A 56,754-nucleotide genomic window follows, 5' to 3' on the forward strand; every position below is an offset into this window, starting at 1 on the left:
TCGGCCGCGTGCCCGTGGACGCCATGCAGGACATCCGAACCAAAGCGGCCTTCGAACCTGAACGCATTCTCGAAATCGAGGCGGAAGTGCGTCACGACGTGATTGCCTTCCTCACCAACGTGAATGAGCACGTTGGTGATGCCGGTCGGTTCATCCATGTGGGCATGACCAGCAGCGACGTGCTCGACACCGGGATCGCCCTGCAGCTCAAGGCGTCGGTGGCCCTGCTGCGCAAGGAACTGACTGCCCTGGATGGGGCCATCGCCAAGCTGGCGGCGGAGCACAAGGCCACCGTGATGATCGGTCGCTCCCATGCCATCCACGGTGAACCGATCACGTTCGGCTTCAAACTAGCCGGCTGGCTGGCGGAAACCCGCCGCAACGCCGAACGACTCGAGCGCCTTGAACAGGATGTGGCTGTGGGCCAGATCAGTGGCGCCATGGGGACCTACGCCAACACGGATCCCGAGGTGGAACGGCTCACCTGCGAACGACTGGGCCTCACCCCCGACACCGCCAGCACCCAGGTGATCTCCCGTGATCGCCACGCCGATTACGTGCAAACGCTGGCCCTGGTGGGGGCTTCCCTGGATCGCTTTGCCACCGAAATCCGCAACCTGCAGCGCACCGACGTGCTCGAGGTGGAGGAAAGCTTTGCCAAAGGACAGAAGGGCAGCTCAGCGATGCCCCACAAGCGCAACCCCATCCGCAGTGAACGGATCAGCGGCCTGGCCAGGGTGCTGCGCGGGTATGTGGTGGCAGCCCTAGAAAACGTGGCTCTCTGGCACGAGCGCGACATCAGCCACAGCTCCACGGAGCGCATGATGCTTCCCGACTGCTCGGTGACCCTCCACTTCATGCTGCGGGAAATGACTGCGGTGGTCGCAGGCCTCGGGGTCTATCCCGACAACATGCGCCGCAACATGAACGTGTACGGCGGGGTGGTGTTCAGCCAGCGGGTCCTGCTTGGGCTGGTGGATGCCGGCATGAGCCGGGAGGACGCCTACCGCGTGGTGCAGCGCAACGCCCACACTGCGTGGAACACCGATGGTGGTGATTTCCGCGCCAATCTGGCCGCTGACCCGGATGTGACCAGCAAGCTCAACGCCGAGCAACTGGCGGAGTGCTTCAGCACAGACCTGCACCAGGCCAATCTTGGTGTGATCTGGGATCGTCTTGGTCTCTGAGCTGGTTTCTGACTTGCTGCCAGCGGCCCTGTTCTGGACGCCCTATGCCGACTGGATTTACACGATCGTCAGCACCACAGGGCTGCTGGTGATCGTGTGGCTGGTGCTGAGACCCCGGGCAGAGGACTGAACCCTGGCTGGCAGGATGAATCCTTGAGCACAGGCAGCGCAGCGGAGCCCAACAACGATGGTGGCAGCGACCCGGGTTGAAACCGACAGCATGGGCCCTGTCGAGGTGCCTGCTGAGGCTCTTTGGGGGGCCCAAACCCAGCGTTCGCTGCATAATTTCGCCATTGCTGCGGATCGCATGCCGGCGGAGCTCATCCACGCCCTGGCTCGGATCAAGCAAGCAGCCGCGATCACCAATGCACGACTTGGCGTATTAGATGCAGAACGCCGCGATTACATCGTTGCTGCAGCAACCGCTGTGGCGGAAGGCCTGCACGACGGGCAGTTCCCGCTGCGGGTCTGGCAGACCGGCAGCGGGACGCAAACCAACATGAACCTCAATGAGGTGATCAGCAATCTGGCCGCGCAGGCAGCCGGCGAGCCCCTGGGAAGCCACAAACCGGTGCACCCCAACGACCACGTCAACCGCTCCCAGTCGACCAACGACGCCTTCCCCGCAGCGATTCATGTGGCAGCGGCGCAAGGCATCAGCCACCGTCTGCTGCCGGAACTGCAACGGCTGAAAAACGCCTTCGGGGCCAAAGCGGATGCCTGGACTGACATCGTCAAGATCGGGCGCACCCACCTGCAGGACGCCGTGCCGCTGACCCTTGGCCAGGAAGCGTCGGCCTGGCGCGATCAGATCGGTACCGCAGCACAACGGATCGACGCCAGCCTGGCGGAGGTGCTGCCACTACCGCTGGGGGGCACGGCTGTCGGCACCGGCCTGAATGCTCCTGATGGATTTGCCCGACTAGCAGCGGAAGAACTCACCCGGCTCACGGGCCTGCCCTTCAGCTCAGCACCCAACAAATTTGCGGTGATGGCTGGCCATGACGGGCTCGTCAATGCCATGGGTCAGCTGCGCCTGCTGGCGGTCAGCCTGCTGAAGATCGCCAACGACATCCGTCTGCTGGCCTGCGGTCCGCGCGCTGGCCTGGCGGAACTGCATCTGCCGGCCAATGAACCGGGCAGCTCAATCATGCCGGGGAAGGTGAATCCCACCCAGTGCGAGGCGATGGCGATGGTCTGCACCCAGGTGATCGGCCTCGATGCAGCGGTGGCGATGGCCGGCAGCGGCGGCCATCTGCAGATGAACGTCTACAAACCGTTGATCGGCTTCAACCTGCTAGAGACGATCACCCTTCTCACCGATGCCTGTCGATGCTTCCGCGTGGCGATGGTGGAGGGCATGGAGCCCAATCGCAGCCGCATTGAGCACGACGTTGAACAATCGCTGATGTTGGTGACTCCCCTCGCTCCAGTGATCGGCTACGACAAAGCCAGCGCGATCGCCAAACACGCCCACGAACAAGGCTCAAGCCTCAAAGAAGCAGCCTTGGAACTGGGCTATGTGAGTGCTGAAGAGTTTGACCAGGTTGTTGACCCTGCAGCGATGGCTGTGGCTCAGGATTGAGGCCCAGTTGAGTGGGGCAACGGCGACTCAAGCAGCCCGCTCAGTCGCCGGATTGAGCCCCGCCGCTTCCGCAGCCGCGGCCTTGAGCAGATCGTCGGCTTCCGCCACCGGGAAGCGATTGATCGCCCGCAACGCTTGACGCGCATGGCTACGCAGCTGTTCGCTGATGGCTTCGCAATAGGGAACCTGCGCCAGCAGATCCACGGTGCGGCGCATGATCCGCACCACATCGCCTTCATCCAGGGAGGTGTTGGCAATCAAGTCATTCCAAGCGCAACCGTTGGCCCAGGCTTCCACCAGACCCATCAATTCCGGCTCCCACCAGGCGGGCACCACCACGTTGCAGCGCTCCTGAGCCCTGAGCAGTTCACGGCGGATCCCCATCAGATCGTGCAAGGCCTCCTCGGCGCGCGGCGGTGGCGGAAAACCACTCCAGAGATCTGGGCGGTTGACCTCCGTGCTGATGGCCTCAAACACCGCTGCCAGCTCCGCCGGCGGCAGGTCATCGAGATGGCCACTCATCAATGCCAGACCAAGCCAGAGCTCGTTATCCCCACGCAGAGCTGCCACCGTGCGACCGATCTCAGTGGGCTGCAACTCATCGAGGCAGCCGAAGTGCTGAAGAATCTCGATCAGCGCCAGGAATATCTCCCAATGGCGATTGGCGCGGTGATGGAGCAGCTGCTGGCGCTCGCTGATTTCAATCTCCAGTTCCTCCATCCGCCGGCGATGCTTCTTGAGCTGGCGGCGATCACCCCAGCGATGGGCCGGATGGGTCTCGAGGTCGTCTTCCAACTCCTTCACCAACCGAGCCTGGGAGAGCACTTCACCGGCCAGGTCGTATTGCGGAGTGGTCATGTCGTGGCGCTGGGCCATATGGGCGACCGCCAAGGCCAGACCACCACTCTGTTGATCGCCATGGCGCAGCTCACCAGCCCGATGCAAATCCGGAGTGGTGACACCATCCACCTGCAGACAGCTGAGCTCGGCATGCAGGCTGACCACCGCCTGACAGGGCACCAGTAGCCAAACGTTCTCCTGGGTGAGGCAGAGCAGTAACGGAAACTGTCCTGGGCCATCGAGCTTGTCGACAATCACCGCCGGGGTCACACCACCACGCAACTGCGGGGCCTTGAGGCTGACGAGGGTGCCCACGCTGGCGAACTGCAGGGCCAGCGTGAGTTCGTTGGCCAATGTTTCCTCGGCCTGCTGTTGAAGGATGCGCAGCAACCGGCGTTCCTCCCGCAGCCGCCCGCGACGTTTTTCGTAGTCCTCGAAGTCTTCCCAGGGCACGTCACCAGAGGTGCCTTGAAGCTGGCCCAGCTGCAGACGCAGCTGGGTAAGGATTTCCTCCTCCTCAACCAGGTCGAGACTGGCCAGATAACGGCCAAAACTGCGCTCCACCAATTCCCTGGCCTTGGCGAGGTCGTGGCGAGCCAACAGATTGAGCACCATCCCGTAGCTGGGGGTGAACTGACTCACCAAGGGATCCGCGGGGCTCGTGGCCAGCTGACCGGCCTCACGCACCCCCTCAAAACGGCTCTGAACCGTGACCACATAGCCCTTGGAATCAAGACCTCGGCGGCCAGCACGACCGGCCATCTGCAGAAACTCACTGGCCATCAAAGGCCGATGCCCCCGTTCGGTGCGCTTGGAGAGCGACGCAATCACAGTGCTGCGGGCCGGCATGTTGATGCCTGCGGCCAGGGTCTCGGTGGCAAACACCACCTTCACCAACCCTTGCTGGAACAGCTCTTCGATGAGTTCCTTCCATGCCGGCAGGACGCCGGCGTGGTGGGCAGCGATACCCCGCAACAGGGCATCGGCATGCAACCCATCACGAACCGCCTCTGGATTGGCGGCGGTGTAGGCCTTCAGCCGAGCTGCAATCCGAGCCTGCTCTTCCGCGGTCACCAGGCACTGCACTCCCAGATCACGCACCGCCTTGTCGCAGCCGCGGCGGCTGAAAATGAAATAGATCGCGGGGAGCATCGCGCGCTCCGCCATCTGGGCCACCACAAAGCTGATCGGCGGTGCCTCCGGCTGGGGCGGCTTGGGCGAACGCCCCTTGCGTTTGTGACCTTTGGGAGCCCGCCACACCTTGCAGTTGGGATGCAGACCAGTACCTGCCTCATTCAGCAAGGGATGCAGCCCCTTGGCACTGCAGAAGCTGAACTGCAGGGGCACTGGCCGAAAATCACTGAGCACCAGCCGGGTGGGCCCATGCACCCGCTCAATCCAATCCGTGAGCTGACCGGCGTTGGCCACCGTGGCCGACAGCGCCACCAACTGCACTGAAGGAGGGCAGTGAATGATTGATTCCTCCCAGACGGTGCCGCGCTGGGAGTCATTCATGTAGTGGCACTCATCGAGCACCACCGCCTCCACATCCGCCAGTGGATCGTTGCCCTCCTCTGCCTCGGCGTAGAGCATGTTGCGGAAGATCTCGGTGGTCATCACAACCACCCGGGCTTCGCGATTCACGCTCAGGTCGCCGGTCATCAAGCCGACATTCTCCGCACCAAACTGCTCACGGAAATCCCGGAGCTTCTGGTTCGACAACGCCTTCAGCGGTGTTGTGTAGAAGACCTTCTGACCATGGGCAATGGCCCGGTGGATGGCGTATTCGCCCACCAGGGTTTTGCCCGATCCTGTCGGCGCGCTAACAACAACCGAATGCCCCTGGTTGAGGGCATCAATCGCCTCCAACTGAAAGTCATCCAGAGGAAAAGGAAACAGCTGATTGAGGTCGATCACCCCATCGGCTTGCTGTTCCGTGGAGGGTGAATCGCGATCAGCCATGGCCAGGATCCTAAGGAGGACTAGCGCAACGTCTGTACTGCGTGCACCAAAGTGATGGGATGGCCAGCCTTCCGCCTGCCCGCCGTCGCCGCTTGCGCACCTGGGCCCCGACCCCGCACAGCACCAACGACGAAGGACGTCTACGCGCTGTCAGCAGCGACGGCAATGATCCTGGGCTGCGCGACCTGGCCAGCAACGACTACCTCAATCTGGCGCGCCATCCCGCACTCCTGGAGGCTGCCGGGGCGGCCATGCACGAGCAGGGAGTGGGATCCGGTGGTTCTCGCCTTGTGAGCGGAAGTCGTCCCGTGCACCAGCAATTAGAGGCCGACCTCAGCACTTGGCTGGGATGGCAGCGGGTGTTGCTCTTCCCTAGCGGGTTTCAGGCCAATCTCGCGGCGGTGTCCGCCCTCGCCGATCGCCACACCACGGTGCTGGCCGACCGCTTGATCCACCACTCCCTGCTGGTGGGGGTGCAAGCCAGCGGTGCGCGCCTCAAGCGCTTCGCCCATAACGATCTCAACCATCTGGAGCGGCATTTGCAGCAGGTGCGGACGAACCGCCCCAACCAACCGCTCCTGGTGCTGAGCGAAAGCCTGTTCAGCATGGAAGGCACCAGCCCCGACCTCGCCGGTCTGTCTGCCCTCTGCAGCCGCTTCCACGCCCAGCTGCTGATTGATGAAGCCCACGCCCTCGGGGTGCTCGGCCCTGGCGGACGAGGCCTAACGGCAGCGCTCGCACAGCCCGAGGCCAACGCCGGCGCCGGGGTAACGATGGTGAGTGGCACCTTTGGCAAAGCCTTCGGCAGTGGTGGAGCCTTCCTAGCCTGCGACGAAGCACTGGGCGAGAGGCTGCTGCAAACCAGCGGCGCGTTCCGCTACACCACCGCCCTGGCCCCACCCCTCGCCGCTGCAGCCTTGGCAGCCTTGGCACTGATCAGGAGCCAGCCGCACTGGGGGCAAGAGCTGGTCGCCAAGGCCGAGCACTGGCGGGATGCTATTGCCGCGGCCGGTTGGCCCCGGCCCGGAGGGAAAGGGCCGATTCTTCCCCTTCTGGTGGGAGACGACCAGGCAGCGCTGGATCTGCAACAACAGCTGGAGGCAGACGGTGTGCTGAGCATTGCCATTCGCCCACCCACCGTGCCGGAGGGCTCAGCCCGCTTGCGCCTAGTGCTGCACCGACAGCAGAGCGATGACACATTGGCGCTACTGCTGCGCCGCCTGAAGGCAACACGACACCCTTGATCCAGCACCCATGAAGCAGGTGATCGCGATGCATGGTTGGAGCGGCGACAGCCGCTCCTGGGGGCCCTGGGGACGCCACTTCCAAAACCATGGTTGGATCTGGCAAAGCGGTGAACGGGGCTATGGATCACTGGAGCCACGCCAACTGCACTGGCAGAAGGACCCCGACCCTGCAGCACGTCGACGTCGCGTCGTGATCGCCCACTCCTTAGGGGCCCATCTGCTCGCATCGCCCCTGCTTGCCGAGGCCACCGACGTGGTGCTGCTGGCGAGCTTCAGTCGTTTTGTGCCTCAGGGCAGGGCCGGACGAGCGCTGCAAACCGGCCTCCAAGGCATGGAACGCTGCATCGGAACCTCCAGGGAAAGCGCCATGTTGCAGACCTTTCTCGAACGAGCTGCAGCGCCCACACCCAACAGCGCTCTGCCATCAAGCCCCGTCAACGAAGGCCTGAGCGAGACAGGCCGCCAACGCCTGCAGAACGACCTCCAGCTGCTGATGGCCACCACCGCCCTTCCCGACGGTTTTCCTGCGCGGGCCCGGGTGCTGGTGGTGAACGCGGAGGCTGACGCCATCGTGGTGGCGGAAGCACGCCAGCAGCTCCAGCGTGACCTGGACACCCACCTCGAGGTCCCCGCAGACCTCTGGGTGCTGAGCGGCTGCGGCCATGCCCTCTTGGCACCAGACCTGCTGATGCGGGTGCGCCACTGGCTGGATGGCGAGGATGCTTCTACCCAATCACTCAGCCAATGACCTCCGCCCCCCCTGGCGCGGCCCCACTGCAGCTGGTGGTCTGCGGCACCGACACCGATGTGGGCAAGACCGTCGTCAGCGCGCTGCTGGTGCAGGGCCTGCAGGCCAAGTACTGGAAACCAGTGCAAAGTGGACTGGAGCAAGGAGGCGATCGACAGTGGCTGACCCAATTGCTCCAACTTCCCAAACAACGCTGGATTCCTGAGGCCTATGCGTTTCAGGCACCGGTCTCACCCCACTGGGCTGCCGAGCAGGAAAACTGCTGCATCGACCCAGACCAGTTGAGCCTGCCCTCAACGACAGAGCCGTTGGTGGTTGAAACAGCTGGCGGCGTGATGGTGCCCCTGAGCCGCAACTGGCTACAGATCGAGCAGCTGGAACGCTGGCAGCTGCCGATCGTGCTGGTTGGCCGAAGCGGCCTTGGCACGCTCAATCACACCCTGTTGAGCCTCGAAGCCCTACACCGCCGCGGCCTGACCGTGCTGGGACTCGTCCTCAACGGACCCGCCCATGCCGACAACCCCCGCACCCTCGAACAACTGGGGGGTGTTCCCGTGCTGGCGCAACTACCTCCGCTGAATCCCCTCACCGCCGAAAGCCTTGATCAACAGTGGCGGCAGCAGCAACTCGGCCCTAAGTTCGAAGCACTGCATTCCAGCCGGTCCACCTGCCCATGAGCCGCCGTCAGACCTGGGCCACCCTCGCCGTCGTCCTTCTTTGTGGTGGCATCTTGGTGCTGTTCACCGACGTGGAAGTGAACCTGGTGCGCTGGTTCAACTGTGGTCCCCTGTCCACCAGCGGCGAACAACGCAGCGACGTGTGCCGCTGATCTCAACCAAGAGGACGGGAGCGCAGCGGACACAATCCCGTCGAAAGAGATACCTGACGGGCCGCCATGGTCAGAGGCCATCCCTGACGAAGCTGATCGTGAATCAGCTCGATCTGGGTGGGTGACCAACCCCGGGCTTCCAGCCGGATGCGAATCGCCGACCAGCCGCCTTCGGCGAACATCTCCATCCCGTGGGTCAGCGCCGTACCAGCGGCAAGAGAGTGATACGGGCTGCGCTGCGCGGGCGAGCAAAAACGGTTCGACCGTCGGGTCTCTGGATGTGCTCTGGCCACCGGATCCACCGCAACGACATTGTCATGATGGCAACGCTTCAAGGCCCCGCCCGCATCGCCGCTTCGATATCCAGACGAGACAGGCCGTAGGGGAAGCTGCGCTGAGAGGTCGCTCCATCCTGGAGCCAGATCACCTGAAGGTCCTCCTGATCCAGTCGGATCTGGGCTGACCAGAGCGGTTGTGACCACTGCCAGAGGCAGGCATCCTGGTCACTGCGCACGGCGCCGAGATCGGCCAGCCAGGTCTCAAGGGCCCGCAACGAATGCTGGTTCAGGGGCGTCTGGGCGGGCGGCAGGGGGCTCATCGCTGCGGGCGCGGTTCAGAGGCTGAGGAGAAGTCTGCTCCGCCACCATCCAACTGGGCTGCACCTGAAGTTCCAAGCCCCGGGCCCAGGCACCACCGAGCCCCAGCAGGAGACAAAACGCCAGGGCCAGCACCAAGAGCACCAAAGCCCACCACTCGCCGCCGGATAAGGGGCGACGTTCACCCACGTGCCCCCAGCCATCGGAATGACGCTGAGCAACCGGCGAAGGGGTTGGGACAGGTGAAACCTGATCCGCTGCAGCCAACCCTGCGTCATAGGCAGCCCTCTGGCGTGGATCCTGCAGCAGGTCATACGCCTCACGCAGCTTCTGGAACTGCCGAGCCGCCTCGGCTGCAGGCAATGCAGTGGTGTCGGGATGAAGGGCTTTGCTGCGACGACGAAAGGCTTGACGCAGCGTCAACGCATCGGCCTCTGGGGCCACACCAAGACGTTCGTAGTGGCTCTGTGCGCTGCTCAAACGTCGAAGGGCCAGGCCCGCTTGGATCCGGTGGGCGAGGCGTCATCCTAGGAAGAACTGAGCTGCCGGCTGCCATGCCGACCCCGCCCACCTACAGCGTTCCAGGTCCGGCCCTCTGGGAGGCCCTGGGCTGGACGCCGTCTGCGGAGCAGCGACATCAGTTCGAAGCACTGCAGCAGGAACTGCTGCGCTGGAACGCACGCGTCAATCTCACCCGACTGCTGGAACGGGAGGACTTCTGGATCGCACAGATCCTCGACAGCCTCTGGCCCCTGCAGGACGAATTGCGAACCCCGAACGCACCGCGACGATGCATTGATGTGGGCACCGGTGGCGGTTTCCCGGGTCTGGCCGTCGCCATCGCCTTGCCGGGAGCCCAGCTCACGCTGGTCGATTCAGTCGGGCGCAAAACCGCAGCCGTGCTGGCGATGGCCGAGGCCATCGGCCTCAAGGAACGGGTCCGCATCCGCACCGAACGGGTGGAACTCACCGGCCGTGACCGCGGCTGTCGGGGCCAGTTCGATCTCGCCATGGCACGGGCTGTTGCCGCCGCTCCCGTGGTGGCCGAATACCTGGTCCCCCTGCTGCAACCCCAGGGTGAGGCGCTTCTGTATCGGGGCCGCTGGGATCAAACCGACCAACGCGAGCTCGAGCAGGCCTTGCTGGCACTCAAAGCCAGAATTCGATTCCAGGAAGGACGCGAACTCCCCGCCGGAAAAGGGATGCGCCATCAGTTCCGGTTGCAGCCCACAGCTCCCTGCCCCAAGGCCTACCCACGGGCCATTGGCCTGCCGGCGAAACTGCCACTGGGTTCAACACCTAGTTAGACCGTTTGTGATCGTTGATCAGGTGCTCGACAGCCGTTTCTGCGTCGCGCCTCCCACCCGCTTGCGCAAGCCCCGCAAAAGCTCAGGGATCTGATCACTCCAAGGACTCTCGCCCAGCACGGTCTGCAGATTCGCCTCGCTGACCGCATGGTCGAGGGCATCGGCATTCGCACCCGGGAACCAATGGGACCCCTGACCCAGCAACCCATAACGGGCACGGGCATATCCCTCTAAGCCCCAGGCCTCCACCAGACCATGCAGCCACAGCAGCACCGGTAAATTGATCTGCCCGGGTGTTTGATCCCAGTCGGGAAGCCCCTGACGCCAGGTGTCACACCAGGCCTCCCCCAGAGACGAACGCGCCGCAGCCTCCAGCCGCGCTGCAATCGGTGCAATCAGCTCCTGTGCATGCTCCAGATGGGTGAGCGCATCCAGATGAAGGTCAAGATCGCCCGGACGGGCGGCACCAACGCTGATGGTGTGGACGCGGGGATCACTGAGACAGAACAGATCGTTGAAGACGATCGGATGCAGGGGCTTGCACAGCTCGGACAATCGAGCCGAAGGCGTGTGCAGGTGCCCGCCTTTATCAGTGGGACTAATGATGAACACGCCCATGTCGTGACGGGTTGCCGCCGTCAGAGCAGGGTCGTTGTCTTGACGGATGAAGTACCAATGCAGGTTGACGAAATCGAAGGCATCGGTGGCAATCGCCGCAAGGATGAGCTCCGTGGGGCCATGGGTGGAAAAGCCGACATGGCCGATACGGCCCTGCTGCTGCCAGCGACGCACCACATCCAGACACCCGCCTGCCCGCACCGTCCAGTCAAGATGTTCAGGCAGGTTGATGCCATGAATCGCCAGCAGATCGAGCCTTAATCCGCCGAGGCGTTCCACGCTGAGCTCCAGTTCCTGCTCAAAGAGCGCGGGATCGTCCTTGGGCGGCACCTTGGTTTGCAAAATCCTTTGCGGATCAGGCACATCAGGCAAAGCCCAACCGATCTGACGCTCGGAACTGCCGTAGTGGCGAGCTGTTTCCAGATGATGGAAACCGCAGGACACAGCCCGCTTCAAGGTTTCAGCAACTGTCTGCTGAGAACTGGTGGTGATGTCTGCAGCGGGAAGATCGGTCCAGCTCTGCTGAAAACGCATGCCGCCCAGCGACAGCACCGGCATGGACAGCTCGGTGCGCCCGAAGCGACGGGTCGGCAAGGCCGAAGGCATGGATAAAGACGACATCACGGTCGACTTCGCGGGAGCTGACGGCGGGGACGCGCTGGTGAAGGGAGGCCCAATGGCAACAGCTCCATGCCTTCCAGGCGCACCCTCAAGCCCTCGAGCTCTTCGAAATCGACCCAGTGGATGCAGTCCACGGGACAGGTATCAATGGCCTCCTGAATGCAGGCACTGCTATCTCCGTCTTGGCGGAGTGCGCGCGATCGGCCCAGTGTGGGCTCGATCGCGAAAGTGTTGCAGGCCACGTGGGCGCAATAGCGGCATCCAATACAGACCGCTTCATCGACCCAAACAGCTTTTTCGCGCAACTCACCACCAAGCACAGGCTCATGGCCTGTGCGCTGGTCAGCCGCCTCAGGTGATGCCTGGTACGCCGCCGAAGGATCGAATGAGAGCGACACGCTACGAACGCTCGTTGATCAGGCGTCCCAGCGGGTCACGACCAGCTCAATCGAACCGTCTTGACAGTTGCGCTGCTCAGCGACTTCAAACCCTTCCTGAGCACTGGCCGCGAGAACGGTGTTGAAGGCATAGCGCTGCGTGAGCTTGGAGAGAAAGCGCTCAATCGGCACCTGCTGCTTCCAGAGGTCCAGATCGGTCACCAGCTCGTAAGCACCAGATTCGGCATTCCAGCGGAATCCGAGATCACCACCCTGGTCCATGGTCACAGCCAACTCGGCTTCAACCGTCTGACCGCGATAACCCCGCACCTGACGCGCGCCCTCCTCAGGGGAGTAACCCAGATCACGCAGAGCAGCAACCAAAGGCTCCCGTTGGCGCAACTCGGTTTTGACAGTGCTGAAGTGGGACATCAGTGTTGTTCAACGGACAAGGGCTGGGACTGTTCAGTCCGCGTGCTGTAGGCCTCAGATGTGGCCTCTCTCCGTTCGACGGAACCCAGAGTGGTCTCCAGTCGTTCAGTGAGACCCAGACACGCATCTCCTTCAATGCCTTCGACCCGTTCCTCGACGCGGCCGTCAGGAAGGATCCGGAAGCGGAGTGTGCGTTGGGGCATGCACCTCAACCAGGAATGGAGAAATGCTAAGCAACCCAGGGCGTCAGTGACGGCCAGCTGTTACAGCACACCAACAGAAGAGGGGCCGGAGCGAAGGGCAGAGATCAGCCCAGCAATCCCTCATCCACAAGGGTCTGAACCCGCTCGAGCAATTCAGGGTTCTCAAGCTGCTCAAGAGCGGTGCGCGCCTCGTCCCGCACTGAAGGCTCCTGATCGTGCACCAGCGCATTGACAAAGGCTTCCACCACCTCATCACGACGAGGATCCACCAATTGGTCGATCAGCCGACCCAGAGACCAAATGCAGTTGCTGCGCACCACCGGTTCGCTGTCGATCGCGAGACTCGTGAGGAGCTGACCAGCCGCCAGATCAGCTTTGGCGGGCGACGTGACACCCGCTTCAGCCAGAGACACAGAAGCCCAAAGCCGAACAGCAGCGATATCGGCCTGCAGAGCCCGCACCAGCGGGGTCAAGACAGGTCCGTCAGCGTGATTCCCCAAGCTCCAGGCCACTGCCTTGCGCACATAGCCATTGGCATCGAGTTGAAGCAATTTGAGCAGTGGCTCAACAGCAGCGGGCGATGGATTCCGACCCAGTGCATAAACAGCACTCATCCGAACGATCGGACAGGTCTCCTGGAGCAAGGGCAGCAACAGCGGAACTGCACGCGGGTCACGATGCTCACAAAAAACCCTCAAACCCTGAAGCCTGTGCTCAGGCCCACTCTTCAACCATTCGAGACCGGCATCACAATCCCGTGCTGCCTGGAGCGTCTCATCAGCGTTTTCATCGCATGAGATCTCGTCGAGCGGGTCAACAAGTTGTTCTGCCTCCAGCTCTTTTTCAAGCACATCAGGATCGATGGCCAAGTTGGCCAACTCCTGGTCGCTTAGCTGGTTCTCGTGATCGCTCATGGTGCTGATCGTAGAGGGAGTGGCATCAACGGGATCAGCCGACGGGAGCAGGAGCCAACATGTCGCCCGGAAGCCAGATCCGGGCACTGACCGCCACCAGCGCCAGGGCAAACAACAGCACGATCAGTGCCGGCAGAAGGGTGGAACGGAAGAACTGCACGTCAACAATGCTTTGGCAACCATTGTGAAGCCTGCTGCTCCGGCCAGTCTGCTCAGTTGGATCCAAAACGAAGGCCATAGGAGCGCAGCAGGGGTAACCCGCAGAGCACCGCCACCACCAGACCAAGCCAACCGATCCGCGATTGATGCAGAAGGAAGGCACCCGATCCCAGCAGACCCCCGAACAGCACCGCACTGCTGAGCAGAAAGCGACGGATCAATTCACTGAGTGGATCCACCATCTCAACCCCGAAGCGCTCACGCCAACGACGCCAACCAGGGCCTGGCGGCTGCACCTGACGCACAAACGTCTCCATCACCGCTTCCGATTCCGGCGGCGTGATCAGCATGACCACAATCCAAACCACGGCCGTGATGCCCGTGGTGACCATCAAACGCATGCCGTAGTCAGGAATCACCAACAACGGCACCACGGAGGTACAAAGGCCAACCACAAAACCACAGACCATGGCCGTCAGTTCGGCGGCTGCATTGATGCGCCACCAGAACCAACGCAACACGAGCACCACCCCGGGACCCGTACCAATGGCAATCACCAGACGGAACACCGTGCCGATGCTGTCACTGATCAATGCCGTGATCACCCCCAATACCAGCAGGAGAACACTGGTGAGCTGACCGACCAGCAGCAGCTCGGTCTGGCTGGCCTTGGGTCGCAGAAAACGCTGATACAAGTCATGGGTGAGGTAACTGGCTCCCCAGTTCACTGCCGTACTCACAGTGCTCATGAAGGCCGCCACCAGCGACACCACCACCAGGCCCAGCACCACCGGCGGCAGATAGTTCACGGCCAGGGTGGGATAACTGAGTTCCCAATCACCCTGGGCCGGTAGCAACACCAAAGCCGCAAGAGCCACCAAGACCCACAGCCAGCTGCGCAAGAGGTAGTTGACACCCAAAAACACCCAGCCAGCCAGCTGAGCTTGCCGCTCATCCCGCGTGGCCAGCATGCGCTGAATGAACTCACCACCCCCGTCGCTGCGGCGAAAGCTCCACCACTGCACGCTGAGGTAAGCCAGGAATGTGGCAGCACTGATCCCAGCTCCGCCGATCCACTCGAAACCACTGTCATTCCAGTGCCAAGGCACCAGAGCCAAGAGCTCCGGCCGGCCCAGATCCTCAAGCTGATTGAGCATGGCGTTCATGCCACCGGCGGCATGAACGGCAGCCCAGGCCACTGCAATTGCCCCCAGCAGCGCCAGTACCAACTGCACAAAATCGGTGACCACAACCGCCCAGAGGCCACCCGCCACGGTGTAGATCAACACGAGCAAAGCCACCACTGCCAACAGAGCCACCGTGTCGGGCAAGCCAGCCAACGAGGCCATGGGCTGATTCGACACGATGCCCAGGGCTTCCACCACCTTGCGCATGGCCAGAAAGGCATAACCAATGCCAATGCAGTTCACCGGCAGGGCCAGCAAAAAGGCCTTGATCCCCCGCAGCCAGGCCGCCGGTGCACCGCCGTAGCGCAGTTCCGTGAAGGCCGCGTCGGTCATCACGCCACTGCGACGCCAGAGGGGTGCAAACACCACCGCCATCGCCACGTGGGCAAGGCCAAAACTCCACCATTCCCAGTTACCGGCAAGACCGCGGGTCCCCACCAGCCCGGCCACGTACAACGGCGTATCGATCGAGAAGGTGGTGGCCGCCATCGAGGCACCGGCCAGCCATCCGCTGAGGCTGCGCCCGGCGACGAAGTAATCGTCTTCGCTGCGGTTCCGACGTGCCAACCACAACCCCAACACCAGCGTGCCGGCCATGTAGAGCACAAGAATCAGCCAATCAACGCCGGTCATGGCCCATCGCAGATGGGCGCAGTCTCCCTTAGTTCAACCGTTATGGCTTGTTTTGTCGCCTCAATTGACCGCAGGCGGCGTTCTGGTCGAGGCCGCGACTGGCACGCAGGCTGACCGCGACGCCACGCCGTTCCAGAACCCGACGGAAACCAGCAATGCGCTCCGCGGATGGGCGCTGGAATTCCTCTTCTTCAATCGGGTTGTAGGCAATCAAATTCACATGACTCTGGAAGCCGCCAACCCGATCGGCCAGCTCTTCGGCATGGGCGGGATGGTCATTGAGTCCACCCAGAAGGATGTATTCGAAACTGACCCGCCGCCCCGTGATGGCGAGATAGTGGCGGCAGTCGTCGAGCAATGCCTCGAAGGGATAGGCATGCGCTGTGGGGATCAGTTCTTCGCGCAGCTGCTGATTGGGGGCATGCAGGCTGACCGCCAGGGTGAACTGGGCACGACCCAGGCGTTCCATCGCCAGTTCGGCCAGTTTGGGCAGGGTGCGCGGGACACCAACGGTGCTGACTGTGATCCGGCGCTGACCAATGCCGAGATCATCGTTGAAGCAGCGAATCGCCTCGAGCACAGCATCAATGTTGAGCAGCGGCTCACCCATGCCCATGAACACCACGTGGGACGGACGGCGATCCATCACTTCACGAATGCTGAGCACCTGGTCAACGATTTCGTGCGTCGCCAGCGAGCGCTGAAGCCCCCCTTTCCCGGTCGCGCAGAAGCGGCAGGCCATCGGGCAACCCACCTGGCTTGAAACACAGACCGTCAGGCGCTGATCCGTTGGGATGCCAACGGTTTCGATGGTCTCGGCATCCTCGGTGCCGAGCAACAGCTTGGTGGTGGCATCACTGGCGACCGACCGCAATTGCTCTTGCAGCCGTCCAACCACAACGCCCTGCTCTTGCAGGGCCGCGCGCCAAACCTTCGGCAACACGGTGATGCCATTGAGATCCCGAGCACCCTTGGCGTACAACCAGTCGTGGAGCTGACGCCCACGAAAGGATGACTGGCCCTGGGCAACGGCCCATTGCTCGAGATCGGCGGCGCTGCGCCCGAGCAGAGCAATGCTCACCAGGAGATCACACCGTGGCCAAGTTTGAACTCGAGCACCAACAGGGCAATGAACCCGAGCATGGCGACACGACCGTTCAGGCGCTCGGTGTGGGTGTGGAACCCATACCGAGGGAGCTTGCGCTTGGGAATCAAGGTGGGCTCAAGCATGGGCGGGACCCGGTAAACAACACAGTCTGGAGTGGCCGAAGCCACTCCCTTGAATCGTGAGCCGAGGCTCACTCATCGCTTAGCAGGCCTTCTTCCTGCAGCCCTTCCACAGCCTCGGCATCCAGCACCTGCTCTTCCTTCAACTCGTTGTCGGCGTCAGGGCGAGTAAAGGCAGCAAAGGTGCTCTTGTCTTCGATGCCATGACGGGAGCGGGTGGCTTCCAGATCGGCATCACTGGGATCATCGAGCACCGCGGCAGCCTGGGTGGCCTCAGCGGCCGGCATGTCAACGGTGTAGTCGGGGCGGAGGTTCTGCATCCGGCGATAACCGGCGGGATCCTCCGAAAGGATGTCGGGATGGGGACCCGCCTCAGCCCGCAGTTCCTCTTCGAAACCACTGAAACCGGTACCGGCAGGGATCAGGCGACCGATGATCACGTTCTCCTTGAGCCCGCGCAGCCAGTCGCTCTTGCCCTCGATGGCAGCTTCGGTGAGCACGCGGGTGGTCTCCTGGAAGGAGGCAGCAGAGATGAAGCTGTCGGTGTTGAGGGACGCCTTGGTGATACCCAGCAGCACCGGAGTGAACTCAGCGGGAGCTCCACCGGTGATCGACATCGCCTGGTTGGTGTCTTCCACCTGACGCAGCTCGATCAACTCTCCAGGCAGCAGGGTGGTGTCACCGGCGTCTTCGACCCGCACCTTGCTGGTCATCTGTCGCACGATCACCTCGATGTGCTTGTCGTCGATCGACACGCCCTGAGACTTGTAGACGTTCTGCACCTCATTCACCAAGCGGTGCTGCAGGTTGGCGATCGCCTCCTGGGCCGCATCCATCAGAGGCTTGCGGGAGCGGAGGTCTTCGAAGAAGCACTCGAGCAGCTCGTGGGGATTAATCGGACCATCAGTCAGCAGCTCACCGGCCCGGACTTGCTGACCATCGCTGACCATCACGTTCCGCCCCAGAAGAATCGGGTATTCACCGATGGCATCGTCGGCCTCAATCACAGTGACGACGGTGTTTTCGTCGTCCTCACCCTGCTTGATCTCAACAGTGCCGGGCTTTTTGCAAAGAATCGCAGATTCCCGGGGGCGACGGGCTTCCAGCAGTTCCTCAATACGGGGCAGACCCTGAACGATGTCACCGGTTTTCTGGCGTTCGAACACCAGCAACGCCAAGCCGTCACCGCGCTGAACGAGATCACCGTCACGCACGTGCAGAAGCGACTCGGGGGAGATCATGTAGGGACGACCAAGACGCATGGTGACTGAATTGCTGTCGACCTTTTCGATCTCACCGCAACAGCCGGCGGGCTGACCAGCACACAGCTCGTCACCATCAACAACCCGTTGACCAACGGTCACGCTGGGCGTGCCACTGGTGGAAATCGTGGTGGTGTCTTCGTCACGCTCCACGATCAGACGGCGCACGGGTTCGTCGTCGAGCTCCTCAGGCATCTGAGCGACGCCTTCCTGCTTGCAGAGAATCTGAGTGGTCGCCACCACATCGGCAGCCTTGATCGACTGACCGTCTTCCACCTGGAGTTCGGTGTGGGTGGAACCATGGCTGGAATCAGACATGGTGTCGCGACGCACCAGGATGCTCTCAAGAATCACCAGCTGCAGGCGCTCGATGGTCTTGGCGCGCTTGTCGGGGACGCGTTCCACATCCACCGTCATTTGAGGGGTGGTGTCGAAAGTCTCAAGGCTGAGCTGAGTCTTGAGCAGCTCGACACCTTCAACCGACTTCACCAGCTCGTTGTCTTTGAACGCCAGACGCTGGGTGGCCTTCAGACCCAGGTGGGGACCATTGGGCTGTTTGACATGGCCGAGTTCAGGAAGCTGGGCTTCGTTGGGGATGGTGTACTCCTCAACGGGACGCAGCAGAAGACCTTTGCCTTCAGGGGTTTCCACGGTCTGAACGAAGACCATGGCATCGCTCTTGATGCCTTTGGCAATCGCCTCACCAGGATTGACCATGACGCCGTCGCCTTCGAAGCGCTCGAGAGCTTTCTTCTCCGTGCAGAGATGGAAGCTGCCACTGCGCACGATGATCTCGCGCAGGATGTCGTTCTTCTGGGTGACGGTGACGATGCCGGCGGTCTGACTGAAGATGTCCTTGACGACCTCAGTGCCGGCTTCGATCCACTGGCCGTCCTCGATCATCAACAGGGAGATGTCCTTGTTGATCTCGTGGGTTTCCTGGGGGATCCAAAGCATGGTTCCGCCCTTGTTGACCTCGTAGCCGTTCTTGGCGGAACGGGCCTTCTTGATCGCCAGGCCGGTGGCAAAACGCACCAGACCACCGGTCTGGGTACGGAAGCGATCATCCGCCAGCTCAGCCACCACTTCACCAGAGCCGATCTTGCTGCCGGGGATGGTGTTGAGGCGGTAACGCGTGCCGTCCTTGGCCTCAAGGTTCCAGATTTCACCTGCGTGGGTGGACTCACCGAGCAATTTGAAATCCTTGAGGGTCATCGCCGTGGTGACGATCTGAACCTCGCGCGAATCGCCGAGTGAATCGCGCAGACGGACATCGCCGCCATACTCACTCGACTGGCTGGCTTCAGCCAGCACCTGACCCTCAGACACCGAGGCGCCCGGCTTCACCACAGGCTTAGCGTTGGGGGGCAGGTTGTAGACATCACCGGCCAGCACCCACATCCGACCCAGACGGGAGGCCTTGCGGGTGATATTGCCCTGACGGTCGGTGACCTCTCGGGGCTGGATGACCTGCTCATAGCGCACCTGACCGGCCAGATCGCAGATCACATCTTTAGTGGCCTTCTCAACGCTCTTCTTGACAGCGCCGGCGGAGATCTGGGCAACGGTCACGTCTGCGTCGATCTGCTGACCGTTGTCGACAAACAACAGAGATCCGTTGGTGATCTCGATCTTTTGAGCCTTGCCCTTTCCAGATGGCTTGATGGTGAGGGTGAAATCAACCTCAGCCTGCTCAGCGTTCACACCGTGGGGGGTGCGGTAGGGGCGCACGCGGGCTTTTGAACCGAACTCAACGGTGCCTTCAACCTTGGAGCGCACCACACCAGTTTCGGCTGTGGACACACCGCCGGTGTGGAAGGTCCGCATGGTGAGCTGCGTTCCAGGCTCACCGATCGACTGGGCCGCAATGATGCCGACGGCTTCACCCAGGTCGACCAGTTCGTTGTGGGCCAGAGCCCAGCCGTAGCACTTGCGGCAGACCGAACGGTTGGCTTCGCAGGTCAGCGGAGAGCGAACCATCACAGCAGGTACACCGGCCTTTTCAAAACGCTGCGACAAAGGGGGGTCGATTTCCGTGTTGCGTTCAGCCAGCACCTCGCCGTCACTGTTGACCACCTGATCAGCCGTGAGACGACCCACCAAACGGCTTCCGTACTTGCCGTCCTCGGCTTTCACCATGATCGAACGGGTGGTGCCGCAATCGTCTTCACGCACGATCACGTCCTGGGCCACGTCCACCAGACGGCGCGTCAGGTAGCCAGAGTCTGCGGTCCGCAGCGCGGTGTCCACCAGGCCCTTGCGAGCGCCGTAGGAGGAGATCACATATTCAGTGACCGTCAGACCCTCACGGAAATTGGTACGGATCGGAAGGTCAATAATTTCACCCTGGGGGTTGGCCATCAGGCCACGCATGCCCACCAGCTGACGCACCTGCGACATGTTTCCGCGGGCGCCGGAGTTGGCCATCATCCAGACCGAGTTCAGCGGGTCGTTCTGGTTGAAGTTCTTCTTGACCGCATCCACGAGACGCTCATTGGTCTCGGTCCAGGTGTCGATCACCTTGGTGTGACGCTCCACCTCGGTGATTTCACCGAGGCGATAGGACTCTTCCGTGGCGGTGATCAGCTCTTCCGCCTGCCCCAGCAGATCCTGCTTGGCTTCGGGCACCTTGAGGTCATCCACAGAGATGGAGACCGCGGCCTGAGTGGCGTATTTGAAGCCGAGATCCTTGAGTTGATCCGCCATCGACGACGTGGCCGCGGTGCCGTGATGCTTATAGGCCCAAGCCACCAGATTTTTGAGGCCCTTCTTGTCGACCACCCGGTTGCGGAACGGAGGTGGTGTTTTGGCTAACGCCTTGCTGGCGGCAGCAGCCTCAGCCGCTTTCGCGGCTTTGGACGCCTTGGAGCCCTTGGAGCCTTTGGAGGATTTACGGGATTTGGAAGGAGTGGAGGTCATGGCAGCGATCAGTCGGTCAATACGGGGTGGGGAAGGGAATCAATCAGGCGTCAGGTGGCTGCCACCGCATCGATGATCGTGTGATTCATCACCACGCGGCCCACTGTTGTGAGGATGTAGCGACTGATCAGGGCACCGTCTTCGTCAAAGCGATCACGGCGGTAGGTCCACTGCTCCATGCGAGTGCCGTCGCTGAGGGTCTCGGCCTTGATCGGCTCGTCACGATCGTCGTCGTCGTCCACTTCACCGTTGAAGCGCACCCAGACCCACTCGTGCAGACCGACGCGGTTGTCGGCGTGGGCATGAATCACATCCTCCAGTCCGGAGAAGGTGCGGCCACGATCACCGAACTCCACAGTTTTGGCGTCGGGCTGCAGTGCCGTCAGGTAATAGGCACCAAGCACCATGTCCTGAGACGGGGTGATGATCGGCTCGCCCGTGGCAGGCGAAAGAATGTTGTTGCTGGCCAGCATCAACATGCGGGCTTCGGTCTGGGCCTCGATCGCCAGCGGCACATGGACAGCCATCTGGTCACCGTCAAAGTCAGCGTTGAAGGCTGGGCAGACCAGAGGGTGCAGCTGAATGGCACGGCCATCAACCAGCTTGGGCTCGAAAGCCTGAATACCCAGGCGGTGCAGTGTCGGAGCACGGTTGAGCAGGATCGGGTGACCATCGATCACTTCCTGCAGCACCTGCATCACTTCATCATCGGCCCGCTGAATCAGCTTCTTGGCGGCCTTGATGTTGTTGACGATGTTCTGACGGATCAGGCGATGGATGACGAACGGCTGGAACAGCTCGATCGCCATCTCCTTGGGAAGACCGCACTGATGCATCTTCAGCTTCGGACCCACCACGATCACGGAACGACCGGAGTAGTCGACACGCTTACCGAGCAGGTTCTGACGGAAGCGGCCTTGCTTGCCCTCGATGATGTCGCTGAGCGACTTGAGCGGACGGTTGTTGGCACCGACGACGGTGCGGCCGCGACGACCGTTGTCGATCAGGGCATCGACGGCTTCCTGCAGCATCCGCTTCTCATTGCGGACGATGATTTCAGGAGCAAGAATTTCCTGCAGACGGGCCAACCGGTTATTCCGGTTGATCACACGGCGGTAGAGGTCGTTGAGGTCGGAGGTTGCGAAACGACCACCGTCGAGCTGCACCATCGGGCGCAGATCGGGCGGAATCACCGGGATCACATCCAGCACCATCCACTCGGGACGGGCATTGGTCGCGATGAAGTTATCGATCACGCGCAAGCGCTTGATCAACTTGGCGCGCTTCTGACCCTTACTGCCGGCAATCTCTTCGCGCAGCTGCTCAGCCACCTCTTCCAGATTGAGATCTTCAAGCAGTTGCTTGAGAGCCTCCGCACCGATGCCCACCACGGGCTCGTTCTCGATCTCGGAATCTTCGGCGTAGATCTCGTCTTCGATCTCCAGCCACTCGTCTTCGGTGAGCAGCTGCTTGTACTTCAGGTCTTTGTGATCACCGGGATCAAGAACCGTGTAGCAGTTGAAGTAGACGATCTGCTCCACATCCCGCAGGGGCATGTCGAGCAGGATGGCCACATAGCTGGGGATGCCCTTCAGGTACCAAACGTGGGACACCGGGGCTGCCAGCTTGATGAAGCCCATGCGGTGACGGCGCACCCGGCTCTCCGTGACCTCCACGCCGCAGCGCTCACAGACGATGCCGCGGTGGCGAACCCGCTTGTACTTACCGCAGTGGCATTCCCAGTCCTTGGAAGGACCAAAGATCTTTTCGCAGAACAGCCCGTCCATTTCGGGCTTGAGCGTGCGGTAGTTGATCGTCTCGGGCTTGGTGACCTCACCCACCACCTGGCCATTGGGGAGGGTGCGCTGACCCCACTCCATCACCCGATCGGGTGATGCAAGCGTGATCTTGACGTAGTCGAAGTGGTTTTCGGTGCGGAGGTTGCTGTTGGTCATTGACGGTTAGGGAAGGAAGAGAGGGTTATTCGGTTCGTTCGTTGATCCGTCAGTCCTCGTCGTAATCCGCGACGCCGAGGGATTCGTACGTGGGCCTGCTGGGCGTGCTCCGGCGGGGGTTCACGTCTTGCATCAGGTCCACTTCCTTTCCTTCATCAGTGAACACGGCGATGTCCAGACCCAGGGACTGGAGTTCGCGCATCAACACCTTGAAGGACTCGGGGGTGCCAGGCCGGGGGATCGGCTTGCCCTTGACGATGGCGTTGAGTGCTTCGTTGCGGCCCTGCATGTCGTCGGACTTGACCGTGAGCAGTTCCTGCAGGGTGTAAGCGGCGCCGTAGGCCTCGAGAGCCCACACTTCCATCTCACCCAGACGCTGACCACCCTGTTGGGCCTTACCGCCGAGGGGCTGTTGGGTCACCAGGGAGTAAGGACCAGTGGAACGGGCGTGAATCTTGTCGTCCACCAGGTGGACCAGCTTGAGGAAGTGGGAGTAGCCCACAGCCACGGGCTGATCGAAAGGCTCACCGGTCCGGCCATCGGTCAGCAACAACTTGCCGGGGGAGTCTGGGTTGTAGATCCAATCCTTGCCGGGCTGGCTAGCGGCTTCCTTGAGGAAAGCCTCCACGGTTTGCTGCGATTTCTCAGCGCCGTACATCTCATCGAAGGGCACGACCTTGACGCGGCAGTCGAGGTTGGACGCAGCCCAACCCATCAGCAGCTCGAAAACCTGTCCGACATTCATCCGGCTCGGCACACCGAGGGGATTGAGACAGATATCGACCGGAGTGCCGTCGGGCAGGTAGGGCATGTCCTCCCGGGGAAGGATGCGGCTGATGATGCCCTTGTTGCCGTGGCGGCCGGCCATCTTGTCGCCCACCTGAATCTTGCGGCGTTGCGCCACGTAGACGCGCACCACCATGTTGGCGCCCGGCGGCAGCTCATCACCCTGCTCACGGGTGTAGATGCGCACATCCACAACCCGTCCGCGCTCAGTGCTGGGAACGCGCAGCGAGTTGTCGCGCACATCGCGAGCTTTCTCACCGAAAATCGCGCGCAGCAGCTTCTCTTCGGGGGGCTGATCGGATTCGCCCTTCGGGGTCACCTTGCCCACAAGGATGTCACCGCTTTCCACGAAAGCACCGATGCGGATGATGCCCATCTCATCGAGGTTCCCGAGGCTTTCCTCAGCAACGTTGGGGATCTCGCGGGTGATTTCTTCAGGGCCGAGCTTGGTCTGACGGGCTTCGATCTCGTACTTCTCGATGTGCACCGAGGTGTACAGGTCGTCGTTGACCAGGCGCTCGCTCACGAGGATGGCGTCCTCGTAGTTGTAACCCTCCCAAGGCATATAGGCGATCAGCACGTTCTGACCGAGAGCGATTTCACCGCCCTCGCAGGCAGAACCATCGGCCAGCACCTGGCCGACAATCACCGGATCGCCCTGACGCACGATCGGACGCTGGTTCAGGCAGGTGTCCTGGTTAGAACGCTGATACTTCTGCAGGAAGTGGGTGTGATCCACGCCCTCTTCGTCCCGCACCACGATTGCCGTGGCATCCACGAACGTGACGGTGCCATTGACCCGGGAGATGGGCACCATGCCGGAGTCACGAGCCACCTGAGTCTCCAGACCGGTGCCCACCAGGGGACGCTCGGGACGCAGCAGAGGAACGGCCTGACGCTGCATGTTCGAACCCATCAGGGCACGGTTGGCGTCGTCGTGCTCGAGGAAAGGAATCAGCGACGTGGCGACAGAGATCACCTGGACCGGCGAAAGCTGCACGTAGTCGACCTGCTCCGGGGGCACCTTCTCGAAGTCCTGGCGGTAACGCACAGGAATGAGGTCCGCGAGGATCCGGCCATCGGCATCGGTTGCCACGTCACCGGGGGCAACACGGCACTCGTCTTCCAGGTCAGCAGACAAATAGAGGGGGTCGCCTTGCTTGAGCACCACACCGTTCTCCACCTTCCAGAAGGGGGTCTCGATGAAGCCGTACTCATTCACCCGAGCGTGGGTGGCCAGGGAGTTGATCAGACCTGCGTTAGGGCCTTCGGGCGTCTCGATCGGGCAGAGACGACCGTAGTGAGAAGGGTGAATGTCGCGCACGGCGAAGCCGGCACGCTCCCTGGTCAGGCCTCCGGGGCCAAGAGCGGAGATCCGGCGCTTGTGGGTGAGCTCGGCCAGAGGGTTGGTCTGATCCATGAACTGGCTCAGCTGGCTGGAGCCGAAGAACTCCTTGATGGCCGCCACCAAGGGCTTGGGGTTCACCAGCTGGGCAGGCGTGAGGGAGTCGGTTTCACCGACGGTCATGCGCTCTTTGATGATCCGCTCAAGGCGGTTCAAGCCCACACGCACCTGGTTTTGCAGCAATTCGCCCACGGAGCGAACGCGGCGGTTCCCGAGGTGATCGATGTCATCGAGGCTGGCGCCACCGACATCCAGCTCGAGGTTGATGAGGTAATCCAACGTGGAGAGCACGTCCTCGTGGGTGAGGGTGCGCACCGAGTCAGGGATGGTGAGACGCAGCTTTTTATTGATCTTGTAGCGACCAACGCGACCGAGGTCGTAGCGCTTGGGATCAAAGAAGCGGGTCTGCAGCAGCTGCTGACCACCACTCACAGAGGGGGGCTCACCGGGACGCAGCTTCTTGTAGAGCTCCAGCAGAGCCTGATCTTCAGAGCTGATGCCCTCGTCGTTCGCGGCCTCGATCGACTTTTTGTAGTACTCCGGATGGCGGAGCTTGTCGATCACGTCGTTGTCCGATAGGCCCATGGCACGCATGAGCACGTGCGCATTGATCTTCCGGGTCTTATCGACCCGCACATGGAGAAGGTCGTTTTTATCGGTCTCGAATTTGAGCCAAGCACCCCGGTTGGGGATCACACTGGCGTTGTAGGTACGACGCCCGTTTTTGTCCATTTCATCCTTGAAATAGACGCCGGGGCTACGCACGATCTGGTTGACGATCACGCGCTCAGCACCGTTGATGATGAAGGTGCCGCGTTCGGTCATCAGGGGCAGTTCCCCGATGAACACTTCCTGCTCCTTAATTTCGCCCGTCTCTTTATTGACGAGACGGCAGGTCACATACATCTGAGACGCGAAGGTTGCGTCACGACGCTTCGCTTCTTCCACGTCGTGACGCGGACGCTTCAGCCGGTACTCGCTACCGACGAAATGCAGCTCAAGCTTGCCGGTGTAATCGGTAATCGGAGAGAAGCTCTCCAGCTCCTCGATCAGACCCTTGTCAAGAAACCACTTAAAGCTTGCCCGCTGCACCTCTACCAAATCGGGCAGGTAGGTGGCGGTCTTGGCGACCTGAATCGCGCTGCTGCTCATGCGGAGACCTGCAGATGAAAGTGGGGACAAAAGGCCTGAACGTCACGACGCAACGACCGCGAAACCAGCGAGGCCCAGCAGCGAAAGCCCTCCCCCTCGACGGAGAACGGCTGCCGCAGCTGGGCTTTCAGAGATCTCGGGACAGAACGGCAGACGTCGTCAATGCACCGGAAGGAAATGGACTCTTCTGGGAGCCGAGGCGCAGATCATGCACCTTGGCCAGGCCAATGAACCATCTTACACTTCAGGGTGTTGCATACCGACACCCCTGTCTTGACAGGCTGAAAGCAACAGCTCAGGGGAGAGCAAAAAGACGTCTTGCATTGGCCGTGCTGATCGAGGCGACGGACTCCAGGCTTTGATTGCGCAACTCCGCCACTCTCGCGGCCACAGCAGCCACATACGAGGGTTCATTGCGTTTGCCGCGCCGTGGCACTGGAGCGAGGAAAGGGCAATCGGTTTCCACCAGGAAGCGGTCGTCAGGCACCTGACGGGCGCAGTCATGGGTGTCGATCGCCTTGGGGAAGGTGACGGTGCCACTGAAGCTGATGTAAAACCCCAGCTCCAAGAAGGCATCCATTTCCTGCGGTGTCCCACCCCAACAATGCATCACCCCGGTCGGGCAGCGACCCTCGGCCGCACGGTCGCGCAGCTCCTTGAGCATCGGCTCTGCCGCGTCACGGCAATGGATGATCACCGGTTTCCCAAGCTCAACAGCCAGATCGAGCTGAGGACCGAGCACCGCCAGCTGCTCGTCGAGGTTCTTATCGCGGAACAAATCAAGGCCAAGTTCTCCAATGGCCACCACCCGGTCATCGGCGAGTGCTGCAGCACGCAGTTCATCAGCGGTGGTTGCAGTCCAATGCTCCGTATCCAGCGGGTGCACGCCCACTGAGTACCGCATCTCCGGGAAACGATCCGCCAAAGCCCGGATCGCTGGGATCTCGGCAGGCTCCACACAGGCATGCAGCAACGCGACCACACCGGCATCACGCCATCGAGCAGAAACCTCTTCGAGATCGTCCTCGAAGTTGCGAAAAACGATGTGACAGTGACTGTCAATCAGGGTGGGAACCGTCACAAGGACCTGAAACGCGCCTTCAGGTCCATTGTGCCGGTCACCAGCGAAAGAACGTTGAAGGTTCAGCCAGCAGCGGCAGGCTCAATTGCTTTCTTGACGGCAGCGCTCAAACGGGATTTCTGGTGCGCACCGTTGTTGCGATGCAACACACCCACCTTCACAGCCTTGTCGATCTTGCTGAAAGCAGCGTTCATGCTGGCCTGCACTGTTGCCTTGGCATCGTCACCAGGCTTGGCGGAATAGGCGTCGCAAGCGGTGAAGCAGCGCTTCATCAGGGTGCGCAGCGCAGACTTGTAAGTCCGGTTGTGGAGACGGTTGCGCTCTGCGATCTGAACGCGCTTCTTGGACGACTTGTTATTGGCCACTGAGCCTGGTACTGGATCGACAATCCATCACCATAACGCAACGAGTGCCGACATTTTCTCAACCGTGGCCCAGGCCTGACGGGGCCTAGCTTGAACCAAGAAATGTCTGATCCGCGCCGATGACAACGACGAGCAGCCAGGCCACGACGCCCTCCCTGCTGCGTTGTCTCCATGACGTGACAACGGCGGAACAGGCTCTGGATCGCCTCGCCAAGCGCACCACGGGAGAGGCGCAGCAACAGGCTGCGGGCACCGTTGAGCAGATCCTTTCTCAAGTCAAAGACCAAGGCGACCGGGCCCTGATTGAGCTCACCGAACGCTTCGATCGCTTCCGTCCCGAGCCGCTGCAGGTGGCCCCAGAGCAACTGGCCCAAGCCTGGGAGCAAACAGGCGCAGACCTGCGCGACGCACTCGAGCTGGCACACCGCCGCATTCAGGACTTTCACCAGCGACAAAAGCCCCAAGACCTGGAGATCGAAGGAGTCCACGGCGAGCGCCTTGGCCGCCGCTGGAGGCCGGTGCAGCGGGCAGGACTTTATGTGCCGGGCGGGCGCGCGGCTTATCCCAGCACGGTGCTGATGAACGCGATTCCCGCCCGAGCAGCAGGCGTCGAGCGGGTTGTGATGGTCACGCCAGCCGGACCCGACGGTCAGGTCAACCCCACCGTTCTTGCAGCCGCGCACTTGGCCGGGGTCCATGAGGTGTATCGCATCGGCGGAGCGCAGGCGATTGCCGCACTGGCTTTCGGAACCGAAACGGTGCCGAACGTGGATGTGATTTCAGGTCCCGGGAACCTTTACGTCACGTTGGCCAAGAAAGCCGTCGTGGGGCAGGTGGGCATTGATTCCCTTGCCGGACCAAGCGAAGTGCTGGTCATTGCTGACCACACCGCACCGGTGGAACAGGTCGCAGCCGATCTCTTGGCCCAGGCCGAACACGACCCCCTGGCAGCCGCCATCCTGCTAACCACCGAACAATCTCTAGCCGACGCCTTACCAGCCGAAGTCGAGCGTCAACTTCAGAACCACCCCCGCGCAAGCATCTGCCGTCAGTCCCTCGGGGACTGGGGATTGATCGTGGTGTGCGACAGCTTGGAAACCTGCGCCCAACTGAGCGACCGGTTCGCTCCAGAACACCTGGAATTGCTCGTGGAGCGGCCACAACCGCTGGCCGATCGCATCATCAACGCGGGTGCGATCTTTATTGGCCCATGGTCACCCGAAGCTGTCGGCGACTACCTGGCCGGCCCCAACCACACGCTCCCCACCTGCGGAACCGCCCGCTTCAGTGGTGCACTTTGCGTGGAGACGTTCATGCGCCACACCTCGATGATTGCCTTCAACCGAGCCGCGTTGGAAGCAACGGGAGGCGCCGTCGAGCAACTGGCTCAAAGTGAAGGCCTCCACAGCCACGCTCACTCAGTACGAGTCCGCCTGGGCTGAAAACCAGCGCACCCACATGCAGCACCGTCGCTCAGGCGCGACGCTCAAGGCTCCGCACCCCGGCGACATCACCATTGACCTCACCAACGAGCACCTCGTCGGCCAGGTTCACGAACAAACCGTTTTCCAGCACACCGGGGATGTTGTTGATGGCCAGCTCGAGAGCTGCGGGATCGGCGATGCCACCGTTCATCTTCACGTCAAGAACGAGATTTCCCTGGTCGGTGACCACGGGCCCTGCCTTGCGCTGAGCCATCCGCAGTTCGGCCGTGCCACCCATGGCTGCAAGCTGCTGCTGAACCTGACGCCAGGCACCGGGAAGCACCTCCACTGGGAGCAGGAAACCAAGGTTGAGGCGATCGACCAACTTGGTGGAATCCACGACCACCACGAAGCGTTCAGCCCGTGCCGCCACGAGCTTCTCCTGCACGTGACAGGCACCACCCCCTTTGATCAGCTGAAATCCAGGATCAACCTCATCAGCACCATCAATCGCCAGATCGATTCGATCCACCGCGTTGAGGCTGAGCAGGGGAATGTTCAGCTCGGCTGCAAGAACCTCACCTTGGAACGACGTGGTCACGCCGACGATGTCCTTGAGCTCACCGCTTGCGAGCTTGGCGCCCAGGCCCTGGATCATCAAAGCGGCCGTTGAGCCGGACCCGAGTCCAAGCACCATGCCGTCTTTGATCTGATCCACAGCGGCCGCTGCCACTGCATGCTTCATCTGGGTCTGAAGATCCACCGTCGTCGTGTGCCAAAGGCTCGCGCGACGGTAGCAAGGGTCTTCAACCCAGACCTGGAAGCGGAGCCGGTTTCACGGAAAGGTGCAAAGACTTGCCGTTGCGCAGCACCTCCAACGCCAGAGGCGCATCGATTTCGGCACGATCAACCTCCTGCAGAAGCGTTTGTGGATCGACCACGGCCGTCGCGCCTGCACCGATGACAAGATCGCCGCGGCGCAACCCCGCTTTCTGCGCAGGACTCTCGGGGAGCACCGTCTGCACCAGGGCACCCGAACGCTCAGGCAGCTGCAACAGCGCGTTGGGATCCTGATTGTGTTCTCTGGCAATCCTGGCCGTCAGCGGCACCAACTGCAGGCCCAAATAAGGGTGCACCACCTGACCATCCACCTGCAGCTGGTCAGCCACGCGTTGAGCCAGATTGATGGGGATCGCAAAGCCAAGACCCGCGCCAGGCCCGGAACGCACCAGGGTGTTGATACCAATCACCTCCCCGGAAGCGTTCACCAGCGGGCCGCCTGAATTGCCCGGATTAATCGCAGCATCGGTCTGGATCAAGTCCAGACGCTTATCAGCGAAGCCAAGACTGCTGATGTTGCGGTGCAAGCTGCTGACGATTCCGAGAGTGACGGTGCGCTCAAGGCCGTAAGGAGTGCCCAGGGCAATGGCCCAATCACCAACATCAAGTGCTTCTGAATCACCCAGTGGGGCCGCCGCCGGCGGAACACCCTTCTGCAGTCGCACCAAAGCAAGATCCGTCACCGGATCGCTACCGACCACGCGGCCGTCGCGCTGATCTCCATCGGCGAGGGTGACGATGACCTCGTCGACCCGTTCCACCACATGCGCATTGGTGAGGATGAGGCCATCACCATCGATCACCACTCCCGATCCCTGACCACGTTCCCGCTCCATTCCAGCCGGATCCCCGAGCAGATCCCGCAGAAGAGGGTCAATCAACGTGGGGTCATAGGGCTGCCTCTGCACCGCACGCTCGGTGTCAATCCTCACCACCGCAGGGGCCACCTTGCGCGCGGCATCGGCGACGAAACTGTGGCTGGCTTCCGCCGCCTGAACAGCATCCACGTTCAGCAGCAGGACGAAAGCCGAACACATCCATGCCAAGACCCGGAGCCCAACAGAGCGGAACGGAAGCAAATAAGCGATCACGGCATGACTGAGCCTTGCCAAACGCTAGGCAGCCGGAACGCGCTCTGATCCAACAGTTCAGGCCCTAATTTGCTCTCACATCCGGAAAACCCATGACGGAACCCCAGACGCAACGCCAGCGTTGTGCGCTCTGTCAGGTGGAGATCGACTCCAGCGGTGGTATCGATCAAGTGCATTTCAGCCGAGGTGGGGCTGGGACCCGCAGCAAGCTCTGGGCGCGGGTTTGCCAGTACCTGTCCACCGATGAGCAGAAAGGTCTGTGCATCAACCAAGACGCAAGCAAACGCGGGGAAGAACAGCCAGGCGACCGCTTCATTGATATGGCTGCTGTCGACCTGAACACCCCACCGGGTTGATCCCCAGGGTGCACATCGAGGTCTTGATCGTGGACAGGGCTGGACGCCGAACCCAGAGTGTGGCCAACTGGATTGGCCAGCTTGTTTTCGAATCGCCTGAAAGTCACTGCAGCGCTTTCATTCGCCACCCTCTCAGCAGCAGCTCTTGTACCCACGGGAGCTGAAGCAGCATGCAAATTCTTGATGCCACTGGGCGGCAATGGCAGTGGCCCGGAACCCTGGATCGTCAAGAAGAAAGTGGAGCGTCCGAAAGGGCTGATCGGCAAAGCTCTCGGGCGAACGAACTGGAACACGGATTTCGTGGTCGCCCAGCCCTATCGCTCCTACAAGTTGTTTTTCACAGCCGACTCCACGGACGGAAACCCAGGGTCCTACCCAATCGAAGCGTTCCTCAAATTCAGCGATGGCACCAACCTCAAGGTGGTGAACGAATCCATGAAGCCACCGACTGGCACCGGTGCGCAGTTCGGCCCCTTCAGTGCACCGCAGGGGAAGGCCGTGAGCCAGGTGAACTTCCGAATCGGCGCCAACAAAGATCCTGGCGCCACAGGTTTCAGCTACCGCATTTCGGTGCAGGGGTGCAACTGAGCGAGGCGGGGCTGATGGAACGGAGATGGGGGAGCGCGTCCCCCGATCCTCTACATTGACAACAGGCCCGGCGAGAACCTCTCTCCGGGAGGGTGATCTCAGCATCAGCCGTCGGGCCTGAGCCCGACACTCCCTCCCCTCGTTGCCACATCCTCTTCTGCCAGATCTCACCTCTGTTGCAGCAGCTACTGCTGCACAACAGGGTTTTGAGCTTGCGGATCTCCAATTGCACACCCACCTGCGCCCGATGACCGTGCAGGTTCAAATCCGTCGTCCTGGCGGTGTGGATGTGACCCTTGATGACTGCGCGGGCCTGAGCGGACCGATGGGTGATGCCATCGAAGCGTCATCCCTGCTGACCGACGCCTATGTGCTGGAAATCAGCAGCCCTGGGATCGGCGACCTTGTACAAAGCGACCGTGATTTTCAAACGTTTCGCGGCTTCCCTGTCGAGGTGACCATCAACGAAGGCGATGGCCCCCCACAGACCCTTTCGGGCTCATTGCTCGATCGGAGTGACAACCACCTTGAAATCAACATGAAGGGCCGCATTAAAAAAATCGCCCGATCTTCGATTTCCTGCGTCCGCCTCACCAGCCCCACCAGCTAGTCGGACTGCACTCTTCCCCGGCCGACCAACTGGCCGTCTCAGCCCCTTCCTTCCAATCAGCCCTCGATGGCACTCGTTCTCCTTCCCGGCCTCAGCAACCTGATCGAAGACATCAGTGAAGAGAAGAAACTCCCACCTCAGGTTGTGGAGTCGGCTCTGAGGGAAGCCCTCTTGAAGGGTTACGAGCGGTATCGGAAAACTCTTTACCTGGGCATCAACGACGATCCCTTCGACGAGGAGTATTTCAGCAATTTCGATGTTGCTCTCGATCTCGACGAAGAGGGCTACCGCGTTCTGGCCAGCAAGATCATCGTTGAGGAAGTCGAAAGCGACGACCATCAGATCGCCCTGGCAGAGGTGATGCAGGTGGCCGACGATGCCCAGGTGGGCGACACCGTGGTGCTGGATGTCACCCCAGAGAAGGAGGAATTCGGTCGCATGGCGGCCGCAACCACCAAACAGGTGCTGGCCCAGAAGCTTCGGGATCAACAGCGCCGCATGATCCAAGAGGAATTTGCCGACCTCGAGGATCCTGTGCTGACCGCGCGCGTGATCCGCTTCGAGCGTCAGTCCGTGATCATGGCGGTCAGCTCTGGATTGGGCCGTCCTGAAGTGGAGGCCGAGCTGCCCCGCCGCGACCAGCTCCCCAACGACAACTACCGGGCGAATGCCACCTTCAAGGTGTTCCTCAAGGAAGTGAGCGAAGTTCCACGTCGAGGCCCTCAGCTGTTTGTCAGCCGAGCCAATGCCGGCCTTGTGGTCTACCTGTTTGAAAACGAAGTGCCGGAGATCCAAGAAGGATCCGTGCGCATCGTGGCCGTGGCCAGAGAAGCCAATCCGCCCTCCCGCTCGGTTGGCCCCCGCACCAAGGTGGCTGTCGACAGCATCGAACGTGAAGTGGATCCTGTCGGCGCTTGCATCGGCGCCCGTGGCTCCCGCATCCAGCAGGTGGTCAATGAATTGCGGGGCGAAAAAATCGACGTGATCCGCTGGTCTCAGGATCCAGGCCAGTACATCGCCAACTCCCTCAGCCCAGCCCGCGTTGAGATGGTGCGTCTGGTTGATCCGGTCGGACAGCACGCTCACGTGTTGGTCCCACCCGATCAGCTCAGTCTGGCCATTGGTCGTGAAGGCCAAAACGTTCGTCTCGCCGCCCGCCTCACCGGCTGGAAGATCGACATCAAGAACTCGCAGGAATACGACCAAGCGAGTGAAGACGCCGTCGTGGCCGAGTTGATATCTCAGCGCGAGGAAGAGGAAGCGCTGCAACGGGAAGCCGAGGAACGCCTGGCTGCCGAACAGGCCGCCCGTGCTGAAGAAGATGCACGCCTGCGCGAGCTCTATCCGCTGCCGGAAGACGACGAGGACTACGTCGAAGAAGGGAGCGAGATCGATGTCGAAGCTGTTGATGCAGGCGAGGAGAGCGTCGAAGGCGACCAACCTGCAGCCGAAGCCGAGACCAGCGTTGAAGACAGCACCGTTGAAGAAGGTGCCGTTGAAGACACTGAGTCCGCAGTCAACAACGACGACGAGGATGGAGCCCGGTGAACGAACCACGCCCCGTTCTGCGTCGCTGCGTAGCCTGTCGAAAGTTGCTGGATCGCCAGCAGCTCTGGCGCGTGATTCGCGACCACCAGGATGGGGTCCTCCTGGATCGGGGGATGGGTCGCTCGGCCTATCTCTGCCCGACGGAGGCCTGCCTGGATGAGGCACGCCGCAGAAAGCGACTGAACAAGGCCCTGCGTTGTCAGGTCCCCGACAGCGTGATCACGGTGTTGCAGGAGCGGCTCTCTTTCGAGAGGAACTGCCGCTGAGGCAAGATGACCATTGGCCCCAGCTTGTCTGGAGCCCCGAGGCCACGCGCCCGGACCGACCGGAGACCTGAATGACCAGCAGCGGCAAAGTCAGAATTTATGAGCTGTCCAAGGACTTGGGCCTGGACAACAAGGATGTGCTTGATGCCGCTGAAAAGCTGTCCATCGCGGCCAAAAGCCACAGCAGCTCAATCAGTGAGGCAGAGGCAGGCAAGATCCGCGGCTTGCTCAAGCGAAACGGTGCTCCTGCAGCAGCAGCCAAACCGCCAGCCGGTAAGGCGATTCTGTCTGTGAAAAAGGCAGAAGCTCCTGCAGCACCAGCAGCCAAGCCGGCTCCGGCAGCTCCCAGCAAACCGGCCGCCGCCAAGCCGCAGCCTGCTCCGGCCCGTCCTGCACCCGCAGCGCCAGCACCAAAGGCCTCTGCTCCTGCAGCACCAGCGCCCAAGCCGGCTCCGGCAGCTCCCAGCAAACCGGCTGCCGCCAAACCGCAGCCTGCTCCGGCCCGCCCTGCACCCGCGGCACCGGCACCAAAGGCCTCTGCTCCTGCAGCACCAGCCGCCAAGGCGCCTCCAGCACGCCCCGCAGCGCCGGCCGTGAGCAAACCCACGGCACCAGCCCCGCGACCTGCCGGCAAGCCAGTGGCCAGCAAGCCGCTGACCCCAAGCCCCAGGCCTGTGCAGTCCAAGGGAGGTGGGATGCCACGTCCTGCTGCGCCCGCACCGGTGAAGCGCACAGTTCCTTCTCCGCAGCGCCCTGCCCCCAAACCCGAATTGGTGGGTCGCCCCCAACCCAAGCGTCCGGCGGGTCCACCGACTCGCCCCGGGTCGGGACAGCGCCCTGGAGTCAGCCCACGTCCGACCCAGGCCGGCAACCAAAACCAGAGACCAGGTTCACCCCAACGCCCTGGAGCCCCACAGAGGCCCGGTGCACCCACCCGTCCCGGCGCAGCCAGTGGTGGCAAAGCGGGCGTGAATCGCCCCGGTGCGCCCCGCGCCGCCGTTGAGCTGGTCGGCAAACCGATCCGCCGCGACGGCCAAGGTGCTGGTGGTGGACGCGACGCCAACGGCCGTCCCGCACCTCCGACCCGCCCAGGCATGCCTGCCGGCATGCGCAAACCTGTGGCGCCCGGTCAGCTCATGCAGCTGCAGAAGCCCAGCGGTCGTCCTGGAGCGCCGCCGCCGCGTCGCCCCGATGGGACTCCCGTCTCACCGCGGGCTGGCGAAGGAACAACCGGTAAAGCGGTGCCGCCTGTGGCTCGCCCTGCCACACCGCCATCCCCCGCAACTGCACCCCGTCGCCCTGGCTATCGCCCTGCACCGGGCGCCGGTGGTCAGCGTCGTCCAGGCCGTCCCGATTGGGACGACAGCGCCAAACTGGAAGCGCTGCGCAGCCGTTCGCCCCAAAGACAGCGCCAGAAGGTGCACATCATTGGGGAAAACGACGATTCCCTGGCAGCACAGACCGGCGGTTACGCCGGCGAACAGGAAGCACTGGTGTTGTCGGCCAGCCTGGCCCGACCTGCCAAGCCCAAATCGCAGCAACGCACCACAGCCAAGCCCGTGGCTGCTGTGCGCAAACGCCGCAAGGAAACCGCCCGTCAGCGCCAACGTCGCCGGGCGATGGAACTGCGCGCTGCGAGGGAAGCCAAGCAGGTGCGGCCCGAAATGATCGTGGTGCCGGAGGACAACCTCACGGTGCAAGAGCTCGCCGACATGCTCAGCGTGGAGAGCTCAGAGATCATCAAATCCCTGTTCTTCAAAGGCATCATCGCCACGGTCACCCAGACCCTGGACATGCCGACCATCGAGGCGGTGGCCGACGAATTCGGCGTGCCTGTGCTCCAGGACGACGTTGAAGAAGCCGCCAAGAAGACCGTGGAGATGATCGAGGAGCAAGACCTCGAGCATCTAATTCGCCGTCCGCCCGTTGTCACGGTGATGGGCCATGTGGACCACGGCAAAACCAGCCTTCTCGATGCCATCCGCAAGGCACGGGTGGCTGCCGGCGAAGCCGGAGGCATCACCCAGCACATCGGTGCTTATCAAGTCGAGATCGAGGTCAACGATCAGCCTCGCAAGATCACCTTCCTCGACACCCCAGGTCACGAGGCATTCACGGCCATGCGGGCTCGTGGCACCAAGGTGACTGACGTCGCAATTTTGGTGGTCGCAGCCGACGACGGTGTGCGCCCCCAAACCCTGGAAGCCATCAGCCACGCCCGTGCCGCTGAAGTGCCCATCATTGTCGCCATCAACAAGTGCGACAAGGAAGGCGCCTCCCCAGATCGGGTGAAGCAGGAACTGTCTGAGCAGAATCTGCTGGCTGAGGAATGGGGTGGCGACGTCGTGATGGTGCCGGTGAGCGCCATCAAGGGCGAGAACATCGACAAGCTGCTGGAAATGATCCTGCTGGTCACCGAAGTGGAAGACCTGCAGGCCAATCCGGATCGCCTGGCACGCGGCACCGTGATCGAGGCACACCTCGACAAAGCCAAGGGCCCAGTGGCGACGCTGCTGGTGCAGAACGGCACCCTCAAGACTGGCGACGTCCTGGCCGCAGGCCCTGTCCTCGGCAAGGTGCGGGCCATGGTCGACGATGCCGGCAAGCGCATGAAGGAAGCCGGACCGTCCTTTGCCGTTGAGGCTCTCGGCTTCAGCGAAGTGCCCACGGCTGGCGATGAATTCGAGGTTTATCCCGACGAGAAATCCGCCCGCTCAGTGGTCGGAGACCGTGCTTCCGATGCCCGTGCCACCCGTCTGGCACAACAGATGGCATCCCGTCGTGTGTCGCTCACGGCCATGTCTGGTCAGGCGAGCGATGGTGAGCTCAAGGAGCTCAACCTCATCCTCAAGGCCGACGTCCAGGGCAGTGTGGAAGCGATTCTCGGGTCGCTGGAACAGCTGCCGAAGGACGAAGTGCAGGTGCGTGTGCTGCTGTCGGCACCGGGCGAAATCACTGAGACCGACGTCGACCTCGCAGCCGCTTCCGGCGCTGTGATCGTGGGCTTCAACACCTCCATGGCATCCGGCGCTAAGCGCGCTGCAGATGCGACGGGTGTGGATGTGCGTGATTACGACGTGATCTACAAACTGCTCGAAGACATTCAGCTGGCCATGGAAGGTCTGCTGGAACCCGAGCTGGTGGAGGAAGCCCTGGGCGAAGCCGAAGTCCGCGCCGTGTTCACCATCGGCAAGAGCGCAGTTGCTGGTTGCTACGTCACCACTGGCAAATTGCAGCGCAACTGCAAGGTGCGTGTCCGCCGTGGCAAACAGGTGGTTTACGAGGGCGACCTCGATTCCCTGCGTCGCAACAAAGACGACGTCAAGGAAGTGGCCACAGGCTTCGAATGCGGCATCGGCTGCGATCGTTTTGCTAACTGGGAAGAAGGCGACCGGATTGAAGGCTTCAAGATGGTTACCCAACGCCGCAAGCTCAGCACCTGATCGCTTCCTCTTCCGCCCGGATCATCGTGAGTTCTCGCCGCGAGCCCCTGCTCTGGCTTCAGTGTCTGGCCATCGGTGCAATTCCGTTGGAAGTGCTGATGCTGCGCATGGTGCTTGCAGGCGCTGACTTCGGTCCCGTTCCGGGCCTGGAACGGGTGATCACCTGGGCCATCGGTGCCCTAGTCCCCGCTGTTCTTCTCTGGCAGCGATCTCCCGACTGGGCCTCGTTGTTGCTAGTGCGTCAACCACTGGCCGGACGGTCCGACTTTCAGCGGCAATGCAGTGCGGCTCAGTCGCCCCTTCCCATCAAGGTGCTGGGAGCCTCTGGAGCCGTGGTGCTCCTGATGCTGCTGTGGTGGATCGATGGCTCCGCACTGCTGATCTCCGACCTTTCGCCGCTGAAGAACGGCAGCCGCCTGGGCAGCCTGTTGCTTGCGGCACCACTGTTGACCCTGCTGTTGTGGCAGTGGCAGCAACTGATCCAGGCCGCATGGCTGCTCACCCGCGAAGACAGCGCACTGTCCGCCCTGACCCCATTCACTGACGCTGACTACCAGCGCTCCACAGCCTCGTTTGGCCTCGGACTGCTCAAGCTGGGGCCTCTGGAGTGGGATCTGCCAGTTCCCTCTGACACGCCTAAACCTGCTTCGGTCGACACGCCTCGAGTTGACTCTGATTCCGCGGAGCAGACGGAGCCTGTCGAGGCTCCAGCCGACGAGGACGTTGAGGTTACTGCTGCCGAAGAAGCGAATCTCGAAGAGCTCCCCTCAGTCGTCTCGGGAACGGTCGAACCAGAGCAATCCACCGAAGAGGACAACGGCGCCGATCTGAATGCCGAGATCAGTGAGGACGACACTGTTACCAGCGCTGACCCGGAAGCTCATGACGAGCAACCCGAGGCCGCCGGAGGCGAAGAGAGCGACCCAGACCAACCTCCGGAGACCTCTCCAGGGGGTGCGTGATTCCTTGAGCAGACGCGCCTTCAAGGCGGGATCCAACTGACCGTTGGAGTTCTGACCGTTCACGCATCTGACGCCGCAGTGCCGAATGTTAAGTTCCTGTCGATGCCGATGTAGCTCAGCTGGTAGAGCAACGCTTTCGTAAAGCGTGGGTCGCCTGTTCAAGTCAGGTCATCGGCTTTGTTTCTGTCTCTCAATACGTTGAGGGACCAAATCTGCTCCCTTGTCTGTGGGCGGATCAGCTTTCAGCGTTTGCATCAACCAACCACGCCGTCTCTGGATCGAGTGGTAGCAGCGCCTCGATCACAACAAAGGAGCCAACAGCGAGCAAAGCGCCAACGCACAGGGCAGCAGTGACACAAAGGGTGCCGTGAAGAAGCTCTTTCATCGCTGATGGGCAACTGAATTCACTGTCAGCGAGGCCATGACCATGGCCTGTGAGCAGGGTCCCACGACGCTGTGCGCGGGATCACACCCTGGCCAGACTGTGGGGCCTGGGTAAGCAATGCCGATGACCGGCATGGAGCCGACCAAACTCGAGCGGCTGCATCGCAGTTACGGCCGCGACGCTGCGCTGGATGAGGCCTTCATCGTGCTGACCGTGGGCGCAAGCCTGATCGCAACCCTCGGACTCCTGGCCAACAGTGCCGCTGTGGTGATTGGCGCGATGGTGGTCGCCCCCTGGATCCTTCCGCTGAGAGCAGGCTCGTTTGCCGTTCTTCTGGGCAGCGTGTCCCTGCTGGTGCGTTCCCTCATCACCCTGGCGGCCGGAGTTCTGCTGACCACCGCCCTCTCAGCAGCTCTGGGCTGGTTGGTGGGGTTACCTCAGTTCGGATCAGAGGTGGCAGCTCGCACCAGCCCCAACCTGCTCGATCTTGGGATTGCACTGGTGGCGGGGGGGTTGGCCACCTACGCCAAATTGCGCAGCGATGCTGTCAGCTCTCTGGCCGGCACAGCCATCGCTGTTGCCCTGGTTCCGCCCGTGTGTGTCATGGGCCTGCTGCTCTCCCAAGGGGCTCTGGCCGCCGCAAGTGGGGCGGGGCTGTTGTTCTGCACCAATCTGCTGGGCATCCTCACCGGTGGACTGGTGTTGATGGCCTGCAAAGACCCCTACTTCCGGGAACAGCTGACCCGAAGCCATCTCAGTGCAGCCAGCTTTGTCTTGACGGGACTCTTAGTGGTGCCCCTCGGCAGCGGCTTCATCAGTCTGCTGCGGGCCAAACATCAGGAGAGCACGCGAGAGATGGTGGGACAAACCATCCAACGTTTCCTGGAAAATGAAACCATCACCTTCGGTGATGTGGATGGGGTGCCAGAAAGCGAGGCCGTTGACCTGGAATCCGTCCGCATCGACTGGACCCAGACACCACCGGAAATCAGAGCACTGGTCAGAGTGAGTGACCCGCGCTTCCCCACCTACACGCAGGTGCGTGAAGTGCAGAAGCAAATCAACAAGCGCCACAGGGGCACGTTCCAACTGGTCGTCGAGCGCACTGCGGTGGAAGTTGTCGGGCCAATGCCGCCGTTGCCGCAGGACACCCACCGCCAAAACGAGTCTGCTGAGAACGGCCAAAACCAAAACAAGCCCCCATTGCAAGACGTGGACAGCGAACAAGCCAACAAGGAGCCGATCCAACAAACAGGCATCACTCCGGCTGGGAGAGAAGCAGCGGCCGAAATCGGCGAAGACTCACTTCAGACGTCGCAACGCCGGCCGGGGGAGGGTGGATCGGCTGCGAAGCGGGAGACTGTCCTCGAGGAGTGAGGCGGGCGAGACAGCAGTTGCGCGACGCCACAACACCATTGGAACAACCGTGAACAACATGAGAACGCCATAGATCGCCGATGGCAGGCTGTACGTCGAGAGCTGAGCCGTCACCGCATCACCAGCCAACAGCGTGCCGACGACGATGCCGATACTCCCGTTCTGAAAACCACTTTCAATCGCCAGAGTGGTCACCTGTGTACGAGGCAGGGCGAGGAGCTGACCGACCCCGAGACCAATGGCCAACATCAACAGATTGAGAACCAGCAGCAGCGGAGCAAGAACAAGCAGGTTGGCCGTTAACAGTGACCACTGACTGAGAACCGCAGCCAGGATCACCAGAGTGATCAGGACATTGGATCCTTTGTCACACCAGGGACGCAACCGTCGACAAAGACCTGGAGCCCGCACGTTCAGGGACACGCCGATCAACACCGGGAGGGTGGCGATGGCAATCATCTTGAGGCTGAGCCCGAGGGTGGAGATGGAAACATCCAAGCCCGGCATCAGCACCTGAGCCGACCCAATCAGAAGCAGCGGCAGCGTCACGGCAGTGATCACACTGGCCAGCGCTGTGTAAGAGATCGAAAGCGCCACATCGCCTCGCGCCAGACGTGTGAAGAGATTGGATGTCACGCCGCCAGGACATCCGCTGAGGATCATCACGCCGACTGCGAGTTCTCCTTTCAGGCCAAACAGAAGCACCAGGCTGAATGCCACGCACGGCAGCAGCAGCACCTGGGCGATGGCGCCAGCGACCAAGGCACGGGGCTGCACAACAGCGAGTCTGAAATCCTCAGGCCGGAGCGTGATGCCCAGCGTGAACATGATGAACGCCAGTCCAAGAGAAAGCGCGACAGCGATCATCAAGACAGACGGAAGAGTCCAGAATTTACCGAATCCATGACCTCTGCCTGTCAGAGGCCTGGATCATTCAGCTGTTGGAGACTGGATTCCGAGCGGTGAAGGATGGTGCCTTGACGCGACGCTGAATCACAACCACTCGCGACAACAAACAGCCAATGCCAGTGAGGGCGACAGCGACCTTTATGGACATCAGATTGAAGCTTTCAACATCCGCATAGCTGACGATGAAGAGCGAGAAAAGAAATCCCCAGAGAAGAGAAATCTCGGCATAGAGCTCATGATGGAGAGCTGGATGGCTTGCATCAGCTCTGATCACATCCCGAAGGATTGCACCTCCTGCTCCTGTCATGGCACTAAGGATCGGCCCCCAGACCAAGAGCGGATTGCAACGCTCCTCGACAGCAACGATCACACCCACCACTGTGAATGCGGCAAGGCCCACAGCATCAAGGAGTTGGATGATCCAGTAGCCCTTGGTTTCAAGCACAGGGAGCAATTGCAGACGGAAATGACGCTCAGGCAACCGAAGTGCCGCATAGCTGATCAGCACGACAAGACAGACCACAGCGAGGTGATGAGAGGAGTCCATCACCGCAGGGCGGTCTCGATTGACAATCAGATCCCTGAGGATTCCACCACCCACCGCAGGGAGACTGGCGAGCACAAAAGCGCCGAAGAGACTGAAGTTCTCCTTGCGTGCGAGAAGAACACCCGAGAACGCAAATGCTGCAGTCCCGATGATGTCGAGCAGCTTGAACCACGGTTGATCAGCGGCCAGCCCAAGAAGCATGGGGAAGAGGTGCCCACGCACGATCATGTTGTAAGTGCCATTAGCCCGAATCGTTTTGAGTGCATGGTTGAAGGCTTGAACCAGTTCGGGCGAGGTGCTGCGACGACTGAACAAAGCCACGATTGGGCCACTAAAGATGGGCTGTTCACCTATCACCAACTGATCACCAAAGTTGTTCTCCCAGATCAGCGTTGCCCCGACCAAGCGATCAACCGCCACCAAGTCGACTTTTCCCTCAACGAGGTTTTGAAGATTCGACTGTTCATCCGAGCTTGAAAGCCAACGCTTGTGGTTGACGGGGTCCTTCAGAAACGCATCAAGGAAGTCTCCATAGACGTAACCATCCACAACTCCGAGCCTCAGTCGGCTGCTCGGGAAGCGCTTGATAAAGGCACGCTTCTCCAGCAGTTGTCTGGCTTTAACGCTGCTCCGACGTGCCACCAGCACAATGTCTTCCATTCGATAGGGATCAGAGAAGTAGGCGTACTCACCACGCTCTTGGGTCATGAAGGCCCCTCCAGCGATATCGCGTGAGCCTTCCCTCAACAGCTGCTGATGCTCGTCCCAGTTGAGCTGGGGCAGATCAAGGGTGAACTGAAGCTTCTGTTCGAAAATTTCTCGGAACAGTTCGACGTCGAGCCCGGTCAGCTTCTGCCCATCGTCCTTGGCGTCGATGTATTGATAGGGCATCCAGGGATACCAGCCGCCACGAAGCTCTGAAACCGAGGCGGCATGAACGCGCACTCCGTGACTGAGAGTCACCAGCAGCAGGAGCAGCAAGCAGCCAGCTCCCCATGCCGTTCGTTGGCGGCGCATGAATCCTGTTGGGTGTCACCCAATTCTTGACAGCCTGCATTGGAACATCTGGTATCTGCCAATAAAAAATCAGGAAAAAGCCCCCACCTTGCGGAGGGGGCTTTCCGATTCAACCGAAGCTGAATCTTTTGGAGACTTCAGCCTCAGGCTGTCTCGATCAACCGATGGCGGGAGCTTGCAGAGCCACAGGAGTGGACTCAGCAGCAGCCAGGTCGAGGGGGAAGTTGTGAGCGTTGCGCTCGTGCATCACTTCCATGCCGAGGTTGGCGCGGTTCAGCACATCAGCCCAGGTGTTCAGGACGCGGCCCTGACCATCAAGGATGGACTGGTTGAAGTTGAAACCGTTGAGGTTGAACGCCATGGTGCTGACGCCCAGGGCAGTGAACCAGATGCCAACGACAGGCCAGGCAGCCAGGAAGAAGTGAAGGCTGCGGCTGTTGTTGAAGGAGGCGTATTGGAAGATCAGGCGACCGAAGTAACCGTGGGCAGCCACGATGTTGTAGGTCTCTTCCTCTTGGCCGAACTTGTAGCCGTAGTTCTGGGACTCGCTCTCGGTGGTTTCACGCACCAGGGAGGAGGTCACCAGGGAGCCGTGCATGGCGGAGAACAGGCTGCCACCGAAAACACCAGCCACACCCAGCATGTGGAAGGGGTGCATCAGGATGTTGTGCTCGGCCTGGAACACCAGCATGAAGTTGAAGGTGCCAGAGATGCCCAGGGGCATGCCGTCAGAGAAGGAACCCTGACCGAAGGGGTAGACCAGGAACACTGCAGAAGCAGCGGCCACGGGTGCGCTGTAAGCAACGCAGATCCAAGGACGCATGCCGAGGCGGTAGGAGAGTTCCCACTCGCGACCCATGTAGCAGAAGATGCCGATCAGGAAGTGGAAGACAACCAGCTGGTAAGGACCGCCGTTGTACAGCCACTCATCGAGAGAAGCAGCTTCCCAGATGGGATAGAAGTGCAGGCCGATGGCGTTGGAGGAAGGAACAACAGCACCGGAGATGATGTTGTTGCCGTAGATCAGGGAGCCGGCGACGGGCTCACGGATGCCGTCGATGTCGACGGGGGGAGCTGCGATGAACGCAACGATGAAGCAGGTGGTGGCGGCCAGCAGGGTGGGGATCATCAGCACACCGAACCAGCCCACATAGAGGCGGTTGTTGGTGGAGGTGACCCACTCGCAGAACTGCTGCCAGCCAGTGGCGCCGGAGCGCTGCTGAATGGTGGTGGTCATGAGAACGGAAAAGAAGGTCTCCGAAGAGACGGGTTACGGAAGGGCAGGAAGCCCTGCCGGCCGCAGTGTAACGGAAGATTGAGCGTTGTAACGCAAATGAGATCTCGCTCACGCAAGGGGTGGCCGACCAGCAGCAGGCCTCTTACATCACGAGTTCTTGAGCAAACAGGCCAAGCCAGCCACCCGGAGCCGAGGGGAACTCAACAAAGACTTAAGATTCTCGAATTGAGACTCATTGAGCGCGTGGTTCTGATCCGTTGGTTCCAATCCGGGCAACGCCTGGAAGAAACCGTGCCTTTCACCCAGGCCCGCCATCGCCGTCTTGAGCTGGAGGCTCAGGGCGCTGTTGTGTATTGGAGTGAACGTCTGGTGCATTACGGCTGAGGCAGCAGACTGGCTGCAGGCAAGGCAGCCATGAAATCCGTGCGACCCATGTCCATCCGATCCGGCCAGCTGCGCGTTCTGGCCTTGATCAGCACCGTCGGCTGTCTCGCAGCCGGATGCACTGCGCAACCGCAGAATCCGAACGCCATCGAGCAAGGCGAGGCGATTAAGCGTCTCGATTACCGCCTCCAACAACTCGAAAGCCGCATCGATTCAGGAACAACAGAGAGACCTGATCAAGGCGACAAGACCCCTCCAGGTCCCGTGAAATCACTCACGCTGAGGCTGGGGACAGTCGATGACCGACTGCGCATCTACTGGGAAGACGGCACCACCACCAACCTCCCCTGCACCGAAGAGCAAAACACTTGGGTCTGTGGCTGAAGTAGCAGCGCTAACGCGCTTGCCGGTCACATCCAGTCAGACCTGCCGTTAAACCCAGACATGCCTGCAGGCCCCTCAATCGCCAGGATTAAAGGCATGCAGGATTAAAGGCATGTCTGTTCCTCCCTCCACACCTTTTGGTGTCACCCGTTCCGCAGTGATGGCACTGATCCTGATGGCGGGGTCAAACCTGATGGCGCCAACCAGTGCGCAATCCCAGGCGATGCCGGTCGCGCAAACCCGTGCTGCCAACCTGGCCCGCATGCGGGCGGAATCCCTCAATGGCGGGGTAGCGAACTACCGTGCCGCTCGCTGCATGTACAGCACGGGAGCCCCTGCCTGCCTGGTGAACAAGTCAAGCAACGGGTACGTATTTCGTTTCCAAGGGGGCCCTCCCGGATGGCAGCAGCGCCAACCTGCCCAACCCACGACCCTCACCACCGTGACGGTCACTCCCGACGGTGAAACCATCCAAACCGTTAGCAATACCGCTTTGCCCTGACGTTGACATCGTCATCACCGGTGGCCACCACTGAAGGGAATCCCTTCCTCACGATGCATCGGTTTCGTCCTTTGACTCTCCTGGCTGCCCTCAGTGGCGCAGCTGCACTTGGCGTGGCCCTCCCCAGCCTGGTGCAGGCCCAGGTGCCAGCCGCGCAGGTGCGAGCGCTCAACCTCGCCCGCAACACCGCAGTGACGCAGAACGGCGGACTGGGCGTGTATCGGCCCCAACCCTGCATGTTTGAAACCAGCGCCGGAGGTGGCTCCTGCCTGATCAGCAACAACGCTGACGGCTTCACCTTCCTCTTCCTGGGCGGCAAGCCAGGCTGGCCTGAAAACAACAGCCCTGCCACAACCGAGACGGAAATTCTGGTCGCCCCGGATGGGACCGCCGTTGAACAGGTGATCTACAACGGAGCCCCGCGCTAAGACGCCCTCAATAGAGCGGTCAAGGCTTCTGGCGCTGACCGCTCCAAGGGCCAACGCTCACGCTCGGTCAGGCTCAAGGCGATGCCCTTTTCGCCGTAGGCTGCCTCATTGATGAAGACGGGCACCCGGCCCGAGGGGCCGTCGTAGAGAATCTCGCTGCCGTCAGCCTTGAGGAACAAGGGATCGCCGTCCATCAGCAGACGCCAATCAGCCCCCTGAAGACTGGGATGCACGCAGGCGAGAGGGCGGCCCTGATCGTCACGGGGCAGATCCACACTGCCGAGATGGCGGTGCACCAGCAGAGACTGCGGCCCAGTCCACCGGCCCTGCGAGGCCTCGGCCACCACCTCAAGACAGGCCTGGAGACTCAGCCGCGTTGCTTCAACGATGCGAGACGTGAGCACCATCTGAGGCACGGGCCCGATCTCGATCACCACACCGCACGGCCAGCGCTCCACCAGAAAGCCCTGTTGGGCCAGGTCTGCCTCATGCAGATACACCGGCAAGCCCAGGCGCTGTTGCACGCCCGCAGCCAAGGCCAGATCAGCGGGTCGACGGCCGTAGACCACAAGGGAACTGCCCATCGCCGCCGTGGTGCTGTGCAGATCGAGAGCCAGCGAACAAGGTTTCGGCGCTTTCGGGCCGTATGCACGCACCAGGCTTTGGGCACGAGCCATTTCTCGGTCCACCGCTGATGTCCCTGCCGCTGCCTGCTCCAGGAGATCGGGGCGAAAGCTGCGATTGAGATCCCGATCGAGATAACGCCGACCCTGCTCCCGCGCCGCAGGATTGCCAATCACTGGGACCACCTCAAGACCGCAGGCATCAATGAGATCCGGTTGCTGCTGCCACTGGTCAAGCAACCAGGGAGCATTGATCTCGTTGCCATGGGTTCCGGCCACCACCAAGACCCGCGGACTCGCCATGCACCCCCTGCCACGGACACCAGACTGGCACTGATGCAGATCGGAGCCCATGGCTGTTCCACCACTGGTCGTCGCCACCGCACGGGAAGGCTGGCGCTGGCAGTGGCGCCAGTTGATGCAAGGGCTCGGGCCAGCCGACACCGAGGGGCGCTATGTGCGTCCCCCCAGTGATCGTCTGGAGGTAACCGTGCCTGATGCTGCTGCTCTGGATCGGCGCTCAGTGCTGCAGCGCCCACGCCTGGTGATCGGACGCAGCTGCCCCTGGGCCCATCGCACCTGGCTGATGCACAGGCTCAGGCAGCTGGAAGGCAGCCTCGAGCTGTTGATGGCCACGGCCGATCACCGCGCCGGACGCTGGACCCTGGAACCGACCTGGATGGATTGCAGCACCCTGGTGGAGCTCTACCGGCACTGCGGCACGCCCCCCAATCACCGCGCCACGGTGCCGGCACTGGTGGATCCCGGAGACCATGGCCACTGTGCTGCGGAACTCCTGGGCAATGACAGTGCGGCCCTCAGCGAAGCCCTCAATCGCTGGCCTGGCGGGGATGGAGCCCCAGACCTGGCCCCGCAAGGCACCCAAGAGGCCATCGAGCGTTGGCAAACCCTGCTGCAACCAGCAGTGAATGATGGGGTGTATCGCTGCGGCTTTGCTCGAACGCAGAAGGCCTATGACGAGGCCAGCGACGCACTGTTCGCCGCCCTGGACCAAGTGGAAGCGGCTCTGCAGCAAAAAGGGCCGTGGTTGTGCGGTGCACAGCTGACGATCGCCGATGTGCGCTTGTTTCCCACCCTGATCCGCTGGGAGCTTGTGTATGCCCCCCTGTTTGGCTGCAGCGCCAGGCCGTTGTGGATGTTCCCTGCCCTATGGCGCTGGCGCCAGCGCTTTTACGCCCTGCCCGGAGTCGCAGCCACCTGCGATGGCGAGGCCTGGCGGCGGGATTACTTCGGCGCGCTCTTCCCGCTCAATCCCGGCGGACTGGTTCCTGCGGGGCCGGACCTGAACACATTGATCAGCGCGGCACCCCAGTAGCGCGAACTGGGAGCAATCGAGTCACCTGATTTTCACCCGATCTGACCCGAGACCCCACCAGCAAGCGAACGCAAGCCTCACCAGGAGCGCAGAGACCTTGTGGATGTCAAAGAGGCCACGCCTCACCACAACATCTCAGGTACTCAGCAATGACGACAGCAACCACAGCGCGCTTCGTGATCAAGGTCACGAACAACAACGACGACGGCGAAGGATCCCTGCGGGAAGCCATTCGCCAAGGTAATCAAGCGGTACAAGAAGGCAAAGCGGTTGAAATTGCCTTTACTTCAAGCCTTCACATCAAAGTAAAAACTGGCTACCACCTGGAGAAAGGAGACTGGACATTCAACAAACAACTCACCAAAAATATCATCATTGATGGCGAATCTGCATCCGGGCCACTATTCCAAATCGGCAACCAGAACAACATCGACTCCTCTGTCAACGCAGGCCAGGTCGAGGACCTGAAGGTTGACGTCACCCGAATGCACCTCATCAACAGCCACGTCAAGGGCGGCGACGGCAAGAAGGGAGGCGGCGGCGGACTTGGAGCAGGATCAGCCCTGCTGCATTTCAACGGCCACGTGACTTGGCGCGAAAGCAGCTTTCAAGGCAACACGGTCGAAGGAGGAAAGGGAGCCGAAGGAGCAAGGGGTGGACAATCATTTTATATCCATAACAGCAACAAAATCCAACAGGCCACATCTGGCGAGAAAGGAGACCATGGCGGAGGATTCAATTCATCTTCTAAAACAAGTCAATCAAACAGCAACCGTCCCTGGATACGCAATGGGAAAGCAGGTAACAAAGGCTTCATGAACCCCTCTTACAAAAATGATCCGAGCAGGATTATTGGGGGCAAAGGTGGCCATGGCCACGATGGCAAACTCTTCGGGGAAGCTGGCGGCGGCGGCGGCGGCGGCGGCGGTGGACACAAAAATTCCGTTTACGCGTGGGGGAATGAAACAGAGCCTGGCTATGACGGTGACAGCAAGCGATGGGGGAGTGGAGGTCGAGGAGGAAATGGGGGCAATGGCAATTTTGGGGCCGGCGGTGGAGTGGGTGGTAGCGCCGGTGCCAATGCAGGAAACAATCGATTCTGGCTAAACAAATGGCCCTTCTGGTACGAATATCGAAACAGCCCAAGCTGGACGTACAAAAACAAGCAGGGCGCCAGTGGTCGAAGCGGCGAATGGGCATCAGCACCAACGAAAGCCAGTGACCCCACACGAACTGAGGGTGGAAAACCTGGGCGCGGAGGAGACGGAGCAGCCCTTGGAATCATCAGCAGCTTCGCGAAAGACAACGAAAAATCCTCATTCACCTTCGACAATGTCGACTTTCGAAAAAATACTGCCAAGGGAGGAGCACAAACTGGTCGATTCTCCAATATCTACTCCCGATACATCAACATCCAATACAACGACGTCACCAATTCGACAGGCGACTCACATCGAGGGGGAGTAATCGGCGATAACAATTTTAAGCGCAATACAAATAGTGCCACAACTGACAAATCAAAAATCTATGCTAATTCTGGACGATTCAGCAAATTAGAACCAACCGAGGGATTCGCCCCCCAAGAGATATGGTCGTCATCTTACGAAATAGATTCCTCTGTCGTCCAAACATTCGGAAAGGTTCATCAGCTCGGAAATAGCAACGGCCACACGATTGTTCTCCACGCAGATCATAGCGACAGCGGCATCCAACAAATCGAGATCAAAGGGGCACAGTCTCTACTCAAAGCAGTACGAGAACTCAATAATTTTGCAAATAGAACCAAAAGCGAAGAGGAAATACGGTCAACCCATAAAGGAGTCCTAGGAAGCTTGACAGCATCACCGAGCTTCAAGCAAGCAAAAAAACTAGCAACTGGAAAAATCACAAAAAAAGTCGACGAATACGCCACAAAATTTGATGTAGGATCATACGCAAAATTCGCCAAAGGTGCACTCGGAGTCGGAGCAATCGTCTACGACACAATATTCAACCAAATGGCAGAAGATGCCCGGATCGAAAAAGAACTGAAAGAGAAGCGTTTGATCGACAAACGCAGAGGCCAAATCAACCAACTCGTTCCAACTGACCTCAAAGTCCAGCCCTTCGATACCACTAGCAAGCGTACATACGACACATTCAAAGACTTCACAATCGGCCGAGATCAACTCAACTTCACCCCCCAAATCGCACCGACAGTCACTTACCGATGGGACCCAGCCAAAGGAGTCATCCTCAACCTTCACTCCACACGGAATGACCAAGTCGACGACAACAAAGCTCGAGTCATTGGGCAGATCCATCTCACTAGAGAACAAAGCAACAATGCTTTAAAGCACAACAATGATGCTACCTACTTTCAGAAATTTCTTCACCTTGGAGTAACAAACGGGAAGGCGCACTACGTCTTTTCAAAAGATTCTCAATGGCAGTATATTTCGCGCGAAGAGGATGATGAAGTAGGCGGCATCGGAAACGACAGGATCATCATCAAGCGCGATGACAATGTCTCGAAGACGACCGCTCTAAAAGCCAATGGATTCGAAGGCCATGACCGAATCATGGGCGACAACGGCAATAGCGTCTTAAAAGGCGAATCAGGAAACGACTTCTTTGAACCTGGCGAAGGCTCTGACACTGTAGATGGAGGATCAGGCACTGATACCGTCAGCTACAAGTCCCTAAAAGCGGCCGTCTCGATTAAGACCTCGACCAACAACGAAAAGATTAAAGTCTCTGATAGCAGCAAATCGTGGACAGACGAAGTTTCCAACGTCGAGATTATTCGCACCTGGGGAGGCAGCAATCACACGCTAACCAATGCCGAATCATTGTCCGGCAAAGACCTCGGATACACGCTGCAAACAGGGGCCACTGGGACCACAAACGGATCCCAATATGACGACACACTATTCATCAGCTACTCAAGCAACTTCAACACTGATCCAGCCAACAAAACACTCAACAAGACAACACTTGTCGACGGCAAGGGTGGCAACGATCATCTTTTTATTGATGGACTTGCCGCCCACCTCGAAGCCGGCCAGACATTCAAACTCACTTACAGCAACACAAGCCAAAGCAGCGGCTTTATCACCAAAACGACCGACAACAGCAACAAAAAAGTCCTTAAATTCTCCAATATCAACAAGGGAGTCATCCTCACTGATACCGAACGCAACAGCCAAGGCCTGTTGACAGTCAAGCCTCTGACGGAAGAGCAGAGCAATCAAGCTAATGCCGACTGGGGCGATATCGATACCGATGAGATCATTGGCGCTTCGATCGACAACCAAAATGATGGGGCCGCTCAAAACGACGCTTTAACTGGCGCTCCTTCTGCTGGCCTCTCCAACGACAACATCGGCGCCCCTTTACAACCCGGGACAAGCCCTCAGACCGCAGAAGTCGACTCCCTCAACTCAGTTGAACAAGCCAGCACCACGCTGCCGGCAGAGACTGTGGAAAGCACCCTTGCCTCCACGGTTTCCATGGCGCACACGGCATGGGAACCAGGCCAAGAGCGTCAGCAGCAACCCGTCTGGGCACAGAGGGAATTCTTCATCGACCCCCTCGCCTGATCTCTTCACCTCATGCACCCTGCGCCTGCCCCCTGGGGGCAGGCTTTTTTTCTTTTTCGGAGAATGCTGAGCACACTGGTGAACAGTTCAGCGGAGCTGCCATGACCACGGCCGATCCCCAGTTTGAGGGCGTCTATGGCACCTACACCATCACCGACAACGATCGACGCGAGGTGCAGCGCTACCGCGTGGCACTGCTGATCAGCGGCCTTTCCTTCAGCGCAGGTTTACTCCAGTGGTGGCAGTGGGGCGGACAGCTGGCCTGGCTGTGGGTGCTGCCCCTCGCCGCCTCTCTGGGACTGGCCCTCCATTGGATTCACATCTACCTGCGCCCGCTGCATCAGGCTCTGCAACTCTTCTGGCTGCTGGGATGCGTTGGCTGGGGTGCCCTGCTGGTGATGGCCGGCCCCTCCGCAGCCCTGGCCACCCTGCACAACCATCCGCTCTGGATCCTGGCGGTTGGACCGTTATTCGCGGCTCTAGCAGGGATCGGCTTCAAGGAGTTTTTCTGCTTTCGGCGCGCAGAGGCAATTGGGCTGACTCTGCTGCTGCCCCTGGCCCTGCTTGGCCGTCTAAGCGGCTTGATGCCCCCGGATCTCTGCCTGGCTCTGCTCGGCGCTGCAGCCCTCCTGCTCCTGGTGCTGGCCCTGCGCAAATTCGGCATCCCCGCCGCGGCCGATGTCGGCGACAAGAGTGTGTTTGCTTACCTGGAGCAGCAGCGCGCCGCTGGAGCCCAGTGAGTTTGATCAGCCTGGTGGATGCCGAAAAAGACTTCGGCATCCGCACCTTGTTTGCGGATCTCACCCTGCACATCGGCAGCAATGACAGGCTTGGCCTGATCGGACCGAATGGAGCAGGCAAATCGACCCTGCTGAAGGTGCTGGCTGGGCAGGAGCCCCTCGGTGGTGGCGAAAGACGCTGCTCGCCTCGCCTTCGGGTGGAGCTGGTGGGCCAGGAGAGCGTGGTGCAACCAGGGCTCACCGTGCTGGAGCAGGTGCTGGCCGGTTGCGGCGAAAAACGCGAGCTGTTGCTGCGCTTCAGTGCCCTTACAGAAGCAGTCGCCCAGTCCCCCGACGACACGACCCTGCTCACCGAACTGGGGCACCTCAGCCAGCGCATGGATGAGGCCGAGGCCTGGGGACTTGAGCAGCAATGCCAGGAGGTGCTCCAACGTCTGGGGATCAGCGATCTGCACAAACCGGTCGAAGACCTCTCCGGTGGGTATCGCAAGCGGGTGGGCCTGGCCTCTGCCCTGGTGGCCTGCCCGGATGTGTTGCTGCTCGACGAGCCCACCAACCATCTGGATGCTGCCGCTGTGGAGTGGCTCCAGAGCTGGCTGGATCGCTACCCCGGGGCTGTGGTGCTGGTGACCCACGACCGTTATGTGCTCGATCGCGTCACCCGCCGGATCGTGGAAGTGGCGGATGGCGAAGCGCGCAGTTACGACGGCAACTACAGCACCTATCTGCAAGGCAAGGCCCAACAGGATGTCGCCGATGCCGCCGCTGCGGCCAAATTCAAGAGCGTGCTGCGGCGCGAACTGGCCTGGTTGCGCCAGGGTCCAAAGGCCCGCAGCACCAAGCAGAAAGCACGACTGCAACGCATCGAAGCCATGCGTTCCGCTCCGCCCAAAAAAGCAAAAGCGAAGCTGGAAATGGCCAGCGTCAGCCGCCGGATCGGCAAGGTGGCGATCGAAGCTGAACACCTGAAGGTCACCAGCGACGGCACAACCGAGGGCACCGTCCTGCTCGATGACTTCACCTACAGCTTCAGCCCGGAGGACCGGATCGGCATCATCGGCCCCAACGGCAGTGGCAAGTCAACGCTGCTGGATTTGATCGCCGGTCGCCGAACGCCGAGTGGAGGGGAGCTTCGCTTGGGTGACACCGTGCATCTGGGCTATCTCGATCAGCACACCGATGCCCTCACCAGCGGCCGCGGGCTGGAGCGCAAAGTGATCGAATTCGTGGAGGAAGCCGCTTCACGCATCGACCTGGGCGGAGAGCAACTCACCGCGTCTCAGCTGCTGGAGCGGTTCCTGTTCCCTCCAGCCCAACAGCACAGCCCGATCAGCAAGCTGTCGGGTGGGGAGCGCCGCCGCCTCACGCTCTGCCGGCTGCTGATCCAGGCACCCAACGTGCTGCTGCTGGATGAGCCCACCAACGATCTCGATGTGCAGACCTTGAGCGTTCTCGAGGACCTGCTGGAAGACTTTCGCGGCTGTGTGGTGGTGGTCTCCCACGACCGCTACTTCCTGGATCGCACCGTCGATCGCCTGTTCAACTTTGAAAACGGCTGTCTCAACCGTTTTGAAGGCAACTACAGCGAATTCCTCGCTCACCGACGGGAGCTGGAGAAAGCGGAAGAGCTCAAGCGCAGTGCCGAGAAGGCCGGCAAAACCCGTTCTTCATCCACAGCGGAGTCGACTCCTCAAACCAATGCCGTGGCCTCGAAGCCGCGTCGTCGCAGCTTCAAGGAATCCAAAGAGCTCAAGGAGCTCGATCGTCAGCTGCCCGAACTGGAAACGCGCAAAGCAGAACTGGAAGCTGCCCTCAGTGCCGGCAGCAGCAACTTGAGCGACCTGAGCCAGGAACTGGCCAGCCTGCTGGACACCCTGGCCGCAGCGGAGGAACGCTGGCTGGAACTCAGTGAGCTGGCGCCTTAAGCCCGGAACGGCGGCGGCGGCGGGGATGGGGAAGATCCTGGCCCAAGGTCGTGGGGGAGGGCCATTCACAACTCGGGGCGGTCTGAGCTGTGCCCAACCAGGGCTGGGGCTGCACGCGCCGGCCAGCGGCTTCGGCGTTTTTCATCGCCGTGGGGCGATAGTCCGTCGCGGAGCGATGCAGCTGCATCTGATCACCCATGCGGCGGAGATAGAGGTCATGGGACCAGATCACCTGGTTGTGCTCAAAGGCTTCACAGGCCGCGAGGATTGAGCCGAAGCGCTGACTCACCAATCCGGAAGGCGCACATTGCTTCCATTCCAAGACCTGTTGAAACGAAAGGCCCGTTCGCCACTGGCGCTGTTCGGACAGGTAACAAAACTCTTCTGGACCGTTAATCCAGAACATTCGGCCTTCGTCATCCATGAAATGGCGGTCCTGGCGCTGCCTGATCCGAACCATGGGATGACCTCCCATTCCCTATCTAGCTGGTAGCTCCGGTAAGGGCCTCCTGACAATGGCGGTGTTACGGAAAGGCAGTGGCACCCCACCCCAAGGGGCGGACCAAAAATGAGCCGTAGGGTGTTGGGTGTTGAAGAACAACGGCGTCAGCCGCAGCTCTCATGAAATCCATCGACGAGCACATTCAGAAGGATCAATCCGAAATCGAAGCCGCTCGCGCTCAAGGCAACGACGCCAAAGTCCGCCACCTGGAAGGGGAGCTCAAGGATCTGAAGGACTACAAAGATCACCACCCCGGTGACTCCCACGATCCGACGCCTCTGGAGCTCTACTGCGAAGCCAATCCCGACGCCGACGAATGCCGCGTCTACGACGATTGATCCAAGGCGATCATTGATCCCCAAAGCCTGCAGCCTGCGCTGCAGGCTTTTTGATTGGGCCCTTGGCGTTGCACTGACAGGTGTGGTCAGGATCGGTCAATGCCCAATTCCGCCCAGACACGCTGCAGCAACTGATCGAGGCCCTGGCCCATGGCCGCAGAGGTCAACAGCACCGGGCGACCGCTGGCCTCCTCCAGACGCTTGACCTGCTCCTCCCGTTCCGCTTCATCGATCAGCTCTAGCTTGTTGAGCACCAGCAAGCGCGGCCGCTCCACCAGGCCATGGCCATAGGCCTGCAGCTCCTGCTCCACGACGCGGAGATCGGCAACGGGATCCTCTGCACCCCCATCCACCATGTGAATGAGGAGGCGTGTGCGTTCGATGTGGCGCAGGAAGTCGTGCCCTAAACCAGCCCCCTGAGCGGCACCGGCAATCAATCCAGGGATATCGGCAAACACGGTGCCATCCCCTGTGGGACGCCGCACCACACCCAGGTTGGGCACCAAGGTGGTGAAGGGGTAGTCGGCGATCTTGGGGCGTGCTGCGGACAGCACACTGATCAGCGTGCTTTTGCCAGCGTTGGGCAGGCCGATGATGCCCACTTCAGCCAGCAGCTTCAGTTCAAGCTGCAACGGCCACTCTTCTCCGTCGCGCCCCTCGGTGCACTTCTCTGGAGCCCGGTTGCGGTTGCTGAGGTAGTGGGCATTGCCAAGGCCGCCGCGGCCGCCAAAGGCCACCACCAACCGCTCGCCGTTGTCGGTGAGATCTCCGAGCAGGATTCCTGTGGAGAGATGCCGCACCTCGGTGCCACAGGGCACCTTGATCACCATGTCTGGACCGCAGGCCCCGGTGCAGCGATTCGGGCCTCCACGTCGTCCATCGACGGCGGGGAACAAGCGCTTGTATTTGAAATCGAGCAGGGTCTGGAGATTGGCGTCAGCCTCCAGCACCACATTTCCGCCATGGCCGCCGTCTCCGCCGGAGGGACCACCCGCCGGGACGTATTTCTCACGCCGGAAGGCCACAATCCCGTCGCCGCCCCGACCTGCACGGACGGTGACACGAGCTTGGTCAATGAATTGCACGTCAAGCCTCGGGCAGGGCCAACCATCAACCCTAAGATCGCGGCAACCTGAGTCTCAGCAGTGGCAGGCGTTCGCTTTGAGGGGCTGAGCAAGACCTACCCCAGTCGTGGTGGCAGCCCACCGGTCGACGTGATCCGTCAGTTGGATCTGACGATCGACGACGGAGAGTTCCTGGTGCTGGTGGGGCCATCGGGATGCGGGAAAAGCACCCTGCTGCGCCTGCTGGCTGGCCTGGACACACCCACTGCGGGTGAGATTCATATCGGCAGCAAAGCCATCACCTCGTTGCGACCTGCGCAACGGGATGTGGCCATGGTGTTTCAGAGCTACGCCCTCTATCCCCACCTGAGCGTGCGGGACAACCTCAGCTTTGGGCTACGCCGCAGCGGCCGCCGCAGCCATTTGGAGCAACTGCAGGATCAACTGCATCGCCGCACCCGTGGGCTCCCCGCGCCCCTACGCATCCCTTCCCAGCGGGAAACCCGAATTGAATCCCGGGTCGCCGCCGTGGCCGCAGCCCTCGAGCTGGACCATCTGCTCGACCGCCGCCCCAAGGAACTCTCGGGAGGTCAGAAACAACGGGTCGCCCTGGGCCGGGCCATGGCCCGGCAACCAGCGGTGTTCCTAATGGATGAACCCCTGAGCAACCTGGATGCCAAGTTGCGCGCCAGCACCCGGGCTCGCATCGTGGCCCTCCAACGCGAGCTGGGGACCACCACCCTTTACGTC

General features: G+C 61.1%; 54 protein-coding genes, 1 tRNA gene and 1 pseudogene (2 of these 56 only partly in view). 28 read left to right on the forward strand and 28 right to left on the reverse strand.

What is annotated here, in order from left to right; all coding sequences use genetic code 11:
- The 3 genes in view from purB to fumC are tightly spaced (at most 57 nt apart) and all read left to right on the forward strand, a layout consistent with a single transcriptional unit that may run on beyond the window.
- Nucleotides 1-1,187, forward strand: the 3' portion of a protein-coding gene (gene purB, locus RS9916_RS08130; protein ID WP_007098865.1) for an adenylosuccinate lyase. 109 nt of this gene lie to the left of the window's left edge; the window shows 1,187 of its 1,296 coding nt (coding positions 110-1,296); its start codon lies beyond the left edge, outside the window; it ends in the stop codon at nt 1,185-1,187.
- Nucleotides 1,177-1,317: a hypothetical protein gene (locus RS9916_RS14500; RefSeq protein WP_007098866.1), complete on the forward strand. Its 141-nt coding sequence runs from the start codon at nt 1,177-1,179 to the stop codon at nt 1,315-1,317. Before purB ends, RS9916_RS14500 begins: the two co-directional genes overlap by 11 nt.
- A gap of 57 nt (nt 1,318-1,374) precedes the next feature.
- On the forward strand, nt 1,375-2,772 hold the full coding sequence (fumC, locus tag RS9916_RS08135) for a class II fumarate hydratase (RefSeq protein WP_007098867.1): 1,398 nt from the start codon (nt 1,375-1,377) through the stop codon (nt 2,770-2,772).
- A 27-nt stretch (nt 2,773-2,799) separates the two neighbouring features.
- Here the strand turns inward: fumC and RS9916_RS08140 are convergent, their stop codons facing one another.
- Entirely contained in the window at nt 2,800-5,574 is a 2,775-nt protein-coding gene (locus tag RS9916_RS08140) for an RNA helicase (RefSeq protein ID WP_007098868.1), read from the reverse strand.
- A 59-nt stretch (nt 5,575-5,633) separates the two neighbouring features.
- Between RS9916_RS08140 and RS9916_RS08145 the strand changes: the two genes are divergently transcribed.
- The 4 genes from RS9916_RS08145 to RS9916_RS14915 are packed head-to-tail and all read left to right on the forward strand — an operon-like array spanning nt 5,634 to nt 8,398.
- Nucleotides 5,634-6,818, forward strand: a complete 1,185-nt coding sequence (locus RS9916_RS08145) for an aminotransferase class I/II-fold pyridoxal phosphate-dependent enzyme (protein ID WP_007098869.1) — start codon at nt 5,634-5,636, stop codon at nt 6,816-6,818.
- Between the two features lie 10 nt (nt 6,819-6,828).
- On the forward strand, nt 6,829-7,569 hold the full coding sequence (locus RS9916_RS08150) for an alpha/beta hydrolase (RefSeq protein ID WP_007098870.1): 741 nt from the start codon (nt 6,829-6,831) through the stop codon (nt 7,567-7,569).
- Nucleotides 7,566-8,246, forward strand: coding sequence for a dethiobiotin synthase (bioD, locus tag RS9916_RS08155; protein WP_007098871.1), 681 nt, complete (start codon nt 7,566-7,568; stop codon nt 8,244-8,246). Before RS9916_RS08150 ends, bioD begins: the two co-directional genes overlap by 4 nt.
- Nucleotides 8,243-8,398 carry a hypothetical protein gene (locus tag RS9916_RS14915; RefSeq protein ID WP_007098872.1) on the forward strand — a complete coding sequence of 52 codons (156 nt, stop codon included), beginning with the start codon at nt 8,243-8,245 and terminating at the stop codon, nt 8,396-8,398. Before bioD ends, RS9916_RS14915 begins: the two co-directional genes overlap by 4 nt.
- Before the next feature lie 2 nt (nt 8,399-8,400).
- Here the strand turns inward: RS9916_RS14915 and RS9916_RS15135 are convergent, their stop codons facing one another.
- The 3 genes from RS9916_RS15135 to RS9916_RS08170 all read right to left on the reverse strand — a co-directional run bounded on the left by RS9916_RS15135 (nt 8,401) and on the right by RS9916_RS08170 (nt 9,474).
- A complete protein-coding gene (locus RS9916_RS15135) occupies nt 8,401-8,586 on the reverse strand; it encodes a hypothetical protein (RefSeq protein WP_050752259.1) in 186 nt (61 codons plus the stop codon).
- A gap of 143 nt (nt 8,587-8,729) precedes the next feature.
- Nucleotides 8,730-8,951: a DUF3143 domain-containing protein gene (locus RS9916_RS08165; protein WP_007098874.1), complete on the reverse strand. Its 222-nt coding sequence runs from the start codon at nt 8,949-8,951 to the stop codon at nt 8,730-8,732.
- Nucleotides 8,938-9,474 (reverse strand): J domain-containing protein, encoded by a 537-nt coding sequence (locus tag RS9916_RS08170; RefSeq protein WP_007098875.1) that lies wholly within the window; start codon nt 9,472-9,474, stop codon nt 8,938-8,940. Before RS9916_RS08170 ends, RS9916_RS08165 begins: the two co-directional genes overlap by 14 nt.
- 74 nt (nt 9,475-9,548) lie before the next feature.
- Between RS9916_RS08170 and rsmG the strand changes: the two genes are divergently transcribed.
- On the forward strand, nt 9,549-10,301 hold the full coding sequence (gene rsmG / locus RS9916_RS08175) for a 16S rRNA (guanine(527)-N(7))-methyltransferase RsmG (protein WP_007098876.1): 753 nt from the start codon (nt 9,549-9,551) through the stop codon (nt 10,299-10,301).
- A gap of 18 nt (nt 10,302-10,319) precedes the next feature.
- On the opposite strand, the gene RS9916_RS08180 is transcribed toward rsmG, so the two are convergent.
- From RS9916_RS08180 to rpsT, 14 genes are all read right to left on the reverse strand, one after another.
- Nucleotides 10,320-11,525, reverse strand: coding sequence for an aldo/keto reductase (locus RS9916_RS08180; protein WP_007098878.1), 1,206 nt, complete (start codon nt 11,523-11,525; stop codon nt 10,320-10,322).
- A 14-nt stretch (nt 11,526-11,539) separates the two neighbouring features.
- Nucleotides 11,540-11,938 (reverse strand): ferredoxin, encoded by a 399-nt coding sequence (locus RS9916_RS08185; protein WP_007098879.1) that lies wholly within the window; start codon nt 11,936-11,938, stop codon nt 11,540-11,542.
- Nucleotides 11,939-11,956: 18 nt separating this feature from the next.
- A complete protein-coding gene (locus RS9916_RS08190; RefSeq protein WP_007098880.1) occupies nt 11,957-12,349 on the reverse strand; it encodes a DUF1257 domain-containing protein in 393 nt (130 codons plus the stop codon).
- Nucleotides 12,349-12,552 (reverse strand): DUF2997 domain-containing protein, encoded by a 204-nt coding sequence (locus tag RS9916_RS08195; protein WP_007098881.1) that lies wholly within the window; start codon nt 12,550-12,552, stop codon nt 12,349-12,351. Before RS9916_RS08195 ends, RS9916_RS08190 begins: the two co-directional genes overlap by 1 nt.
- Nucleotides 12,553-12,656: 104 nt before the next feature.
- Nucleotides 12,657-13,466, reverse strand: coding sequence for a HEAT repeat domain-containing protein (locus RS9916_RS08200; RefSeq protein WP_007098882.1), 810 nt, complete (start codon nt 13,464-13,466; stop codon nt 12,657-12,659).
- Between the two features lie 34 nt (nt 13,467-13,500).
- Nucleotides 13,501-13,626 (reverse strand): hypothetical protein, encoded by a 126-nt coding sequence (locus RS9916_RS15300; RefSeq protein WP_255346329.1) that lies wholly within the window; start codon nt 13,624-13,626, stop codon nt 13,501-13,503.
- Between the two features lie 52 nt (nt 13,627-13,678).
- Nucleotides 13,679-15,445, reverse strand: coding sequence for a sodium:solute symporter family protein (locus RS9916_RS08205; RefSeq protein ID WP_007098884.1), 1,767 nt, complete (start codon nt 15,443-15,445; stop codon nt 13,679-13,681).
- A gap of 40 nt (nt 15,446-15,485) precedes the next feature.
- Nucleotides 15,486-16,526, reverse strand: a complete 1,041-nt coding sequence (rlmN, locus tag RS9916_RS08210) for a 23S rRNA (adenine(2503)-C(2))-methyltransferase RlmN (protein ID WP_007098885.1) — start codon at nt 16,524-16,526, stop codon at nt 15,486-15,488.
- Nucleotides 16,523-16,675, reverse strand: coding sequence for a chlorophyll a/b-binding protein (locus tag RS9916_RS08215; RefSeq protein ID WP_007098886.1), 153 nt, complete (start codon nt 16,673-16,675; stop codon nt 16,523-16,525). The genes rlmN and RS9916_RS08215 overlap by 4 nt, the downstream gene beginning before the upstream one ends.
- 68 nt (nt 16,676-16,743) lie before the next feature.
- Nucleotides 16,744-20,853 carry a DNA-directed RNA polymerase subunit beta' gene (locus tag RS9916_RS08220; protein WP_007098887.1) on the reverse strand — a complete coding sequence of 1,370 codons (4,110 nt, stop codon included), beginning with the start codon at nt 20,851-20,853 and terminating at the stop codon, nt 16,744-16,746.
- A gap of 50 nt (nt 20,854-20,903) precedes the next feature.
- On the reverse strand, nt 20,904-22,808 hold the full coding sequence (locus RS9916_RS08225) for a DNA-directed RNA polymerase subunit gamma (RefSeq protein ID WP_007098888.1): 1,905 nt from the start codon (nt 22,806-22,808) through the stop codon (nt 20,904-20,906).
- Between the two features lie 49 nt (nt 22,809-22,857).
- Entirely contained in the window at nt 22,858-26,151 is a 3,294-nt protein-coding gene (gene rpoB / locus RS9916_RS08230) for a DNA-directed RNA polymerase subunit beta (protein WP_007098889.1), read from the reverse strand.
- Between the two features lie 295 nt (nt 26,152-26,446).
- Nucleotides 26,447-27,232, reverse strand: a complete 786-nt coding sequence (locus RS9916_RS08235) for a TatD family hydrolase (protein WP_007098890.1) — start codon at nt 27,230-27,232, stop codon at nt 26,447-26,449.
- Nucleotides 27,233-27,294: 62 nt separating this feature from the next.
- Nucleotides 27,295-27,597, reverse strand: a complete 303-nt coding sequence (gene rpsT, locus RS9916_RS08240; protein ID WP_007098891.1) for a 30S ribosomal protein S20 — start codon at nt 27,595-27,597, stop codon at nt 27,295-27,297.
- 119 nt (nt 27,598-27,716) lie between these two features.
- Here rpsT and hisD point away from each other — a divergent pair, with 119 nt between their 5' ends.
- Complete coding sequence (hisD, locus tag RS9916_RS08245; protein ID WP_007098892.1) at nt 27,717-29,039, forward strand: histidinol dehydrogenase; 1,323 nt, start codon at nt 27,717-27,719, stop codon at nt 29,037-29,039.
- 31 nt (nt 29,040-29,070) lie between these two features.
- Here the strand turns inward: hisD and rpiA are convergent, their stop codons facing one another.
- Together rpiA and RS9916_RS08255 are read right to left on the reverse strand one after the other, a co-directional pair.
- Nucleotides 29,071-29,766: a ribose-5-phosphate isomerase RpiA gene (gene rpiA / locus RS9916_RS08250; protein WP_038023506.1), complete on the reverse strand. Its 696-nt coding sequence runs from the start codon at nt 29,764-29,766 to the stop codon at nt 29,071-29,073.
- A gap of 61 nt (nt 29,767-29,827) precedes the next feature.
- On the reverse strand, nt 29,828-30,898 hold the full coding sequence (locus RS9916_RS08255) for a trypsin-like peptidase domain-containing protein (RefSeq protein ID WP_007098894.1): 1,071 nt from the start codon (nt 30,896-30,898) through the stop codon (nt 29,828-29,830).
- Between the two features lie 146 nt (nt 30,899-31,044).
- Here RS9916_RS08255 and RS9916_RS08260 point away from each other — a divergent pair, with 146 nt between their 5' ends.
- From RS9916_RS08260 to RS9916_RS15140, 7 genes and pseudogenes are all read left to right on the forward strand, one after another.
- Nucleotides 31,045-31,308: a hypothetical protein gene (locus RS9916_RS08260; RefSeq protein WP_007098895.1), complete on the forward strand. Its 264-nt coding sequence runs from the start codon at nt 31,045-31,047 to the stop codon at nt 31,306-31,308.
- A gap of 183 nt (nt 31,309-31,491) precedes the next feature.
- Nucleotides 31,492-31,896 (forward strand): hypothetical protein, encoded by a 405-nt coding sequence (locus tag RS9916_RS08265; RefSeq protein ID WP_156777511.1) that lies wholly within the window; start codon nt 31,492-31,494, stop codon nt 31,894-31,896.
- Between the two features lie 142 nt (nt 31,897-32,038).
- Nucleotides 32,039-32,506: a ribosome maturation factor RimP gene (gene rimP, locus RS9916_RS08270; RefSeq protein ID WP_007098897.1), complete on the forward strand. Its 468-nt coding sequence runs from the start codon at nt 32,039-32,041 to the stop codon at nt 32,504-32,506.
- A gap of 66 nt (nt 32,507-32,572) precedes the next feature.
- A complete protein-coding gene (gene nusA, locus RS9916_RS08275) occupies nt 32,573-34,054 on the forward strand; it encodes a transcription termination factor NusA (RefSeq protein WP_007098898.1) in 1,482 nt (493 codons plus the stop codon).
- Nucleotides 34,051-34,320 (forward strand): YlxR family protein, encoded by a 270-nt coding sequence (locus RS9916_RS08280; RefSeq protein WP_038023507.1) that lies wholly within the window; start codon nt 34,051-34,053, stop codon nt 34,318-34,320. The genes nusA and RS9916_RS08280 overlap by 4 nt, the downstream gene beginning before the upstream one ends.
- A 71-nt stretch (nt 34,321-34,391) precedes the next feature.
- Complete coding sequence (infB, locus tag RS9916_RS08285) at nt 34,392-37,763, forward strand: translation initiation factor IF-2 (RefSeq protein ID WP_038023509.1); 3,372 nt, start codon at nt 34,392-34,394, stop codon at nt 37,761-37,763.
- A gap of 26 nt (nt 37,764-37,789) precedes the next feature.
- A pseudogene (locus tag RS9916_RS15140) lies at nt 37,790-38,350 on the forward strand (low-complexity tail membrane protein); the annotation flags it as partial.
- A gap of 180 nt (nt 38,351-38,530) precedes the next feature.
- Here the strand turns inward: RS9916_RS15140 and RS9916_RS14510 are convergent.
- On the reverse strand, nt 38,531-38,788 hold the full coding sequence (locus tag RS9916_RS14510) for a DUF3493 domain-containing protein (protein WP_071961564.1): 258 nt from the start codon (nt 38,786-38,788) through the stop codon (nt 38,531-38,533).
- Nucleotides 38,789-38,829: 41 nt separating this feature from the next.
- On the opposite strand from RS9916_RS14510, the gene RS9916_RS08295 reads away from it, so the two are divergent.
- Nucleotides 38,830-38,902: transfer RNA gene (locus RS9916_RS08295), tRNA-Thr, on the forward strand.
- 58 nt (nt 38,903-38,960) lie between these two features.
- Here the strand turns inward: RS9916_RS08295 and RS9916_RS14515 are convergent.
- Nucleotides 38,961-39,110: a hypothetical protein gene (locus tag RS9916_RS14515; RefSeq protein WP_007098904.1), complete on the reverse strand. Its 150-nt coding sequence runs from the start codon at nt 39,108-39,110 to the stop codon at nt 38,961-38,963.
- 123 nt (nt 39,111-39,233) lie between these two features.
- Between RS9916_RS14515 and RS9916_RS08300 the strand changes: the two genes are divergently transcribed.
- Nucleotides 39,234-40,487 (forward strand): DUF389 domain-containing protein, encoded by a 1,254-nt coding sequence (locus RS9916_RS08300; protein WP_198003440.1) that lies wholly within the window; start codon nt 39,234-39,236, stop codon nt 40,485-40,487.
- Here the strand turns inward: RS9916_RS08300 and RS9916_RS08305 are convergent.
- From RS9916_RS08305 to psbA, 3 genes are all read right to left on the reverse strand, one after another.
- Nucleotides 40,413-41,354, reverse strand: a complete 942-nt coding sequence (locus RS9916_RS08305; protein WP_007098906.1) for a bile acid:sodium symporter family protein — start codon at nt 41,352-41,354, stop codon at nt 40,413-40,415. The genes RS9916_RS08300 and RS9916_RS08305 overlap by 75 nt on opposite strands.
- Before the next feature lie 67 nt (nt 41,355-41,421).
- Entirely contained in the window at nt 41,422-42,960 is a 1,539-nt protein-coding gene (locus RS9916_RS08310) for a TRIC cation channel family protein (protein ID WP_007098907.1), read from the reverse strand.
- Between the two features lie 157 nt (nt 42,961-43,117).
- On the reverse strand, nt 43,118-44,197 hold the full coding sequence (gene psbA / locus RS9916_RS08315) for a photosystem II q(b) protein (protein ID WP_007098908.1): 1,080 nt from the start codon (nt 44,195-44,197) through the stop codon (nt 43,118-43,120).
- 243 nt (nt 44,198-44,440) lie between these two features.
- On the opposite strand from psbA, the gene RS9916_RS14920 reads away from it, so the two are divergent.
- From RS9916_RS14920 to RS9916_RS08330, 4 genes are all read left to right on the forward strand, one after another.
- A complete protein-coding gene (locus RS9916_RS14920) occupies nt 44,441-44,581 on the forward strand; it encodes a hypothetical protein (RefSeq protein ID WP_198003415.1) in 141 nt (46 codons plus the stop codon).
- Between the two features lie 48 nt (nt 44,582-44,629).
- A complete protein-coding gene (locus RS9916_RS08320) occupies nt 44,630-44,965 on the forward strand; it encodes a hypothetical protein (RefSeq protein WP_071961605.1) in 336 nt (111 codons plus the stop codon).
- 112 nt (nt 44,966-45,077) lie between these two features.
- The gene (locus tag RS9916_RS08325; RefSeq protein ID WP_232199557.1) at nt 45,078-45,467 is read left to right on the forward strand and encodes a hypothetical protein; all 390 of its coding nucleotides are present in this window, start codon (nt 45,078-45,080) and stop codon (nt 45,465-45,467) included.
- Nucleotides 45,468-45,487: 20 nt separating this feature from the next.
- Nucleotides 45,488-45,895: a hypothetical protein gene (locus RS9916_RS08330; protein WP_007098912.1), complete on the forward strand. Its 408-nt coding sequence runs from the start codon at nt 45,488-45,490 to the stop codon at nt 45,893-45,895.
- Here RS9916_RS08330 and RS9916_RS08335 read toward each other — a convergent pair.
- Entirely contained in the window at nt 45,892-46,821 is a 930-nt protein-coding gene (locus RS9916_RS08335; protein ID WP_038023511.1) for an aspartoacylase, read from the reverse strand. The two genes, RS9916_RS08330 and RS9916_RS08335, sit on opposite strands and share 4 nt — an antisense overlap.
- 49 nt (nt 46,822-46,870) lie before the next feature.
- Here RS9916_RS08335 and RS9916_RS08340 point away from each other — a divergent pair, with 49 nt between their 5' ends.
- From RS9916_RS08340 to RS9916_RS08355, 4 genes are all read left to right on the forward strand, one after another.
- Complete coding sequence (locus tag RS9916_RS08340; protein ID WP_007098914.1) at nt 46,871-47,854, forward strand: glutathione S-transferase C-terminal domain-containing protein; 984 nt, start codon at nt 46,871-46,873, stop codon at nt 47,852-47,854.
- Between the two features lie 149 nt (nt 47,855-48,003).
- The gene (locus tag RS9916_RS08345; protein WP_007098915.1) at nt 48,004-51,435 is read left to right on the forward strand and encodes a calcium-binding protein; all 3,432 of its coding nucleotides are present in this window, start codon (nt 48,004-48,006) and stop codon (nt 51,433-51,435) included.
- Between the two features lie 101 nt (nt 51,436-51,536).
- Nucleotides 51,537-52,175 carry a DUF2301 domain-containing membrane protein gene (locus RS9916_RS08350; protein ID WP_007098917.1) on the forward strand — a complete coding sequence of 213 codons (639 nt, stop codon included), beginning with the start codon at nt 51,537-51,539 and terminating at the stop codon, nt 52,173-52,175.
- The gene (locus tag RS9916_RS08355) at nt 52,172-54,100 is read left to right on the forward strand and encodes an ABC-F family ATP-binding cassette domain-containing protein (RefSeq protein WP_007098918.1); all 1,929 of its coding nucleotides are present in this window, start codon (nt 52,172-52,174) and stop codon (nt 54,098-54,100) included. The genes RS9916_RS08350 and RS9916_RS08355 overlap by 4 nt, the downstream gene beginning before the upstream one ends.
- Here RS9916_RS08355 and RS9916_RS08360 read toward each other — a convergent pair.
- The gene (locus tag RS9916_RS08360; protein ID WP_038024386.1) at nt 54,081-54,560 is read right to left on the reverse strand and encodes a hypothetical protein; all 480 of its coding nucleotides are present in this window, start codon (nt 54,558-54,560) and stop codon (nt 54,081-54,083) included. The two genes, RS9916_RS08355 and RS9916_RS08360, sit on opposite strands and share 20 nt — an antisense overlap.
- A 161-nt stretch (nt 54,561-54,721) precedes the next feature.
- On the opposite strand from RS9916_RS08360, the gene RS9916_RS08365 reads away from it, so the two are divergent.
- Nucleotides 54,722-54,940 carry a CP12 domain-containing protein gene (locus RS9916_RS08365; protein ID WP_007098920.1) on the forward strand — a complete coding sequence of 73 codons (219 nt, stop codon included), beginning with the start codon at nt 54,722-54,724 and terminating at the stop codon, nt 54,938-54,940.
- 86 nt (nt 54,941-55,026) lie between these two features.
- On the opposite strand, the gene cgtA is transcribed toward RS9916_RS08365, so the two are convergent.
- Entirely contained in the window at nt 55,027-56,025 is a 999-nt protein-coding gene (gene cgtA / locus RS9916_RS08370; RefSeq protein WP_007098921.1) for an Obg family GTPase CgtA, read from the reverse strand.
- A gap of 60 nt (nt 56,026-56,085) precedes the next feature.
- Here cgtA and RS9916_RS08375 point away from each other — a divergent pair, with 60 nt between their 5' ends.
- Nucleotides 56,086-56,754, forward strand: the 5' portion of a protein-coding gene (locus RS9916_RS08375) for an ABC transporter ATP-binding protein (protein ID WP_007098922.1). 561 nt of this gene lie beyond the right edge of the window; only the first 669 of its 1,230 coding nucleotides appear in the window; the start codon lies at nt 56,086-56,088; its stop codon lies beyond the right edge, outside the window.

The organism is Synechococcus sp. RS9916 (assembly GCF_000153825.1).
In the GTDB taxonomy this organism is placed as follows: Bacteria; Cyanobacteriota; Cyanobacteriia; order PCC-6307; family Cyanobiaceae; genus Synechococcus_C.

What these genes read in the sequence shown, in the direction of transcription:
- fumC (WP_007098867.1), top strand. Translation starts at nt 1,375, where the DNA reads ATGGTGGCAGCGACCCGGGTTGAAACCGACAGCATGGGCCCTGTCGAG.
- RS9916_RS08140 (WP_007098868.1), bottom strand. Translation starts at nt 5,574, where the DNA reads ATGGCTGATCGCGATTCACCCTCCACGGAACAGCAAGCCGATGGGGTG.
- RS9916_RS08145 (WP_007098869.1), top strand. Translation starts at nt 5,634, where the DNA reads ATGGCCAGCCTTCCGCCTGCCCGCCGTCGCCGCTTGCGCACCTGGGCC.
- RS9916_RS08150 (WP_007098870.1), top strand. Translation starts at nt 6,829, where the DNA reads ATGAAGCAGGTGATCGCGATGCATGGTTGGAGCGGCGACAGCCGCTCC.
- bioD (WP_007098871.1), top strand. Translation starts at nt 7,566, where the DNA reads ATGACCTCCGCCCCCCCTGGCGCGGCCCCACTGCAGCTGGTGGTCTGC.
- RS9916_RS14915 (WP_007098872.1), top strand. Translation starts at nt 8,243, where the DNA reads ATGAGCCGCCGTCAGACCTGGGCCACCCTCGCCGTCGTCCTTCTTTGT.
- RS9916_RS15135 (WP_050752259.1), bottom strand. Translation starts at nt 8,586, where the DNA reads ATGGAGATGTTCGCCGAAGGCGGCTGGTCGGCGATTCGCATCCGGCTG.
- rsmG (WP_007098876.1), top strand. Translation starts at nt 9,549, where the DNA reads ATGCCGACCCCGCCCACCTACAGCGTTCCAGGTCCGGCCCTCTGGGAG.
- RS9916_RS08180 (WP_007098878.1), bottom strand. Translation starts at nt 11,525, where the DNA reads ATGCCTTCGGCCTTGCCGACCCGTCGCTTCGGGCGCACCGAGCTGTCC.
- RS9916_RS08190 (WP_007098880.1), bottom strand. Translation starts at nt 12,349, where the DNA reads ATGTCCCACTTCAGCACTGTCAAAACCGAGTTGCGCCAACGGGAGCCT.
- RS9916_RS08195 (WP_007098881.1), bottom strand. Translation starts at nt 12,552, where the DNA reads ATGCCCCAACGCACACTCCGCTTCCGGATCCTTCCTGACGGCCGCGTC.
- RS9916_RS08200 (WP_007098882.1), bottom strand. Translation starts at nt 13,466, where the DNA reads ATGAGCGATCACGAGAACCAGCTAAGCGACCAGGAGTTGGCCAACTTG.
- RS9916_RS08205 (WP_007098884.1), bottom strand. Translation starts at nt 15,445, where the DNA reads ATGACCGGCGTTGATTGGCTGATTCTTGTGCTCTACATGGCCGGCACG.
- RS9916_RS08215 (WP_007098886.1), bottom strand. Translation starts at nt 16,675, where the DNA reads ATGCTTGAGCCCACCTTGATTCCCAAGCGCAAGCTCCCTCGGTATGGG.
- RS9916_RS08220 (WP_007098887.1), bottom strand. Translation starts at nt 20,853, where the DNA reads ATGACCTCCACTCCTTCCAAATCCCGTAAATCCTCCAAAGGCTCCAAG.
- RS9916_RS08225 (WP_007098888.1), bottom strand. Translation starts at nt 22,808, where the DNA reads ATGACCAACAGCAACCTCCGCACCGAAAACCACTTCGACTACGTCAAG.
- rpoB (WP_007098889.1), bottom strand. Translation starts at nt 26,151, where the DNA reads ATGAGCAGCAGCGCGATTCAGGTCGCCAAGACCGCCACCTACCTGCCC.
- hisD (WP_007098892.1), top strand. Translation starts at nt 27,717, where the DNA reads ATGACAACGACGAGCAGCCAGGCCACGACGCCCTCCCTGCTGCGTTGT.
- rpiA (WP_038023506.1), bottom strand. Translation starts at nt 29,766, where the DNA reads ATGAAGCATGCAGTGGCAGCGGCCGCTGTGGATCAGATCAAAGACGGC.
- RS9916_RS08255 (WP_007098894.1), bottom strand. Translation starts at nt 30,898, where the DNA reads ATGTGTTCGGCTTTCGTCCTGCTGCTGAACGTGGATGCTGTTCAGGCG.
- RS9916_RS08260 (WP_007098895.1), top strand. Translation starts at nt 31,045, where the DNA reads ATGACGGAACCCCAGACGCAACGCCAGCGTTGTGCGCTCTGTCAGGTG.
- RS9916_RS08265 (WP_156777511.1), top strand. Translation starts at nt 31,492, where the DNA reads ATGCCACTGGGCGGCAATGGCAGTGGCCCGGAACCCTGGATCGTCAAG.
- nusA (WP_007098898.1), top strand. Translation starts at nt 32,573, where the DNA reads ATGGCACTCGTTCTCCTTCCCGGCCTCAGCAACCTGATCGAAGACATC.
- infB (WP_038023509.1), top strand. Translation starts at nt 34,392, where the DNA reads ATGACCAGCAGCGGCAAAGTCAGAATTTATGAGCTGTCCAAGGACTTG.
- RS9916_RS14515 (WP_007098904.1), bottom strand. Translation starts at nt 39,110, where the DNA reads ATGAAAGAGCTTCTTCACGGCACCCTTTGTGTCACTGCTGCCCTGTGC.
- RS9916_RS08300 (WP_198003440.1), top strand. Translation starts at nt 39,234, where the DNA reads ATGACCGGCATGGAGCCGACCAAACTCGAGCGGCTGCATCGCAGTTAC.
- RS9916_RS08305 (WP_007098906.1), bottom strand. Translation starts at nt 41,354, where the DNA reads ATGATCGCTGTCGCGCTTTCTCTTGGACTGGCGTTCATCATGTTCACG.
- RS9916_RS08310 (WP_007098907.1), bottom strand. Translation starts at nt 42,960, where the DNA reads ATGCGCCGCCAACGAACGGCATGGGGAGCTGGCTGCTTGCTGCTCCTG.
- psbA (WP_007098908.1), bottom strand. Translation starts at nt 44,197, where the DNA reads ATGACCACCACCATTCAGCAGCGCTCCGGCGCCACTGGCTGGCAGCAG.
- RS9916_RS08320 (WP_071961605.1), top strand. Translation starts at nt 44,630, where the DNA reads ATGTCCATCCGATCCGGCCAGCTGCGCGTTCTGGCCTTGATCAGCACC.
- RS9916_RS08325 (WP_232199557.1), top strand. Translation starts at nt 45,078, where the DNA reads ATGTCTGTTCCTCCCTCCACACCTTTTGGTGTCACCCGTTCCGCAGTG.
- RS9916_RS08335 (WP_038023511.1), bottom strand. Translation starts at nt 46,821, where the DNA reads ATGGCGAGTCCGCGGGTCTTGGTGGTGGCCGGAACCCATGGCAACGAG.
- RS9916_RS08340 (WP_007098914.1), top strand. Translation starts at nt 46,871, where the DNA reads ATGGCTGTTCCACCACTGGTCGTCGCCACCGCACGGGAAGGCTGGCGC.
- RS9916_RS08345 (WP_007098915.1), top strand. Translation starts at nt 48,004, where the DNA reads ATGACGACAGCAACCACAGCGCGCTTCGTGATCAAGGTCACGAACAAC.
- RS9916_RS08350 (WP_007098917.1), top strand. Translation starts at nt 51,537, where the DNA reads ATGACCACGGCCGATCCCCAGTTTGAGGGCGTCTATGGCACCTACACC.
- RS9916_RS08360 (WP_038024386.1), bottom strand. Translation starts at nt 54,560, where the DNA reads ATGGTTCGGATCAGGCAGCGCCAGGACCGCCATTTCATGGATGACGAA.
- RS9916_RS08365 (WP_007098920.1), top strand. Translation starts at nt 54,722, where the DNA reads ATGAAATCCATCGACGAGCACATTCAGAAGGATCAATCCGAAATCGAA.